Below are 54342 nucleotides of genomic sequence, written 5' to 3'. Positions count from 1 at the left end.
CCATGACCGACACCGACTTCGTGACCGCGACCCGCACCTTCTACGACAGCGTCGCCGAGGACTACGCCGAACAGTTCCGGGACGGACTCGCCGACGCGCCCCTGGACCGGGCGATGATTGCCGGGTTCGCCGAACTCGTGGGTGGTGGCGGAACAGTGGCGGACCTGGGATGCGGGCCCGGGCGGGTCACGGGATACCTGGCCTCCCTCGGCCTGTCCGTCTTCGGTCTCGACCTGTCGGAGTCGATGCTGGCGATCGCGCGCCGGGAGAATCCGGGGCTGCGGTTCGAGCAGGGCTCGATGCTGGAACTGGATCTTCCGGACGGGGCACTCGCCGGTGCCGTGTCCTATTACTCGTCCATCCACACCCCCGTGGACCAACTCCCTCGTCTGTTCGCAGAGTTCCACCGCGTACTGGCACCCGGCGGCCATCTCCTCGTCGCCTTCCAGGCCGGCGACAAGGACCGGCATCACGAGCGGCCCTGGGGGCGCCCCGTCGCACTGACCTTCCTGAGGCGGCGGCCGGAGCAGATGGTCGGGCTGCTCCTCGGGGCCGGGTTCGCGCTCGTCTCACAGATGGTGCGCGAACCCGGCCCCGAGGAGGTGTCGCAGCAGGCGTTCCTGATCGCCCACCGGCCCTGACGCTCAGCCCACCGTGTAGGAGTACGGGATCCCGATCAGTTCGGACCCCATGACCCCCGAGAGGGCCGTGTCGGTGTCGATGTAGACCGTTCCGTGGACGACCGTGCCGACGGGTGCGGTCGGGGTCAGGGTGAGCTGCATCGTCGCCGTCCTGCCCGCGGCGGCGACGACGGGGTTCCAATCGGCGTTGAGGTCCCAGTACGCACCGGTGGAGGCCTTCGCCGCCGGGTCGAACGACTGGGTGGTGGCGGTGAGCGTGATCTTCGCGGTGCCCTTGCCCGCGGGCTTGTCCCGGAAGGGGCCCGGGTCGGTCACCTCGGTGCTCCACTGCCCGGAGGCCAGCTGGTCGGCGGAGGCGGTGGCGACCGTGGTGTCACCGGTGCCGGCCTCCCCGAACGCCATGGGAGAGGCGGTCACGGGGTACATGTTCAGATCGACCGGCCGGTCGGCGGTGGCCGTGGCGACCAGCTTGGTGGTGTGCGAGGGCACGAACCAGTCCAGGCCCTGATCGTTGATCTTCGCCGTCCCCGACGTGTCGCTGCCCTTCTCGACGAGGGCGATCTCGCCCGTGGTGTCGAGCCGGGGGTCGAGGAAGTAGTGCCGCTCCGCCGGGCCGGAGTTGGGGATCCGGACCGGGACGGTGAGCGTGCTGCCGCGCTTGAGGACGCGGGACGGGCTGTCCGGCAGTCCTGGCGCCGTCGCCGTCACCGCGTCGAGGCGGACCTTCCCCGTGACCTTCTGGCTGAAGGCCTTGCCGCTGATGGCCGAGGGCAGGCCGACGAGCAGCTTCCACCGCCCGGCGGCCGGGCGGTCGGCGGTCAGGTTCGCGTACCTGGTCGGGACGCCGTGCTCGCCCGCGGTCTTGTCGGTGTCCTGGGCGAGGATCTGGCCGTCGGGGCTGACCAGGTAGTACTCCAGCATGGTGGCGGGGTCCTCGGCCGTCAGGTCGATGGTCAGGTCCCGCCGGCCGGGCGGTACGTCCAGGTAGTAGCCGTTCGTCTGGCCGATGTCCCGGCCGACACCGCCGGTGATGGTGGCGGTGAAGGAGGTGCTGTGTCCGCGGGCCGGGTCGACGGGCACCAGCGCCCGACGGGCCACCGGCAGGGACAGGCGGGCACCGGTGTCCGAGGCGAACTGGAGGGAGAAGGGCGCGTCACCGGCTGTACGCGGCATCGGGACCCGGACCGGGAACCGCGCGACACCGCCCGCCGGGACGGTCCGGGTCTGCTCCGGGACCCCGGCCGAGGTGTAGCGGTGGCCGGTGAGCCGGACGGTGAGCGGACCGCGGTAGCTGCCCGGCGTCAGGGGCTTCTCCTGAAGGTGCATACGGCCGTTGCTCCACACCACCTTGACGGTCCAGGTGCCGGGGCGCGGGTCGTGGACGTCCACGTGCTGGTAGTTGCTGTGCAGTCCGTAGCCGTCGTAGTCGTAGCTGACCTGTGTCAGCCGCCCGGCCGGATCCACCAGGACCAGCGCGAGCTTGCCGGAGTCGGCGGTGCCGGGCCACACCATCTCGGCGTCCAGGACCGGGGTGCCCCGCGGCACCTTGACGGTGAACGGCCGGACGGCGAGCCGGCCTTCACGGTCGTCCCCGGCGAGCGGGGAGCCGACGGTGACCTTGTGCAGGGTGCTGAAGGTCTGGGCGCCGACCGTGCGGGAGGTCATCGTGACCCGCTGCGGCCGGTCGGCCGTGTTGGTGAGGGTGACGGAGGTGCGCCGCTCACCGCCCGGCTGTCCGACGACGTTCAACTGCCCTGCCGAGGGAACCAGTTCGGTGCTGTCCGGCGCACCGCCGAGGGTGTTCACGGCCCGGGCCGCGCGGACGGCCGCATCGGTGTCCAGCAGCCCGGCGCCCTGCTCGTCGGCGCGGACGTGCAGGTCGGTGGCCGTGCCGGTCAGGATGCGCTTGACCAGGTCAGGCGAGGGTCGCACCCCGCCGTGGGTGTCCTTGTACGCCTGGATGACGTCGGCCGCCGCGCCGGCCACGAAGGGGGCCGACTGGCTGGTCCCGCCGAACACCTGGGTGGGCAGGGCGCAGTCGCTCCAGCGCGGGTCCACGGTGCAGGCGGCCATGCCGACCATGCCCGGCGCCACCAGGTCGACCAGCTTGTTGTCCTCGGTGGTACCGCCGGAGGACAGCCCGGTGATGTTGTCGTTGGTCCACTTGCTGTAGCCGAAGGCCTGCGCCGCCAGCCGGAACGACGTGGTGGCGCCGACACCGATCACGTTCGGGTCGCTCGCCGGTGAGCCCACGGTGCCGGACGTCCCGGAGTCACCGCTGGAGGCGACCACCGTCACCCCGGCGGCGACGGCGGCGTCGTCGGCCAGCCGGACGGGGTCGGTGGCCGCGTCGGGATAGAAGTTGGACCCGAAGGACTGGCTGAGGACGTCCGCGTGGTGCTCCACCGCGTACTGGATGGCCCGGATGAACCCGGAGGTGAAGGTGCTGGTGCCGTACACCCTCAGGTCCATCAGCTGTGCGCCGGGCGCGAAGCCGCGCACCTTGAAGGTGCAGCCCTTCGGCAGCTTGGCGTAGGGCAGTTGCGTGGACAGGTCGTAGGTACGGCTGCCCTGTGCCGCGATGGAACTGGCGTCGCCGAAGGCCTCACCGCCGCCGACGGTGGCGGCGTTCACGCCGTCCCCGCTGAAGTCCTCGGAGTCGGTGACCACATGGCTGCCGTCGGGGCGGATGAACTCGGGGTTGGCCGCGTCCATGCCTTCGGCGAAGAAGGCGACCTTGACCCCCTTGCCGGTGGCGGTGCGCTGCGCCGCGTCGGTGTGCGTCAGCCGGAGCGCCTCGGGTTCGAGGAGGGGCTTGGCGGGGTCCTTGGGGCAGGTGACCCCGGGTGCCGAACCGGCCGTGACGCCGGAGGTGGAGGCCGCGGTGGCGGAGTTCGCGGTGGCGGAGTCCGCGCCGGGTCGTGGCAGCGGCAGATCCGGCACCACCGCGGCCACCCGCCGGTCGGCGCGGATGCGCGCTGCCGCGGCAGGATCCAGGGTGGCGGAGACGGCGTTGATCAGGCTCATGCCGTGGATGCGGGTGGCGCCGCTCTTCTTCAACTGGGCCACGACGGGCGCCTGGTCGTCGGCCGCGGCCTGACCGCGCCGCGCGGCCTGCGTGCGTATGGGGAGGTCGGCGAGCTGGTCGCGCATGACGACGATGACACGCTGCGGGGAGCCGCTCGCGCTGTCGCCGGCCGCCTGTGCGGGGGCCGCGCCCAGAGAGAAGGCGCTCAGCAGGATCGTGCCCGCGAGCGCCGCTCTTCTTCCGTTGTTGTTCATGGAGTTCTCCGCTGGTGGGGGGTGCGGGACGGTTGAGGAAACCGTCACCGATGATCTTTCGCCCCAACTCGTGAACTCCGCCAGGCACTTGACGTCAAGAGATCTTCAAACTTTCAAGAAGCGGGGGTGTCTAGAGCACCCCCGCGATGTCCCGCGCGGCGATGTACCCGAACGTCATCGCCGGTCCGATCGTCGAGCCCGCGCCCGCGTAACTGTGGCCCATGACCGCCGCGCTCGCGTTCCCGGCCGCGTACAGACCCGGGATCACCGAGCCGTCCGGCCGCAGGACGCGGGCGCGGGCGTCGGTGCGCAGGCCGCCCTTCGTGCCGAGGTCGCCGGGGACGATCCGGAAGGCGTAGTACGGGGGCAGCCACAGCGGGGCGAGGCAGGAGTCGGGGAGGACCGCGGGGTCCGTGTAGTAGTGGTCGTAGGCGCTGTCCCCGCGTCCGAAGTCCGTGTCGTCGCCCTTGAGCGCGAGGGAGTTGAAGCGGTCGACGGTCGCGCGGAGGGCGGCGCCGGGCACGCCGATGGACGTCGCCAGGGCGTCCAGCGTCCAGGCCTTGTGCGCGGCGCCCGAGCTGTACCAGTCGTCCGGGAGGACGAAGGTCGGCGCGATGTCCTTGAAGAGGTACCGGTTGCGGTAGTTCTGGTCGACGACCAGCCAGGAGGGGATGTCCGGGTCGGTCGGGTTCCGGTCGTACATGGTGTGGACGACATCGCTGTAGGGGGCGGCCTCGTTGACGTACCGTCGGCCGGCCGCGTTGACGATGAGGCCGCCGGGGAGGGTGCGTTCGGCGAGGCAGAAGTACGGCTCGTCGGGCAGCGGGATGGCCGGTCCCCACCAGGCGTCGTCCATGAGGGCGACGTCGGCGCCGAGCCGCTGTCCGGCGCGGATGCCGTCCCCGGTGTTCTCCTTCGCGCCGACCGTCCAGGCCGTGCCGATGGGCTGGCGCTGGTACTGGCTCCGCATCGCCGCGTTGTGCTCGAAGCCGCCGGAGCCCACGATCACGCCGCGCCGGGCGCGGTAGAGGCCGGCGGGGGTGACCGCTCCGGCGACGGTGCCGTTCTCGACGTACAGCTCGGTGAGGGGGGTGTTCAGGCGGACGGGCACGCCCGCGTCCAGGAGGCCCTTTCTGAGGCCGGCCGCGAGGGACTGCCCCATGGTGAGGGGGGTCTGCCCGAGCAGGGCGGCCTTGGTGCCGCGCGCCAGGCACTCGGCGGCGACGGCGGCGCCCTTGAGGCTGACCGCGGACAGGGCGAGCCACTTGTAGTCGGCGCTGAACACCACCAGTCCCGCGGGGACCGCGAGGTACGGCGGGTTCAGATGGGCGAGTTCGGCGCCGAGGATCTTGCCGTCGAGCTGGTCGGGCTCGATGGAGCGGCCGTTCGGGAGGCCGCCCGGGAGCTCCGGGTAGTAGTCGCTGTACCCCTCCATCCACCGGAAGCGCAGCGGGCTGTTGGCCATGACGAAGGAGATCATGGCCGGCCCCTGGGCGAGGAAGGCCTGCTGCCGGGCCGCGGGGACGTCCGGGCCCACGACGGCGGCCAGGTAGGCAGCCGCCTTGGCCGGGGTGTCGGGGACACCGGCGGCCAGGATGACGGGGTTGTTGGGGATCCAGATCCCGGCGCCGGAACGGGCGGCGGACCCGCCGAAGGTGGGCGCCTTCTCCAGCACCACGACGCTGAGGCCCTGCTTGGCGGCGGTGAGCGCGGCCGTCATCCCGGCGGCCCCGGAGCCGATGACGACGACGTCACAGGTCCCGGCCGTCGGCAGGTCGGCGGCGCTCGCGCCCTGCTGCACTCCGGCGGCGACGGCCAGACCGGCACCGGAGGCCAGCAGGTGTCTTCGGGTCACGCTCATGGGCAGGTCCCCCCAGCGGCTGGTACGGACGAAGAGGTCCGGAACGTCGCGCGAAGGTCTTGAGAAGTCAAGGGGCGTGAAGGGAACGGGAAACCCGAGCCGCGGAACCATCTGTGCCGGTTCACCTATGCTTGCGCCGCAAGAGGCGACCGGCTGAGGTGGTTTTCGTGGCGGTGCAGCATTTCCCCGAGTTCCGCACGGGCAAGGTACTGGCGACCAGCTTCACGGGAACCCTCTCGGAGCGTTACGGCGAGACGCTGGAGCGCATTCCCGTCCCCTCCCGGCTCGCGGACTGGCTGGCGGACAACGGACTCGCCGTCGACTCCTGCGACCGGGCCCAGCTCGACCGGGCACGGGAGCTACGGGAAGCGATCCACGCGGCTGCCACCGCTGTCGCGAACGAGAACCCCCTGCCCTCCTCGGCCGTCCAGGTCATCAACGACCGCAGCACCCACGGCCTGGCCTCGGCGGTCCTGACCCCGGAGGGCGGCCGGGAGTGGCGACTGGCTTCCGCGTCGGTGGAGGACGCCCTCAGCGTGATCGCCGCCGACGCGATCGACCTTCTCTCGGGAGAGCGGGACGGGAAGATCTCGCTGTGCGCGTCTCCGACCTGCCGAGCCGCGTTCGTCGACACCAGCCGGGGCCACACCCGCAGATGGTGTGACATGAACACGTGCGGGAACCGCGAGAAGAAGGCCCGTTTCCTGGCCAACAAGCGCAAGAAGTCACCTTCGGCCGACTGACCTGTACGGTGGAACCACCTTAGACGGTTCCATCCGACGAAAGGTCGCCGCCGATGGTGGATCTGACAGTGCTGCCGGGCTACGTGGCAGTGATCATGCTCTTCCTCGGCCCGCCCGGGCCCGACATGGCCTACATGCTGGCCGTGGGCCTCGAAGGCGGGCGCCGGGCCGCGGTGAAGGCCATCCTCGGCATCGCGACCGGCATGAGCGTCTACGCCGCCGCCGTGGTCGCCGGGGTGGGGCAGATCGCCCGCTCGCACCCGTCGGTCCTGGACACGATCCGGATCCTGGGCGCGGTGTACCTGCTGTGGCTGGCGTACGTCACCGTGCGCCACGCCCGTCGCGCGATCAGCGGACACACCGACGTCCCCGCGGGCCGCTGGTACCTGCGGGGCATATTGGTCAGCATCGCGAATCCGAAGATCATTCTGTTCTTCCTCGCGATACTCCCGCAGTTCATCGGAAGCGCGGAGAACCCGGGACTACAGATGGCGATCCTCGGCGCGATCGACATTCTGATGGAGGTGATCCTCTACGGATCCATCGGAGTGCTGGCCGGATACTTCCAGGCACGTCTGGCCGGCTCGACCAAGGCCACGGCCGTGCTGAACTACATGGCGAGCACGGTCTACGTCGTGCTGGCCGCGACCATCACCGGCGAGATCCTGCTCGCCTGACAGCCCGATCTCGGCCCACACCGTCTTGCCGACGTCCCGTTCCGTGACGCCCCAGGTACGGGCGAGCAAGGTCACGAGGATCAGTCCCCGGCCGTGCTCGCCCTCCGCGTCGTTCACGAACCGGAGCCGGCGGTCCCCCCTCGCGTCGGTCACCTCGATACGGAGCGTGTTCCCCGGGAGCCGGAGCAGGCGCAGCTCGAAGTCCCTTCCCGGCACGCGTCCGTGGGTCACCGCGTTGGCGGCCAGCTCCGCGACGAGGTGCTGCGCGGTGTCGTTCACCTCGCTGTCGTAGGGGTGCCCCCAGGCCTCCAGCCTCGCGGCGGTGAGCCTGCGGGCCAGCCGGGCGCCTCTCGGGGTCGCGCTCAGACGCTGGGTCAGTTCGTCGATGGGGGTGGAGATTTCGGCGTTCACGAGACCGAGCGTGCTGCCTTGTCTCTACGCTGACCAGGAGTGACTCGGCGACGCTGAGTAACTGTACGGGTGCGAGGGGTTCGGTGTACGGGTTGTCGTGCGGGAGGGGTGGGGCACGTGGCTGAGCGGAGGCCGGACACGCCTGCGGAGGCGGACGGTACGGCGGGGCTGTTCGTCGCGCTGGGCAAGATGGTCAAGCTCCTGCGCGAGCGGAAGGGGCTCACCCAGAAGGAGTTCGGCGAGCTGGTGGGCTACGGCCCGGACGCGGTCTCGGCGATGGAGCGGGGCGTACGGACACTCCGGCCCGAGGTGCTCCTCAAGGCGGACGAACTCCTGGATGCCGGGGGTCTGTTGAAGGAGGTCCTCCCGGAGGTCGAGCAGGCGATGGCCAAGAGCCGGACCCGTCATCCGGAGTGGTATCGCGACTACGCGGGACTGGAGGCCGAGGCGGTCTCGCTCTACGACTACAGCACCATGGGCGTCCTGGGCCTGCTCCAGACCGAGGACTACGCCCGGGCCGTGTTCACGCAACGGCACCCGCCGCTCGACGAGGAGACCATCGAGAAGCGCGTCGCCGACCGGCTCTCCCGCCAGCAGCTCTTCGAGAAGTGGCCGCCGCCGGAGTGCAGCTTCGTCATCGAACAGGCCGTGCTGGAACGGCCGATCGGCGGCCGCTCGGTGCATGCGGGGCAACTCAAGCGGCTGTTGCAGGTCGGCCGCATGCGGAACGTGCAGCTTCAGGTGATGCCGTCGGGGCGGGACGAACACCCCAGCCTGGGCGGCTCGTTCACGCTGCTGATCCCCAAGGGGAGGGAGCAGGTGGCGTACATGGAGATCCAGGGATACCCCCGTCTGATCACCGACCGGGAAGAGGTACGCGTACTCGCCGCCCGCTATGGGATCATCCGAGCTCAGGCCCTCAACCCGCACGAGTCCCTGGACTTGATCGAGAAGATGCTGGAAGAGCGATGACCATAGAGAAGTTGACCTGGTTCAAGTCGAGCTACAGCGACGGCGAGGGCGGGCAGTGCCTGGAAGTCGCCGTCACCCCCCACACCATCCACCTCCGCGACTCCAAGCACCCCACCGGCCCTCACCTCACCCTCTCCCCCACGGCGTGGTCCGCCTTCGTCTCCCCCTACTGCGGGAACGCGGCCACCAGGTCCACGTCCTTGTAGCCGGTCGCCGTGATGCCGGAACCCGTGCCGGGGAGCAGCGCGCTCGGGCCGTAGTAGTTGCGCGACAGCAGCAGGTCCTGGTCGCCGTCGCGGTCGATGTCGCGCAGGCGGACGAGGAAGCCGAAGTTCTCGTACGCCGTCGGGTTCCCGGGGACGCCCGCGCTCGCCCGTGTGAACCACTGGGAGTTCTTGCCTGTCAGGCCGGACCTCCCACCGCGCAGGACGTGGACGCCGCCCGCGTCCTTCGCCGTGCCGACCTTCTCGTACGGCACTCCGACCGCGAGGTCCGGGTAGCCGTCGCCGTTGGTGTCCCCGGCGGAGAGGGCGGAGCCGAAGCACTCGTGTGCCGCGGCGGCCGTGGCGACGCCCGAAGTGGACTGGGTGAGCCGGTACTTCGTCGTCGGGCCGGTGCCGCCGCCGCGCCAGACGACCACCGAGCCCGCGTTGTTGCGGTACCGGGTGTCGCTGACCGCGAGGTCGCCGTAGCCGTCCTTGTCGAAGTCGGCGACGACACCGGCGGGGCCGTAGTCGGGGGCCGAGCCGTCGATGACCGTGGCCTTGCCGGGCTTGATCGTGGTGCCGCCCCGCAGGAACCACGCGTCCTGGGTCATCTTGTCGTCGTGGTAGCCCTGGCCCAGGAGGTAGAGGTCGGTCGCCCTGTCCTTGGTGACCTTGCCGGCGACGAGGCCGGCGGTCTCGAAGGTGGCGTCGCGGGTGTGCTTGGTGACCTTGCCCGTCGTACCGGACTTGGCGAAGCCGCCGCGGTAGACGTAGACGGACTTGAAGGCGTCCGCGACGGCCAGGTCGGCCTTGCCGTCGCCGTTGAAGTCACCGGTCTCGATGGCCTTTCCGAAGCCCTGGTCGGCGCGGGCGGTGACCTTGAGGCGGGTGGCGTCGGTCCCGGTGAGGCCGGTCTTCCTGCCCCACAGGATGGTGACCGCGCCGGAACTCACCTTGCCGCTCACCTTCTCCGTGAAGTCGGCGACGGCGAGGTCGGCGTATCCGTCGCGGTTGAGGTCGGCGGTGGCGACGTCCTCGCCGAACGCGTCCGCGTAGCCGCCCGCGTCACCGGCGGTGCCCGGAATGCCCGCGCTTGACTGGGTGAACGTCTTCGTGGTCGTACCGACGCCGGTGGCCGTCCCGTACGTCACGGTGACCTCACCGCCCAGGCTCGCGACGGCGTAGTCGCGGTAGCCGTCCCCGTTGAAGTCGTCGGCGTACTTCGCCGGGCCGGCCGCGCTCGCGGTGCTCACGGAGAGGGTGAGCAGGCCGCCGGTCAGGGACACGGCGGTGACCGTGGCGATCGCCAGGCCGAGGGGGGTGCGCGTGGACATGCGTCTCCTGCGGTGATCATGGGACTGACGGGAAGGAGACTCCTCGTGGCGGGTCATGGTTGTACCAAGCCGAAAAGTCAGCGAACGGGCTGGAATTGGTCAAGACCTCTTCTGGGCCTCTGGTCACGGCCGAGGCGGGCGGGTTCACTGCGCCGCATGAGACGACCTCTCCCCCACCTCCCCCGGCGCGCGGCCGCTCTCCTCACCGCCGCCCTCGCCTCACTGGCCCTCGCGGCGGGCACCGCGACCGCCGACACCCCCGTCCCCACGGAGTTCGGCACCGACTACCACGACCCCGTCACCGCCGCCCCGCCGATCAGCACCCCCCACACCACGTCCTGCCAAGTCACCGTCGCCGAGGCGAAGTTCAAGGACTTCACGCCGTACACGGGCACGTACACACCACCGACCGGATGCGGCACGCCCGGACGGTGGTCGAAGGTCGTGCTGCGGATGGACGGGAACGTGAAGGGCCGGCAGTTCGACCGGCTCGGGTACCTGGACATCGGCGGGGTGCAGGTGTTCCGGACGTCGACGCCCGAGCCCTCGCAGGACGGCATCGACTGGTCCGTCCAGAAGGACGTCACCGAGTACGAGAAGACGCTGAGCAGCGCGCAGCCCGTCGACATGCTCATCGGCAACGTCGTCGACGGCACGTACACGGGCGTCCTCGACGTCAAGGTGACGCTCACCTTCTACGCGCCCGAGCGTCATCGGCCCGCGCCCGACGCCCCGGACCGGGTCATCCCCCTCAGCGCCGGTGACAGTGTCACCACCGGCGCCTCCCTGACCACCCCGCGCAACTCCGAGCGCATCCTGGCCGAGGTGTACGCCACCGGGTCGGGCGGCGGCTGCGAGGAGTTCTGGTACACGGCGACGACGCCGTCCGCGTCGTACTCCTGCCAGGGCGGCGACGACGGGCCGTACCGCGAGGTGCAGGTCAGCGTGGACGGGAAGGTCGCCGGGATCGCGTCTCCCTACCCGAACGTGTGGACCGGTGGGTGGTCGCCCTACCTGTGGTCGGTGATTCCCTCCCCGACCGCCTTCGACGTACGGCCGCTGACCTTCGACCTCACCCCGTTCGCCGGCCTCCTGGACGACGGCAGGGCGCACACCGTGGACGTGTCGGTGCTCGGGGTGCCGGCCGGGCAGACCGGGTGGAGCGCGCCGACGAACGTCCTGGTGTGGCAGGACGTGCACCGGTCGGTGCTGACCGGGGCCGTGACCTCGTACCGGAAGACCGCCCCCGCGCTGTCGAACGACTTCACCGACGGCTCGCTGCGGCACCTCGCGACCTCCGGCGGGGACCACCTGAAGGTCTCCGGCTATCTGAACACCTCCCACGGGCGTGTGACCACGACCGTCGACCGGACCCTCAGCACGGCCGTCGACCACCGGTGGACGCCCGACGAGAACACCGACGACGTGACCGGCACCTGGACGGATCGCCAGGTCGTCGCCACGAACGGCAGGACGGCCCGCACCGACCGCGAGTACACCCTGGACGGGCAGTCGACCATCGACAGCGCGAACCGGCTGCGGGTCGTGATGTCCGTGGGCGACCACGCCCGGTCGGGGGCCACCCGGACCGACGACACCTACCGGGGCGACGCCACCTTCACCCTCGGCGTGGCCCGCGAGAACCGGCACGCGGTCGCCACCACCAGCGAGCGGTACCGCCTCCGCGCCCCCGGCACCTGCTACGACCACACGCTCGCGACGGAGCAGGGGGTGCTGACCAAGGACGTGCACGGCTGCCGGGTCGCGGAGCAGCAGTGATCAGGACGCGCTCAGCGCTCGTACAGCCCTTCGATCTCCGCCGCGAAATCCCGCATGACGACCTCCCGGCGCAGCTTCATCGACGGTGTCAGATGGCCCGCCGCCTCGGTGAGGTCCGTGGGCAGCACGGTGAAGCGGCGGATGGACTCCGGGCGCGAGACCAGCTTGTTCGCCTCGTCCACGGCCCGTTGCAGGATCTGGAGCAACTCCTCGTCGTTGACGAGGAGTTCGGCGGGGACGGGGTGCTTGCCGTTCATCTGGCGCCAGTGGTTCACGCCGTCCATGTCCAGGCTGATCAGCGCCGAGATGTAGGGGCGGCGGTCGCCGAGGACCATGCACTGGGAGATCAGCGGGTGGGAGCGCAGCCAGTTCTCCAGCGGGGCCGGGGCGACGTTCTTGCCGCCCGCGGTGATCAGGATCTCCTTCTTGCGGCCGGTGATGGTCAGATAGCCCTCGTCGTCGAGCTGTCCGATGTCACCGGTCGGGAACCAGCCGTCGGCCGAGGCGGGCGCCACCCCTTCGCCGTAGGGGTCCCAGTAGCCGCGGAACACCTGGCCGCCGTTGAGCAGGATCTCGCCGTCCGCCGCGATCCGGATCCGGGTGCCGGGGATGGGCCAGCCCACCGTGCCCAGGCGGGGTTTGAGGGGCGGGGTGCAGGTCGCGGCCCCGGTCGACTCCGTCAGGCCGTAGCCCTCGTAGATCTCCATGCCCGCGCCCGCGTAGAACGCGGCGAGGCGGCGGCCCAGCGGGGAGCCGCCGGAGATGATGTGCCGGATGCGGCCGCCCATGGCGTTGCGGATACGGCGGTACACCAGCGGGTCGTAGAAGGTGCGGGCCGCCTTCAGGGCCGCGCCGGGGCCGGAGCCGGTACCCGCGTGGCGGGACTCCATCGCCTCGCCGTAGCGCACGGCGACGTTGGTCGCCCGGTCGAAGACGGTGACCCGGCCGCCGCTCTCCGCCTTGGCGCGGGCGTTGTTGAAGACCTTCTCCAGCATGTACGGGATCACCAGGAGGAAGGTGGGTCTGAAGCTGGCCAGGTCGGCGAGCAGGTCCTCGGCCTGGAGGCTCGGCGCGTGACCGAGGCGGACCCGGGCACGGACGCAGGCGACGGCGACCATCCGGCCGAAGACGTGCGAGATGGGCAGGAAGAGCAGGGTCGCCAGGTCCGCCTCGTCCGACTTCGACTTGAAGACGGGGTAGAGCAGCTCGATCGCGTTGTCGACCTCGGCGAGGAAGTTGCCGTGGCTGAGCACACAGCCCTTGGGGCGGCCGGTGGTGCCGGAGGTGTAGACGACGGTGGCGACCGTGGCCGGCCCCAGCATGCCGCGCCGTACGGCGATCTCCTGGTCCGGGACGGCCTGGCCCAGCTCCGCCAGGCGCTCCACATGCCCCTTCTCGATGATCCACATGTGCCGCAGGTCCGGGAGCCGGCTGAGCTCCGGGCCGAGGGCGGCGGCCTGCGCGGCGGTCTCGGTCACCAGGGCGACCGCGCCGGAGTCCTGGAGGATGAACCGGGTCTGGAAGACCGAGGAGGTCGGGTAGACGGGGACCGTCACCAGGCCGGCGGCCCAGGCGGCGAAGTCGAGGAGCGTCCACTCGTACGTCGTCCGGGCCATGACGGCGACCCGGTCGCCCGGCATCAGGCCTTCGGAGATCAGCCCCTTGGCCAGCGCGAGGACCTGCGCGGCGAACTCCGCGGCTGTCAGGTCGATCCACCGGCCGTCCTCGGTACGGCGGCTCATCACCCGCTGCTCCGGCGCCGTCTCGGCGTTGTCGAAGGGCAGGTCGGCCAGCGAGCCGTGGGTCAGGGGCGCGACCAGCGGCGGCACCGCCACCTCGCGGACCTCACCGTCCAGCCGCACGATCTCTGGTTCCACGAGCACGGGCGCGCCGTCGTAGTCGTGTCCGGACACGTACGAGAGGGACATGTCAGCTCCTGGGACGTACAGCTCGATACCGCTCCTGCATGAGGTACGCAGGGGACGTACCGGGGCGTTCACCCGCGAGTGCGCCTGTGAAGGGTTACCGCGGGTTAGGACGGTGATCCTATGGGTCACAAGTGGCGAGTGCGTGCGGGTTTGTTGATGGTCCGGAGCCGGGACTGTGCAAACTGGACCGCAAAGTGAGCGTTTGTCAGCTATCCGCTCCTACGCCCGCTCCAGAATCGCCGTCACCCCCTGTCCGCCGGCCGCGCACACCGAGATCAGCCCTCGGCCCCGCCCCTCCCGCTCGGCCAGCAGCCTGGCGAGCGTGGCCACGATCCGGGCGCCGGTCGCGGCGAACGGATGCCCGGTGGCGAGGGAGGACCCGGCGATGTTGAGGCGGTCCCGGTCCACGGGGCCCAGCCCCTGCTTCTCCCAGGCCGCGAGGGTCGCGAGGACCTGGGAGGCGAAGGCCTCGTGGATCTCGACCAGGTCGAAGTCGTCGAGACCGAGACCGGCGCGCTCCAGCATCCGGGGGACGGCGTAGGCGGGGGCCATCAGCAGGCCGTCCTCACCGTTCACGTAGTCGACCGCCGCCGTCTCGTAGGCGGTGAGGTACGCGAGCACCTCCAGGCCGCGCGCCTTCGCCCACTCCTCCGAGGCCAGCAGGACGACCGCGGCGCCGTCGGTCAGCGGGGTCGAGTTCCCGGCGGTCATGGTCGGTTCGGGGCCCTTGAGTCCGAACACCGGCTTGAGGGCGGCGAGTTTCGCGGGCGTGGAGTCGGGGCGGAGGTTCTGGTCGCGGGCGAGACCGCGGAAGGGGACCACCAACTCCTCGAAGAAGCCGCGCTCGTACGCGGCCGCCAGCCGCTGGTGACTCGTCGCCGCCAGCTCGTCCTGGTCCTGCCGGGTCACGCCCCAAGCGGCGGCGGTCACGGCGGCGTGCTCGCCCATGGACAGGCCGGTGCGGGGCTCGGCGTTGCGCGGGATGTCGGGGACCAGGTGCCCCGGCCGGATGCGGGCGAGCGCCTTCAGCCGGGCGCCGGCCGACTTCGCCCGCCGCGCCTCCAGCAGGATGCGGCGCAGCTGGTCGTTGACGCCGAGGGGGGCGTCGCTCGCGGTGTCCGCGCCGCCCGCGACGGCGGACTCGGTCTGCCCCAGGGCGATCTTGTTGGCGGCGGCGATGACGGCCTGGAGCCCGGTCCCGCAGGCCTGCTGGATGTCGTACGCCGGGGTGCGCGGGTCCAGCTTCGAGCCGAGGACGGTCTCGCGGGCGAGGTTGAAGTCCCGGCTGTGCTTGAGGACGGCACCAGCGACGAACTCCCCGACCGCGCCCGGCCCTTCGAGCCCCTGCCGCTCCACGAGGGCGTCGAGGGCCGCGGTGAGCATCTCCTGGTTGGAGGCGGTGGCGTACGGCCCGTCGGAGCGGGCGAAGGGCACACGGGCACCGGCGACGACCGCCACGCGCCGGGCGACCGGTGGCTTCAAAGGGCTCATTTTCCGCCGGCTCCTCACCTTGGAGATTGACTTACCTGCGGTAACCTTACTCCAGAGTAAGGAATCTGCGACCGACCCGGGAGATGGACATGGCCGACCGCTATCTGAGCTTCACCGGCACCGCGCCGGGCAGGTTCCTCACCCGCAGGCTCGGCCTTCCGCAACCGGCGGAGCTGCGGCGGTGGTCGAGTGCCTCCGACGAGTTCGAGGGCGGGGTGCTGCTCCTCACGGCGGGGAAGTCACAGCTGTCGGGGCTGGAGTTCGCCTCGCCCGTGGGCGCGCCCGCCGGGGTCCTCCTGGACGCCACCGGAGTGCGGGACGTCGAGGACCTGGCGGAGGTCCACGCGGCCCTGCACCCGGTCGTGCGGACGGTCGCCGCGAGCGGACGGGTCGTCGTCCTCGGATCGCCGCTCTCCTCCGTCGACCATCACCAGGCCGCCGCCCAGCAGGCGTTGGAGGGCTTCACCCGCTCGCTCGGCAAGGAGATCGGCCGGGGCAGGACGGTCAACCTCGTCCGGCTGACCGACGCGTCCGCCGCCGAGTCGACGCTGCGGTTCCTGCTCTCCCCCAAGTCCGCGTACGTCAGCGGGCAGGTGATCGAGGTCGGCGCGCCGGTCCAGGACACCGAGGTCGACTGGTCGCTGCCGCTGGCCGGGCGGACGGCCCTGGTGACCGGCGGTGCGCGGGGCATCGGCGCGGCGGTCGCCGAGACGCTGGCGAGGGACGGGGCGCGGGTGGTCGTCCTCGACGTGCCGGGCGCCGCGGCGGACGCCGAGCGGCTGGCCGAGCGGCTCGGGGGCAGGGCGCTCACGCTGGACGTCACGGCCGCCGACGCGGGCGAACGGATCGCCGAGGCGGTGCCCGAGGGGCTGGACGTGCTGGTCCACAACGCGGGGATCACGCGGGACCGCAGACTGGTCAACATGCCCGCCGAACGCTGGAGTTCGGTGCTCGACGTCAACCTGGCGAGCGTGCTGCGCACGACGGACGCGCTGCTGGAGGCGGGTGCGCTGCGGCGGGGCGGGCGGATCGTCGCCACCGCCTCCATCGCGGGGCTCGCCGGCAACGCCGGGCAGACGAACTACGGCGCGAGCAAGGCGGGCGTGGTCGGCCTGGTGCGCTCCCTGGCACCCCGGGCGCTGTCCGGGCACGGGGTCACGGTGAACGCGGTGGCCCCCGGGTTCATCGAGACCAGGATGACGGCGGCGGTCCCGCTGTTCATCCGGGAGGCGGGCCGCCGGATGAACTCCCTGGCCCAGGGCGGCCTCCCGATCGACGTGGCCGAGACGACGTCCTGGCTGGCCCATCCCGCCTCCGGCGCGGTGAACGGCCAGGTCGTACGGGTGTGCGGCCAGAGTCTGCTGGGGGCGTGATGGAGACCCACGGTTCGACGCCGCGCGGTTCGCAGCCCCACGGTTCGACCACCGCCGGTTCGACCTCTCCCGGTTCGACGCCGCGCGGTTCGCAGCCCCACGGTTCGACCACCGCCGGTTCAGCCACCCCCGGTTCGACCTCTCCCGGTCCGACCGCCACCGAATCCGCCACCCCCGGTCCGGCCACCTCCGGATCGGCCTCCGCCGGATCGGCCTCCGCCGGATCGGCCTCCGCCGGTTCGGTCTCCGCCGGGGACGCGCGCCCCGCGTATGCGCCTCCGGCGCCGCAGGGTCCTGCCGGTGCGGTCGGTCCGGGCGGCCCGGCGCGCGTGCTCGCCCGGCCTCCCTCCCTCATGCCGTTGCTCCTGGCCGGTGCCCTGCGGTCCCCCTTCAAGCGGCCCTCCGCCACCGCCGAGTTCCCCAGGACCCGGCTCGTGCTGCGCGGGCTGCGGGTCGACCTGGCTCGGCTGGCCGCGTACGAGCGGGTGTGCGGGTTCCCGACCGGCGAGGACGCGCTGCCGGTGACGTATCCGCATGTGCTGGGCTTCCCGCTGGCGATGAGCCTGATGAGCGGCCCGGACTTCCCGCTGCCGCTGCTCGGGCTGGTGCACACGTCGATCGAGATCACCCGGTACCGGGAACTGACGGCGACCGGGGAGTACGAACTCTCCGTGCACGTCGACGGACTGGCGCCGCACCGACGCGGTACGGAGGCCTCGGTGGTCACCGAACTGCGGGTGGGCGAGGACGTCGTATGGGAGTCGGTGAGCACGTACCTGGCACGGCACCGCACGGAGGCGGGCGGCCAGGAGCCGGGCCAGGAGCGCGCGCGGGAGACGCGTGAGCCGCTGCCCGGACTCGACGAGTGGCGGCTGGCCGGGGACGTGGGACGGCGGTACGCCGCCGCGTCCGGGGACCGCAACCCGATCCACCTGTACCCGCTCACGGCCCGCCTCTTCGGCTTCAGGAGGGCGATCGCGCACGGCATGTGGACGGCGGCCCGCTGCCTGGCGGCCCACGGCACCCCCCAGGCGGCCCTGGTACGCGCGGAGTTCAGGGCGCCGGTACTGCTGCCGGGGACGGTGACGTACGCGGCGAACGGGGAGCGGTTCGAACTGTGCGGCGGGGACGGCCGCGTGCATGTGAGCGGCGGCGTCTACCCGCTGACCTGAACCGGCGCGCTCTCCGCACCGACGGCCTCGGGGATCCAGGGCCGGCCCTCCATGAGGTTGCCGAGACCGGCCCAGGCGAAGTTCATCAGCGTCGCCGCCGACTGCCGTGCCGTCACCCCCGGGGTCGCGTTGGCCCACGCGGCGAGCGACTCGGCGGCGCCGACCAGGGCCTCGGCGAGCCCTGCGACCTCACGCTCGGGCAGATCGGGATCCCGGTGCGCCTCACGGGCAGCGACCACGATCAGCTGGGTCACGAACGCGACGATCTCCTCCCGCATCGCGTTGACCTCGGCGACGAACGCCTCACCATGGATCCGGGCCTGGAGATGCAGCACGGACCAGGCGTGCGGGTGCAGCGAGGTGTGCGTGAAGAAGGCCAGCAGCCCGTCCCACAGCTGCCGGTCGACGGGCAGCTCGGTCCGCACCCCCGTCCGCACGGCCTCGGTGAGCGCGGCGGCCTCCCGGCGGATGCACGCGGTGAAGAGGTCTTCCTTGGAGTTCAGGTACAGATAGACCAACGGCTTGGACACCCCGGCGAGTTCGGCGATCTCGTCCATGGAGGCGGCCATGTACCCGCGCTGCCCGAAGATCTCCACAGCGGCGTCCAGCATCTGCTGCTCCCGCACCGCGCGCGGCATCCGCTTGCTCTTCACGACACCCATGACCAAAGCGTACGGTCATGTGCGCGCGGCGGCGGGGGCGTTGTGCTCAGGAGGTCTGCGGCGCCTGGCCCTGGGAGCGACCGGCCTCGTCGACCGTCTCGTCCTCCTGGCTGCGGTTGGCGTCCAGGTTGGCCTTCATGCGGTCGACGCGCTGGGCGACCTGCACGGAGGCGCGGTCGCGCTCCTTGCGCAGGACGACGAAGCTGATCGGGGCCGAGATCAGCAGGGAGAGCAGGACGATCCACATGCCGTTGGAGGAGCCGAGACCGCGCGGGAAGAGGCCGGCGTAGACGAGGCCCCAGACGACCACGAGGCAGCCCACGAAGATCCCGAGGCGCATCAGCGTGTAGCGGAGCATGTCAATCCACTCTTCCGTTTCGAACGGTTTTGAACACCACAAAGGGGCACCGTCCAGTGAAGCACGCCGGGCACCCGATCTTCGACGGGGGTCAGCCGAGCGGCAGCAGCATGATCACGTCGTCGCGGTCGTCGCCCGGCGCGACCCGGATCGCACCGGGGACCCGACCGACCTCCTTGTAGCCGCAGGAGCCGTAGAAACGCTCCAGGCCGAGGCCGCCGCGGCAGGTGAGCCGGATCGCCTCGATGCCGTCGATCCCGCGGGCCGCGTCCGCGGCGGCGCCGAGCAGGTCACGGCCGTAGCCCTTGCCCTGGTGCCGCGGATGCACCATGACGGTGTACAGCCACAGCCAGTGGGTCATCAGCCGGTGCGAGTTGAGAGAGAGGAACACGGCGGCGGCCACCCGGCCCTCGCCGTCGTGCCCCACGAGCAGCCGGGTACGGCCCTCCGCCATCGCCACGAAGTGCCTCACCAGCTCGGGTCGCACGGTCTCCCGCTCCACGGGCGCGACGAAGCCGACGGCACCGCCCGCGTTGCTGACGTCGGTCCACAGGTCGAGGATGCCGTCGCGGAGGGCGGGAGTGACGGGCGGGTCGAAAGTAAACGTAAGGGACACGGCAGCATCGTAAGCCTTACGACAACGCCCGCGCCGCCACCTCCAGATCCGCGACCAGCCCCCGGTACGCGGCCTCCCTGTCCTCGGCCCGCAGCACGGCCGACGGATGCACGGTCGGCACCAGCCGCTCCGGCCGGCCGTGGATCTCCGCCTCCAGCACGGTCCCCCGCACCTGGGTCACCCGGAACGACGACCCGAGCAGCGCCTTGCCCGCGGTGGCCCCGAGCACGACGATCAGCTCCGGCTCGACGAGCTCCAGCTCCTTGGCGAGCCACGGCCCGCAGGCCGTCATCTCCCGCAGACTGGGCGCCTTGTGGATCCGCCGCTTGCGGGGTTCGGCCTGCGTGAACTTGAAGTGCTTCACGGCGTTGGTGACGTACGCCTCCGCCGGATCGACCCCGGCCTCCGCGAGAGCCCGGTCCAGCAGCTTCCCCGCGGGCCCCACGAACGGCTTCCCCTGCCGATCCTCCTGATCCCCGGGCTGCTCTCCCACGAGCATCACACGCGCGTGGGGGTCACCGGCGCCGAAGACGGTCTGGGTGGCGTCGCGATGGAGGGGACAGCCACGGCAGTCGGCTGCGGCCTGGCGCAGGGCGGGCAACCCGCCGCGAGACGGAACGAACGGTTCCGCGCTGTAGGCATCCTCGGGGCCCTTGTCAGCCATGCGCCCCGAGTACCCACCTCAGGGGCGCGGGACTCTGAACATTTGCGGCTCCGCCGCGTGGGCGCGACCAGCCCCCCACGCGCCCGCAGCCGACGAACGACCTCACACCCTCATCGGCTGAGGAGATTCCCGACGCCCCGCGTCAGGCCCCTCGTACTCCCGAATGATCTCGTACCGCGTGTTCCGCTCCACCGGCCGGAAGCCCGCGTCCCGGATCAGGTCCAGCAGATCCTCACGCGTCAGCTTGTTCGGCGTGCCGTAGTTGTCCGCGTCGTGGGTGATCTTGTACTCGACGACCGACCCGTCCATGTCGTCCGCGCCGTGCTGGAGGGCCAGCTGCGCGGTCTGGACACCGTGCATGACCCAGAAGACCTTGACGTGCGGGACGTTGTCGAACAGCAGCCGCGACACCGCGAAGGTCTTCAGCGCCTCCGCGCCGGTCGCCATCTGGGTACGGGCCTGCAACCTGTTGCGGACCTTGCCGTCCTTCACGTCCACGAAGTCGTGCTGGTAGCGCAGCGGGATGAAGACCTGGAAGCCGCCGGTCTCGTCCTGGAGTTCCCGCAGACGCAGGACGTGGTCGACCCGGTGCCGCGGCTCCTCGATGTGGCCGTACAGCATGGTGCTCGGGGTCTTCAGACCCTTCTCGTGCGCCAGGCGGTGGATCCGGGACCAGTCCTCCCAGTGCGTGCGGTGGTCCACGATGTGCTGGCGGACCTCCCAGTCGAAGATCTCCGCCCCGCCGCCGGTCAGCGACTCCAGACCCGCGTCGATCAGCTCGTCGAGGATCTCCGACGCGGACATGCCCGAGATCGTCTCGAAGTGGTGGATCTCCGTCGCCGTGAAGGCCTTCAGGGAGACGTTCGGCAGCGCCGCCTTCAGCTCGCGCAGCGACCGCGGGTAGTACCGCCACGGCAGGTTCGGGTGCAGGCCGTTGACGATGTGCAGCTCGGTGAGGTTCTCGCCCTCCATCGCCTTGGCGAGCTTCACCGCCTCCTCGATGCGCATCGTGTAGGCGTCCTTCTCCCCCGGCTTGCGCTGGAAGGAGCAGTAGGCGCAGGACGCCGTGCACACGTTGGTCATGTTGAGGTGCCGGTTGACGTTGAAGTGGACGACGTCGCCGTTCTTCCGCGTCCGCACCTCGTGCGCGAGTCCGCCCAGCCACGCCAGGTCGTCCGACTCGTACAGCGCGATGCCGTCCTCACGGGTCAGGCGCTCACCGGCCCTGACCTTGTCCTCCAGCTCGCGCTTGAGCCCGACGTCCATGCCCACACCTTTCTCCGACGACCCCGAACGACTGCGACCACCGTACGTCTACGCCTCTTCGGGCAGCTCTCCGACCCGGTTCTCCCACTTCGTGGAGAGCACGATCGTGGTCCGGGTGCGGGAGACGCCCTTGGTCCCGGACAGCCGCCGGATGGTCTTCTCCAGGCCGTCGACGTCCGAGGCCCGCACCTTCAGCATGTACGAGTCGTCGCCCGCGATGAACCAGCAGTCCTCGATCTCGGTGAGGTCCCGCAGCCGCATGGCCACGTCCTCGTGGTCGGCCGCGTCGGACAGCGAGATGCCGATGAGCGCGATCACGCCGAGACCGAGCGAGGCGGCGTCGACGGTGGCGCGGTAACCGGTGATGACCCCGGCCGCCTCCAGCCGGTTGATGCGGTCGGTGACGCTGGGTCCCGACAGACCGACGAGGCGCCCCAGCTCCGCGTACGAGGCCCGGCCGTTCTCCCTCAGGGCCTGGATGAGCTGCCTGTCCACCGCGTCCATGCGATCGATGCCTTCCGCTGAAAAAGTTCCTGAAAGTGCTGAGTGGTACTGCGACTTGCCCTGCGGCCCTGCGGCCCTTTGGCCTTGTGACCCTGTGGCCTTGCGCCCCTGTGCTTCTGTAGCCCCGCTCCCCCGTGCTCCCGTGCCCTGCCCTGCCCGTCAGTCGGCGCTGCCGCCGCCCAGCGCGCCCCGCCAGCGCCGGTACAGCCCGTGCTCGACGCCCGCCGCGTCCAGCACCCGCCCGGCGACGAAGTCCACCAGGTCCTGGATGTGGGTGGCGCCCGCGTAGAAACCCGGCGAGGCCGGGACCACGCTCGCGCCGGCGTCGTCCAGCGTGACGAGGTGCCGGAGGGTCTGCCCGTTCAGCGGGGTCTCTCGTACCGCCACGACCAGCGGCCGGCGCTCCTTCAGTGTGACGCTCGCCGCGCGCTGGAGCAGATCCTTCGACAGACCGAGGGCGACGCCCGCGACACAGGCCGTGGAGGCCGGCACGACGAGCATCCCCTTCGTGGCGTACGACCCCGAGGACGGCCCCGCGGCCAGATCCCCGGCGCTCCAGTACCGCACCGCGTCGAGGTCGACGTCGAAGCTCGCGGGCTTGCCGTCGGCGCCGCGGGCCAGCCATTCCCCCAGGTCCTCACGCCAGTGCGCGTCCCTGAAGGAGATGCCGGTCTCGTCGAGGAGGGTGAGCCGCGAGGCCCGGGAGACCACCAGGTCGACGCTCTCCCCGGCGGCGAGGAGCGCGCGCAGCACCGACGCGGCATACGGGGTGCCGGAGGCGCCGGACACCCCTACGATCCAAGGTGTACGCCGTGTCTCTCCTGGCTTGACTGGGTTCACACCCCCGAGCCTATCCGGCGTCGCAGGGTGGGAACCGGTCAAGGGGGCCGGGCGTTCTTCTGAACGGGGAGGGGGTTGCCATGACGGGCACGGAACTCGAGTGGTCGCAGGGAGACCGGGCGAAGGCCGCGGCCAAGCTGATGCTGGGCTGGGTCGCGCTGCTGTGGCTGCTGGAAGTGGTCGACGTGGCGAGTGGCCACGCCCTGGACGGCTTCGGCATCACCCCGCGCACCTCGTCCGAACTGGTCGACATCGTGCCGGCCGCGTTCATCCACTTCGGCTTCGCCCACGTGGCAGCGAACAGCGTCCCGCTGCTGGTCATGGGGTTCCTGGCAGCCCTCGGCGGCATCCGGCGCTTCGCGATGGTCTGCGCGGCGATCATCGTGGCCGACGGCCTCGGCGTCTGGCTCATAGCCCCGGCCCACACCAACACGGCGGGCGCGTCGGGCCTGATCTTCGGCCTGTTCGGCTTCCTGGTGATCAGCGGGTTCGTGGAGCGCCGCCCGTTGGGCGTCCTGGTCGGCCTGCTGGTGGCCGCGGTCTGGGGCACGTCGATCGTGATCGGTCTGGCGCCGACCCAGTCGGGAGTGAGCTGGCAGGGCCACCTGCTGGGCCTGACAGCGGGCGTGGCAGCGGCGTTCGCGTTCCGCCGCCGGGCCGGCAAGGGCGTCGCTCAGGTCTGAGGCCGGGCTTTCGGGTCGACGGGGAGCCGAGAGGTGGGGATCGTCAGCTTGCCGAGCGGGGAGTCGACGGTCAGATCAGGGCCGTAGAGGATGGTGTCGCGGCCTCGATAGCCATCGGGACCGGGGTTCCACATCATGACGGTGTGCCCCTTGAGGGGATCGAGAACCAGATAGTTGGCGATGCCTCGCTGCGCGTACCAACGAGGTTTGACCGTGTAGTCACGTCGGATGCTGCCCTGGGACACGACCTCAACTACGAGTTCGATCAGATCAGGGGAGTAGGCGCCCTCGTTCTTGGCCACTTCCGCCGCGGGAATGATCGCCAGGTCGGGGCAGAACTCGTTCTCCCCGTCGAAAGGGAAGGCGACATCGCTGGTGAAGCCCCACTCCTCCGCCACCTGCTCCCGAAGCGCGTTCCACACCAGCCGGATGGTCTCCGCATGGTGGGGCTTGACCGGACTCATCACGATATTGCCCTCGACAATCTCCGCCAGATGGCCGGGGAACATGTCCTCCAGCCTGCTGAGCTGCGAGTGCAGGCGGTCAAGATCCGAGATGACGGTCACGGTGGCCTCCTGAGGTCCTGCCCTCGATGGTAGGCGCACCGTACTCACACGGTCAGGCCCCGAACGAGGAGATCCAGCAGCGCACACACGAACAGGGCGATCCCGATGAACCCGTTGACACTGAAGAACGCCCGGTTCAGCCGGGACAGATCATGCGGCCGCACGATCGAGTGCTCGTACACGAACGCGCCCGCGACGATCATCAGCCCCACCCAGAAGAACCCGCCCGCGTCCGTGGCGACCGCGTACCAGACGAGCAGGGCCGTCGTCAGGAAGTGGCAGACCCGCGCTCCCCGGATCGCCGCCGGGATGCCGAACCGCGCCGGCACCGACATGACGCCGATCTCCCGGTCCGTCTCGACGTCCTGGCAGGCGTAGATCAGGTCGAACCCGCCGATCCAGATGCCGACCGCGAGACCGAGGATCACCGCGTCCCAGGACCACTCCCCGGTGATCGCGAGCCAGCCGCCGACCGGACCCATCGCCTGGGCGAGCCCGAGGATGGCCTGCGGGAAGTTCGTGAACCGCTTGCCGTACGGGTAGACCACCATCGGGATCACCGCGACGGGGGCGAGCGCCAGGCACAGCGGGTTGAGCAGGGCGGCCGAGCCGAGGAACACCACGACCGCGACCAGCGCCCCGGTCCAGGCGTGCTTCACCGACATCGCCCCGGTGACCAGCTCCCGCTGGGCCGTGCGGGGATTGCGGGCGTCGATCTCCCGGTCGATGATCCGATTGACGGCCATCGCGAAGGTCCGCAGGCCGACCATGCAGATCGTCACCAGGAGCAGCCGCCCCCAGTGGATGTTCTTGTCCCACTCGTACATCGCGGTCAGCGCGGCGATGTACGCGAAGGGCAGCGCGAAGACCGAGTGCTCGATCATCACGAGCCTCAGGAAGCCCTTCACCTTGCCGGCCGGCTGCGGTACCGGACCCACGACCCCGTCGGCGGTGGTCATCATGCGAGGCTCCCGAGGAACGCGTCGAGGTCGGTCAGGAGTGCGGCGGCGGGCAGCGGTCCCGTCTCCACGGTCAGCGGAGTCAGGGACTCGTCGGGCGGGGTGATGTGCGCGGTGAAGGCGTACCCGTCCGCGTCGGCCGGGCGGCCCTCCAGCCGCAGCGCAGCTCCGCCGTCGACCGTGAAGGGGCCGGAGGCCGCGAGGAGCTCCGCGCGCAGCCGCTCCGCGAAGTCGGCGGGTTCCGCGTCGCGCACACCGGGCAGCTCGAAGCCGTCGCCGTCGCCGCCGCGCTCGAAGAGGACCGCCCAGGTGTCGCCGGGACCGGCCAGCTCCTCCGGGGAGACGCCCGCCTGCTCGGCGGCCTCCCGCACGCCCGGGTCGTCCGGGTCCAGTTGGGGCCGTACGAGCGCCACGTAGTCGGTGTCGGTGCCGATGAACAGGGCCGGGCCGCCCGCGGGGATGGGGCTCACAGGCCGTACTCCTTCCACCGGCGGTCGACCTTCGCCGCCGTCTCCGGGTCGGACAGCACCATCTCGGGCCAGCCGCCGTCCCGCGTGTACCCCTCCTCGGGCCACTTCCTCGTGGCGTCGATGCCCGCCTTGCCGCCCCAGAACTGCTGGTAGGAGGCGTGGTCGAGGTGGTCGACCGGTCCTTCGACGACCGACAGGTCACGGGAGTAGTCGGTGTTGCCCAGCGCGCGCCAGGCGACCTCGTGCAGGTCGTGGACGTCGCAGTCGGCGTCGACGACCACGATCAGCTTGGTCAGCGACATCATGTGCGCGCCCCAGACCGCGTGCATCACCTTCTGCGCGTGCTTGGGGTACTTCTTGTCGATCGAGACGATCGCGCAGTTGTGGAAGCCGCCCGCCTCGGGCAGGTGGTAGTCCACGATGTCCGGGACGATGATCTTCAGCAGCGGCAGGAAGAACCGCTCGGTCGCGCGGCCCAGCGGCCCGTCCTCGGTCGGCGGGCGGCCCACCACGATGGACTGGAGCAGCGGGCGCTTCCGCATGGTGACGCAGTCGATGGTCAGGGCGGGGAACGGCTCCTGCGGGGTGTAGAACCCGGTGTGGTCGCCGAAGGGCCCCTCGGGCAGCATCTCGCCCGGCTCCAGCCAGCCCTCGATGACGACCTCGGCCTGGGCCGGGACCTGGAGCGGGACCGTCTTGCAGTCCACCATCTCGATCCGCTTGCCCGCGATGAACCCGGCGAAGAGGTACTCGTCGATGTCGCCGGGGAGCGGGGCGGTGGAGGCGTAGGTCACGGCGGGCGGGCAGCCGAAGGCGATGGCCACCGGCAGGCGTTCACCGCGCCGGGCGGCCACCTGGTAGTGGTTGCGGCTGTCCTTGTGGATCTGCCAGTGCATGCCGATCGTGCGCTTGTCGTGGCGCTGGAGGCGGTAGAGCCCGAGGTTGCGGATGCCGGTCTCGGGGTCCTTGGTGTGGGTGAGCCCGAGGTTGAAGAAGGACCCGCCGTCCTGCGGCCAGGTGAACAGGGCGGGCAGCTGGTCGAGGTCGACGTCGTCGCCGGTGAGGACGACCTCCTGGACCGGGGCCTCCTTCACCTTCTTCGGCGGGACGTGCACCATCGAGCCGAGCTTCCCGAAGGCCTCGCGCACCCCCACGAAGCCCTGCGGCAGTTCGGGACGCAGCAGCCCGCCGATCTTGTCGGAGATGTCGCCGTACGACTTCAGGCCCAGGGCCTTCAGCAGCCGCCGGTCGGTCCCGAAGACGTTCATGGCGAGCGGCATCGCGGAGCCGCGGACGTTCTCGAAGAGCAGCGCGGGCCCGCCCGCCTTCTGCACCCGGTCGACGATCTCCCCGACCTCCAGATACGGGTCGACCTCGGCCTTGATCCGCTTGAGGTCTCCCTCGCGTTCCAGTGCCCTGAGCAGGGAGCGAAGATCGTCGTAAGCCATGCCCCCCAGTATCGCCGAGCCGCACACGAGCCCGACGCCCGCCCCACCGCCCGCGCTCGGGCGAACCGCTACCCTGACCCCGTCGGGGGGCCTGTCACAGGCTTCGCACAAACTTCCCTGGGGGGCCAAAGCACATGTTCCGGCTGCTGATGTACCTGATCCCGCTGGCGCTGACGATCTACGCGTTCATCGACTGCCTCAACACCCCCGAGGACGAGGCGAAGCACCTGCCCAAGATCGCCTGGGTCTTCATCATCCTGCTGTTCTGGATCGTCGGCCCGATCGCCTGGCTGGCGGCGGGCAAGCAGCGCACCCCGCCCGTCGGCGGCCGCACCCCCTCCGAGTGGCACCGCAACCACCGCATGGAGTACGTCGCCCCCGACGACAACCCCGAGTTCCTGAACTCCCTCAAGGCCGAGGCCGCATCTTCTCAAAGCGTGAAGGACGAGGCCCTGCTGAAGGACTGGGAGGCGGACCTGCGCCGCCGCGAGGAGGAGCTGAGGCGCCGGGAGGCCGGCGAGGAGCCGAAGGGCGACTGACAAGCTGTACGCCGCCGAGCCCCCCGAAGCGGACATCTCGCCCCTGGGCGGAGGCGGGCGGGGGCCGGACACTTACCTCGCATGACGACAGCTCCCGCCGACTCCGCCGGCACTCTCGCCCCCGCCTACGGCGACAAGGTCATCGCCGTCGAATCGGCCGGCTCGGAAGCCATTCCCGAGTCCGAACGCCACGGCGGCCCGCTCCAGCTGCTGTGGACCTGGGCCTCCCCGAACATCGAGTTCGCGACCGTCTTCATCGGCGTGATCGCCGTCCTGTTCTTCGGACTGAGCTTCTGGCAGGCCACGGCCGCCATCGTGCTCGGCACCGCGCTCGGCGCGCTCACCCAGGGCGTGCTGTCCCTGGACGGGCCCCGGTTCGGGGTGCCGCAGATGGTCGTCGGCCGCCTCTCCTTCGGCTACTTCGGCAACATCCTGCCCGCCGCGGCCAACGGCCTGGTGGCGGGCGTCGGCTGGTTCGCGGTCAACAGCGTCAGCGCGGCCTTCGCGCTGAACACCCTGACCGGCCTGCGACCGCTGCCGTCGCTGCTGCTCGTGGTGGCCGCCGAGATCCTGATCGGCTTCATCGGCCACAACTTCGTGCACGTCTTCGAGAAGTACGCCTTCCCCGCCCTCGCGGTGATCTTCCTGCTGGCCGGGGTGTGGACCTTCAAGGACGCCCACCTCGGCGGGGGCGGCTCGGGAGGCGGCGTCGGCGGTTTCCTGCTGGCGTTCAGCGCGGCCTGGGGCTACGCGGCGGGCTGGAACCCGTACGCCGCGGACTACTCCCGCTATCTCCCCCGTACCGCGAACAAGGCCCGCACGATCCTCTACCCGGCGCTCGGCCTGTTCCTGTCGGTCTCGGTGGTGGCCGTGATCGGTGCGGCCTCGGCGACGATCGTGGCCCCGAAGGACGCCACCCCGACGGCGGCCTTCACCGGTCACCTGCCGGGCTGGCTCGGCGACCTGGTGCTGATCGCGATCATCCTGGGCGGGGTCTCGGCGAACGCCCTCAACGTGTACTCCGGCGCGATCTCCATCGCCTCCTTCGGCCTGAACCTCCCGCCCTGGCTGAGCCGCAGCGTGCTCGTCGTGGTGTCCGGGGTCGCGGGTACGGCGGCGGCGTGGGCGTCCCTCTCCGACGCGGGGGCGGCCTACGAGGCGTTCCTGCTGGTGATCGCGTACTGGGTGGCGCCCTGGCTGGGCGTGGTCCTGGTCGAACGGCTGCTGCGCCCCCGGGACGCCGACGAGGTCCTGTCCGCCCGCCTGACCGACCGCACCTTCACCAACTGGCCCGGATTCACGGCCCTGTTGATCGGCGTGGCGGTCTCGGTCCCCCTCTTCTCCAACCAGGAGGACTACGTCGGCTACGTACCGAAGCACTGGCCGTCGTTCGGTGACATCACCCCCGTGGTGGGCTTCGTCCTGAGCGCGGTCCTGTACGCGGCGCTGCGGAGGCGGTCGCCGGCACGGTGAGGGCCGGTCGCCGGGGCGGTGATTGCCCCGTTCGCCCCGCTTCGACGGCCGCCCCGGAAAGCGGCCGTCGAGGCGTGTGCCGGTACAGGTGCCCTTCTCACTCCACCGTGATCGAGTCCAGCTTCGCCCTCAAGTACACGTGGGAGTCGACCGGTTCGTGCGCCACCCGTCCCACCGGGGCCGGTACGGACTCCACGAGCGTGCCCGGGGTGCACTCGCCGAAGTAGACCAGGGACATCAGTTCCTCGGCGGGCGCGTCCGCGGGCGGCGGCAGCACCCGGTGGCGGCCGGAGCGCCAGCGGTCGCCCGTCCAACGGGCCATCAGGTCACCGATGTTGATGGTGAAGGCCTCGGGGTCGAAGGGCGCGTCCTCCCAGCCGCCCTCGTCCGTGAAGACCTGGAGCCCGCCCTTGCCGGCCTGCCGGTCGAGGATGGTGACCGTGCCGAAGTCGGTGTGCGGTCCGATGCGGAACTGCCCCGGCTGCGGCTCCCCGATCACCTCGGTACCCGGGTACCAGTTGATGTTGAAGCCGTACGTCGGATGGTCCATGTGCCGGGAGAAGAAGTCGGGTTCGAGCCCGAGGGCCTCCCCGAGGAGCGTCAGCAGCTGCTTCTCCAGCTCGGCCATCCGCCCCAGGTACTCCTCGCACAGCTCACGCAGTCCGGGGACCTCGGTCGGCCAGACGTTCGGCGCGTACCACTCCGCGTTGACGACCGGGTCCTCGAAGGGCTCGTGGGTGGCGAAGGTCAGCGACTCCTTGAGGTCGGGCGGGGTCTCGGTGCCCTCGGAGTAGCCGTTGGCCTCGGCGCCGGGTCCCAGCCAGCCACGGCCGCCGACCTTCGCCTCGTAGGCCTGCTTGGTCTCCGCCGGCAGCCGGAAGAAGGAGCGCGCCGCCTCCCGGATGCCCGCACGCAGCGCGGGGTCGACGCCGTGCCCGGTGACCAGGAAGAACCCGGCGGTCTGGAGGGCCTCGTCGAGGGTGCGGGCGATGGCGGCGCGGGCCTCGGGGTCGCCGGAGAGCCAGGGCCCGAGGTCGATGGTCGGAATACGCGGCCGGGAGGTGTCAGTCACCGATGTCCTCGTTCCACAGTGCGGGGTTCTTCTCGATGAAGTCGGTCATCATCCGGACGCACTCGGGATCGTCGAGCAGCACGATCTCCACCCCGTGCTCGGCCAGCCAGTCGTGCCCGCCGTGGAAGGTGGCGGCCTCGCCGATCACCACGCGCGAGATCCCGAACTGGCGGACCATCCCCGAGCAGTACCAGCACGGGGAGAGCGTGGTCACCATGGTCGTGCCGCGGTACGACCGCTGCCGCCCCGCGGCCCGGAAGGCGTCCGTCTCGCCGTGCACGGAGGGGTCGTCGTCCTGGACGCGCCGGTTGTGACCGCGTCCGAGGAGGGTGCCGTCGGCGCCGTAGAGCGCGGCCCCGATCGGGATGCCGCCCTCGGCGAGCCCGGCGCGGGCCTCCGCCACGGCGGTGGCGAGCCAGCTGCGGGCCGTCGCCTGGTCCAAGGGGTCCGGAGTGTTCATGTCCTCACTCTCCTGTGGCCGAAACACGAGGGCAACGTGCGGAAAGTACTCTCCGGGCAGCCCACAGCCGGACGAACTGTCGGGAGGCACCATGCCCGCCCTCACCCTCCGCGAAATCCTGGCGCTCGATCCCGTTCGTGCCTCCGAGCCGGAGCTGCTCGCCGGCCACACCGGCCTGGACCGCCCCGTGCGCTGGGTCCACTCCAGCGAGGTCTACGAGGGCGCCAACTTCCTGGACGGCGGCGAACTGCTGCTCACCAACGGTTTCGGCCTCACCGACCCCGACGAGGAGTCCCGCCGCCGGTACGTGCGCGAGCTGGCCGCCCGGGGCGCCGCGGGCCTCGCGGTGGAGGTCGGCCGGTCCCTGCCCGCCATGCCTCCCGAGGTGGTGGACGAGGCCCAGCGCCGCGAACTGCCCCTCGTGGCTCTGCACCGGGTGGTGCCCTTCGTCCGGATCACGGAGGCCGCCAACCGGGCGATCGTGGCCCGGGGGCTGTCGGGCCGTGCGGTCGTCCGGCCGTGGGGCGACGACCATACGGCGGCCCTGCTGGCCGACCTCGCGGACGGGGCGGCGCTGAACCAACCGGAGGTGGAGGCTCGGGCGGCGCTGGCCGGCTTCCACCCGGGTCCGGGCGCCCGCCTGGTCGGAGTGTCGCTGCACGGCACCCGGGACGTGGGCACCGTCGACCGCGCGGTACGGCTGCTGGGCGGGGCCGGGGCGATGCGGGCCGCGTTCGCCGGGGACGTCCTGGCCCTGCTGTCCCTGCCCGGGACCCGCCCCGGTGACCCGGTGAAGGGGGTGCAGGAGGTCTTCCGCACGGTGGCCGACCCCGGGCTCACGGTGGCCGTGGGCCACGCGGTGGCCGGGGACGCCGGCTGGCTGCGCTGGAGCGACACCCTGCGGACGGCCCGTACGACCCTGGAACTGGCCCTGACGGTCCCCGCGGCGGAACCGGCGGCCCCCGACGGCCCGTTGGTGACGTCGTCGAGGGCCCTGGCCCTGGAGCGGGAGCTGACCCGGGGCGGGATCGACGCCAACCGGGACCGCCTGACAGCCCTGGTCCAGCACACCCTGGGCCCGTTGCTGACCTGGGAGGCGGCCCACCCGAGCGACCTGGTCCGCACCCTGGAGACCCACCTGAGAAACGGCTGCTCCCCCACCCGCACGGCCGCCCTCCTCCACATAGGCCGCCAGTCCCTCTACCAGCGCCTGGAACGCATCGAGTCACTCCTGAATCTGAACATCAACGACCCGGACCTACTGGGCGAGCTGCTGACAGCAACATGCGCACACCGAGTGTTGAGGCGCCCTGAAGGGGTGCGGGGCCGTGACATCAGCGGCTCCGCCGCGCGGGCGCGACCAGCCACAACGCACCCGCAGACGAACTACCTGCGAACCGCCTCACGCAAGGTCACCGAACTGGTCCCGTTGAAGGGCGCATAACGAAGGCTCCGTACGGCGAAGGCCGGTTCCCGTGCCCCGGGTCGATCGGGGGCACCGGAACCGGCCTTCGCCGTGCGGAGGTTCAGACGCCGGCGTAGGAGTGCTTGCCGGAGACGAAGATGTTGACGCCGTAGTAGTTGAACAGCCAGCAGCCGAAGGCGATCATCGCCAGGTAGGCGGCCTTGCGGCCCTTCCAGCCGGCGGTGGCGCGGGCGTGCAGGTAGCAGGCGTAGGCGACCCAGGTGATGAACGACCAGGTCTCCTTGGGGTCCCAGCCCCAGTAGCGGCCCCACGCGTCGCCCGCCCAGATCGCGCCCGCGATGATCGTGAACGTCCACAGCGGGAAGACGGCCGCGTTGACCCGGTACGCGAACTTGTCGAGGCTCGCGGAGGCGGGCAGCCGGTCGAGCACCGAGTTCGCGAAACGGCCGGGCGTGCCGCCGTTCGCGAGCTTGTTCTCGTAGCTGTCCTTGAAGAGGTACAGGATCGTGGCGACCGCGCCCACGTAGAAGACCGCGCCGCAGAAGATCGCGGTGGAGACGTGGATGTACAGCCAGTACGAGTGAAGGGCGGGAACCAACTGGTCGCTGGCGGTGTACAAGACAGTGACGGCGAGGCCGAGATCGAGGAGGACCGTGGTGACCAGGAACAGCCCGAGCCAGCGCACGTTCTTCTTCAGGGCCAGCAGCCCGAGGTACACGGCGACGGCCACCGTGGAGAAGGTGATGTTGAACTCGTACATGTTGCCCCAGGGCGCCCGCTCCACCGAGGCCGCGCGGGCCACCACCCCGGCGAGCTCGACCAGGAAGGCCAGCACCGTCAGGGAGATGGCGATACGCCCGTAGAGGTCGCCCTGCTCGTCCCCGCCGTGCGCCCCCGGCCCGTCCGGCACATCGCGCGAGCCCGACGCCGACCGCACCACGACCTGCGGCCGCTCCAGTACGGCGGTACTGCCCCCCTGGTTCACGGTGACCGCCGGCGACTTCTTGGCCCCGGTCTTCTTGGCGTCGGCGGTGAGCGCGGCGGCGGTGCGGCCGACCTTGCTGCGGCTGCCGAAGAGCCATTCGGCGATGTACGCGAAGAAGGCCAGCGTGTAGACGGCCATCGACGAGTAGATCAGCGTGTTGCTGATGTTGGCGAGGTGTTCGTTGGTGGCGGTGGCCAACTCGGTTGCGGCGGCGAGAGTCACTTCTCAGCCCCTTCGGAGGGTGTTGCTCGGGGTTCGGGGGTGGTGTCGTCTTGAGGGGGGTCGTTCGCGGGGTCGGGGGCCCCGGGAGTTCGGTCGTACAGGATCCCGGCCAGTTCGCCCAGCTCCTCCGGCACCTTGGCGGACTCGCTGCGGCCGAGGCCGGCCATCTCCACGACCGTCACGCCGTCGTCCCCGCGCACCGCCCGCACCCACACCCGGCGGCGCTGGATGAACAGGGACGCGGCGAGGCCGAAGATCGCGGTGAGCGCGCCGGTGAGGGCCCAGCCGCTGGCGGGCTGCTGGACGACCTGGAAGTTCGCCCACTGCCTGGTCCCCTCGTAGGTGACCGACCCGGCGCCGTTCGGGAGCTTCATGGTCTGGCCGGGGCGCAGGTTCTCCCTGAGCTCCTTGCCCTTGGCGTCCTTGAAGTCCTTCACATGCGACTTGTCGAGCTGGTACACGCTCTGCGGGATGCCCGAGTCGACCCCGAGGTCACCGTGGTAGGGCGTGAGGTTGAGCACCGGGTTGTTCAGCGCCGGGAAGGTGGAGGCCGTCTCGCTGCCCGGAGTGTAGGTCGGGATGAAGAACGCCGAGATGCCCAGCTGCTCGGCGACGCCCTTGGCGTTCCGGTAGCCGTCGAGGACCTTGATCACACCGGTGGAGGTGACGTTGGAGTCGAGCGGCAGCATCGCGACCGCGTCGTGGAAGACCACGTTGCCCTTGCCGTCCCGGACCGTGATGAGGGGGGCGTAGCCGTGGGCCGTGAGGTAGACCTTCGCGTCGTCGATCTCCAGCGGCTCGTTGACCTTGACGAGGGTCTTGCGCTCCTTGCCGTAGGCGCCCTTGCTGTAGGTGATGGCGGCCTGGTAGAGGCGCGGGGTGCCCTTGTTGGGCCCGTTGGTCTCGTAGGTGCCGGTGAACTTGTCCAGGGTGAAGCTGAACGGCACCAGGTCCTCGGTGTCGAAGAGGTTGCCGGACTTGAAGTCGTCGTAGGAGATGAGGGTGTTGGAGAACCCGTCCCCCTCCACGACCAGCTTGTTGCCCTCGGACTTGAAGAGCTGGCCCCAGGCGAAGGCGATCAGCAGCACGATGAGCGCGATGTGGAAGGCGAGGTTGCCGACCTCGCGCAGATAGCCCTTCTCACCGGCGACGTTGTCCCCGGCGAGGTGGGCGCGGAAGCGCTTCTGCTTCAGCAGGGCGAGCGCGGCCTCACGGACCTGCTCGGGCTCGGCCTCGGTGCGCCAGGTGGTGTAGGCGGGCAGCCGGGTCAGCCGCTTGGGCGCACCCGGCGGCCGGCTGCGCAGCTGCCCGACGAACTGCCAGGTGCGGGGGATGATGCAGCCGACGAGGGAGACGAACAGCAGGATGTAGATCGCGGAGAACCACACCGAGCTGTAGACGTGGAAGAGGCCGAGCTTGCCGTAGACGTCCCCGAGGGTGGGGTTGTTCTTGACGAAGTCGGCGACCTTGGTCGCGTCGGTGCCGGACTGCGGGATGAGGGAGCCCGGGATCGCGCCGAGCGCCACCAGCAGGAGCAGCAGCAGCGCCACCCGCATGGAGGTCAGCTGCCGCCAGAACCAGCGGGCCCAGCCGACGACGCCCAGGGAGGGCAGGTTGGGCGGGCCTTCGACCGGCGCGGTGGACAACTGGGAGCCGGCGGCTCCGAGGTCCTGCTCGCCGGCGGGCGCGTCCGGGGCGTCGGAGGGGCCGGAGGCGTCGGGCGCGGTGGGCGTGGTCTTGCTCATGGATCAGATCCCCACAGAGAAGCCGGCGGACCAGGACTGGACGTCCTGCACGAGGCGGTCCCACACGCCGGTCAGCAGCAGGAGCCCGGTCACGATCATCATGGTGCCGCCGATGCGCATGACCCAGACGTAGTGGCGCTTGACCCAGCCGAAGGCACCGAGCGCCTTGCGGAAGGCGACCGCGGCGAGCACGAACGGCACTCCGAGGCCGAGGCAGTAGGCGACGGTCAGTATGGCACCGCGGCCCGCGCTGCCCTGCTGGGAGGACAGGGCGATCACCGAGGCGAGGGTCGGGCCGATGCAGGGGGTCCAGCCGATGCCGAACAGCGCACCCAGCAGCGGGGCGCCGACCAGGCCCATGGCGGGCCGGTTGTGGAAGCGGAACTCCCGCTGGGTCATCCAGGGCATCAGGCCCATGAAGAAGACACCCATGAGGATCATGAGCACGCCCAGCACTTTGGACAGCACGCCCTGGTTCTCCTGGAGCGTCTGCCCGAAGTAGCCGAACAGCGCCCCGCTGGAGACGAACACCACGGTGAAGCCGAGCACGAACAGCGAGGCCCCGGCGACCATCCGGCCGCGCCGGGCCTCGGCCAGATCGGTGCCGGTGACGCCGGTGACGTACGACAGATAGCCGGGGACCAGCGGCAGGACGCACGGCGAGAAGAAGGAGACCAGACCGCCGAGGACCGCGATGGGCAGCGCGAGCAGCAGGGCGCCGTTGAGGACGGTGCCGTTGTAGCCGGTGTCGGCGGCGAGCGTGACGACTGCGCTCACGTCACTTCTCCGCGAGGACCGGGGTGATCATCTTGCGCAGCTTGCTCTCGCTGAGCGCGGCCAGCGAGCGGGAGGCGATCTTCCCTTCCCGGTCGATGACGAGCGTGGAGGGCACGGCCTGCGGGTTGAGGGTGCCCTTCTGGAAGCGGAGCATCAGCTTGCCGGTGGGGTCGTAGAGGCTGGGGAAGGTGATGCCCATGTCCTTCTCGAAGGCGCGGGCGTTCTGGATGCTGGTGTCGCGGGTGTTGATGCCGACGAACTGGACGTTCTGGGACTTGAGGTCCTTGTAGACCGTCTCCAGGTTGGGCGCCTCGGCCCGGCAGGGGGCGCACCAGGAGCCCCAGATGTTCAGGACGACGACCTTGCCCTTGTAGTCGGCGACGTCGAGCTGTTTCCCGTCGACGGTCTTGCCGGAGAGGTCTGGGGCGGTGCCCCGGTCGCCCTGCTTGGCCGTGGAGATGCCGTCCGCGCCCATGATGAAGTTGGTGTCGCCGCCTCCGCCCGAGGTGCCGCCCGAGCTGCACGCGGAAAGGATCAGCGCTGCGGCTGCGGCACCTGCGCTGAACAGGCTGGCACGGACTCGGGAGCGGCTACGGCTGGCGGCACTCATGTGAAAAGTTTCGCATGCCCGTTCTGGGGATCTTGCGCACCCCCCTTGCGGGCGGAAACCCGCATTTCAGGCAGCGTTCGAGGAGCTTGTGGAGCTGGTTGCCGAGGGGGGCGCCGAGGGGCTCTTGAGGAAGCTGTTCCAGCCACCGGCCGGCTGCTGCCCGACGTCGAGCGTGCGCAGCTTCTCCAGCACCTCCGGCTTCTGCACGTCCATCCAGTCGACGAACTGCCGGAAGGAGACCATGCGGATGTCCGCGCCCTTCTCCTTCTCCCGCGCGATGTGCGTGAAGGCCCGCTCCACGGCGTCCATGTAGATGCCGCCGTTCCAGTGCTCGAAGTGGTTGCCGACGAAGAAGGGGGCGCGGTTGGTCTCGTAGGCGCGCTGGAAGCCGGCTATGTAGGCGCCGGCGGACTGCTCGCGCCAGGCCGGGTAGTTGTGGGCGGGCGCCTTGGTCGAGTTGATCGACTGGTTGGCGAGCATGTTGTAGTCCATGGACAGGACCTCGAAGCTGCGGCCGGGGAAAGGTATCGCCTGGAGGGGCAGGTCCCATATGCCGTTCGTCTTGCCGGGCCAGACCTGGCGGCCGCCGGGCGAGGAGGCGTCGTAGCGCCAGCCGAGCTCGCGTGCGGTGGGCAGCAGGTTGTCCTGGCCGAGCAGACAGGGCGTGCGGCCGCCGACGAGTTCCTTGTCGTAGTCGAAGGGCAGGGAGGGCAGGTCGGTCCAGCCGGTGTTGGTGCGCCACTCCTTGACGAAAGCTTTCGCCTGCTGGATCTCCGAGCGCCACTGCGCCGGCGTCCAGTGCGCGACGGTGCCGTAGCCGCCGCAGAAGTGGCCGTTGAAGTGGGTGCCTATCTCGTGCCCCTCGAGCCAGGCCCGCCGGACGTTGGCCAGCGTCGCCTTGACGTGCTCGTCGGTGAGGTAGCCGATGTCGGAGGCGCCGCGGGGGTTGTTCGGCGGGTCGTAGAGCCGCTTCTTCGACTCGGGCAGCAGATACAGCCCGGAGAGGAAGAAGGTCATGTGCGCGTCGTGCTTCCTGGCGAGGTCGAGGAAGCGCGGGAAGAGCCCGTTGCCGACCTCGCCTGCCCCGTCCCAGGAGAAGATCACGAACTGCGGCGGGGCCTGCCCCGGCTCCAACGGCACGGGCTTGCCTGGCTGGTGGGGCTGCTTGCCGGTGAAGGAGGTGGAGCCGTCACCGATGGGACGGGCCGTGGGCTTCGGCGAGGGCTTGGGATCCGAGCCCTTGGAAGGGTGGGACACCCCGCCCGACCCGTCGGACCCGGTGAGGGTCCCGCACCCCGACAGTCCGACGGCGGCCGCGGCCCCCGCCCCGAGTCCGAGTGCTCCCCTTCGACTGAGAGTGGGCATGCTTCCCCGATTCATCACGTTCCTGGGTGGTCACCCAGTCAGAGGTGACGAGGAGGGGGGAGGGTTCCGCCACTATTTGCGGATTCGGTAACAGGAAGGCGCCCTTCAGGGGCGCGGGGAACTGCGCGCCCAGCCACGACGGGCCCGCAGCTCCCCACGAACCGACTACGCCCCGAATGCCTTGCTCTTGCCCTTGACGGGCTTGGCGCCCGCTCGCAGATGAACCGGCACAAGATCGATCGCAGGCTCGGAGTACCCCACGGACACGATCTTGTCGCCCTGATACGTGAAGGACGTCAAAGAAGCCAGCGTGCACTGCCGCTTCCGCGGATCGTGCCACAGCCGCCGCTTCTCGACCCACGACCGCACGATCCAGATCGGCAGCTGATGGCTGACGAGCACGGCCTCGTGCCCCCGCGCCTGGTCCCGCGCGGCGTCCAGCGCCCCCTTCATCCGCACGACCTGGTCGACGTACGGCTCCCCCCACGACGGCTTGAAGGGGTTGACGAGGTGCTTCCAGTTGTCCGGGTTCTTCAGGGCGCCGTCCCCGACCCCGAAGGTCTTGCCCTGGAAGACGTTCTCGGCCTCGATGAGCCGCTCGTCGGTCGCGAGGTCGAGCCCGTGCGCCTTGGCGATCGGCGTGGCGGTCTCCTGCGCCCGCTCCAGCGGGGACGCGCAGACGTAGGTGATGTCCCGGGGGGCGAGGTGCTCGGCGACCCGGTCGGCCATCTGCCGGCCGAGCTCGGAGAGGTGGTAGCCCGCGAGACGGCCGTAGAGGACCCCGTCGGGGTTGGCGACCTCGCCGTGCCGCATGAGGTGGACGACGGTGATGTCGCTGGTGTGGTCGCTGCTCATGCCGCCGTGGCCTCCGCCGCCGCTCGGGCCGCCGCCGGAAGGGCGTCGGCGATCCGCTGAACCGCCTGCTCGTCGTGGGCCGTGGACACGAACCACGACTCGAAGGAGGACGGCGGCAGGTAGACGCCGTTCTCCAGAAGGGAGTGGAAGAACGCGGTGAACCGGAAGGACTCCTGCGCCTTGGCGTCCTCGTAGTTCCGCACCGCGCGGTCCGTGAAGAACACGGAGAACATGTTGGAGGCGTTCTGCACGGTGTGCGCGACGCCCTCCTTGCCGAGCGCCTCGGAGACCAGGGACTGGATCTGCCGGGACACGGCGTCGACCTTGTCGTAGGCCGCGTCGTCGAGGAGCCGCAGCTGGGCGAGGCCGGCGGCGGTGGCGACGGGGTTACCGGAGAGGGTGCCGGCCTGGTAGACGGGCCCGGCCGGCGCGAGGTGCGCCATGACGTCGGCCCGGCCGCCGAAGGCGGCGGCGGGGAAGCCACCGCCCATGACCTTCCCGAAGGTCATGAGGTCGGGCCGGACGCCGTCGATGCCGTACCAGCCGCTGCGGCTGGTACGGAACCCGGTCATGACCTCGTCGGAGATGTAGAGGGCGCCGTTCTGCGCGCAGGCGTCCTTGAGCCCCTGGTTGAAGCCGGGCAGCGGCGGCACGACGCCCATGTTGCCGGGCGAGGCCTCGGTGATCACACAGGCGATCTCGCCGGGGTGCCGGTGGAAGGCCTCGTGGACGGCCTCCAGGTCGTTGTACGGCAGCACGATCGTGTCGCCGGCCTGGGCGCCGGTGACGCCGGGGGTGTCGGGCAGCGCGAAGGTGGCGACCCCGCTGCCCGCCGCGGCGAGGAGCGAGTCGACGTGACCGTGGTAGCAGCCGGCGAACTTGATGACCTTGGTGCGCCGGGTGAAGCCGCGGGCGAGCCGGATCGCGGACATGGTGGCCTCGGTCCCGCTGGAGACCAGCCGCACCTGGTCGACGGGCTCGACCCGGGCCACGATCTCCTCGGCGAGCGCGACCTCGCCCTCACCGGGGGTGCCGAAGGAGGTGCCCCTGGACACCGCCTCCTGGACGGCGGCGATCACCTCGGGGTGCGCGTGCCCGAGGATCATCGGCCCCCAGGAGCAGACGAGGTCGACGTACTCCCGCCCGTCGGCGTCCGTCAGGTACGGGCCGGCGCCGGACACCATGAAGCGGGGGGTGCCGCCCACGGCACGGAAGGCGCGGACCGGGGAGTTCACACCGCCGGGCGTGACGGCCGACGCGCGGTCGAACAGGGCCTGCGAGACAGGCGCATCGTACGAATAGGGCAGTTCACTCATAACTTGCGACTACTCCGACCTTCTCCGGTTCGTTCGGCTTTCTCGGACTCCGTTGCCGGTGACCACCTCAGAGTAGGCCAGGCCTCGAAGCCCTCCGGCGTCCGGCGATCTGCGAAACTGGATGCAGATACACACAGCTCACGGGGACGATGGCGGCGAGCCGTTCGTCCGGGGGCTGCGAAGATCCTGCGGACAGGTGTTTCAGCGCACGTTTCGGCGGGCGGCCGTGGGGGAGGTCACTGACACGATGATCGGGTTGCGCGGCGGGGCCTGCGCGTCCTAGAAAAGCAGTCGGGTGGAGATATGCATCGCGGTGGCGGACTGGGCGAGGGGACTGACGACCTGGGTCCTCGACGTGCCCGGCGGGGGAAGCACCGGCGCGAGGCGGAGGAAGCCGGCGAGGCACGCCAGGGTCATGGCGCCGTGGCGCCGGGTGAGTCGGATCGCGACGAACGACGTATCGAACGTCGTATCGATCCGTTGAGGGCGGGAAGCAGGAATGGTGGTCGGGTGGGGGTGACGTACAAGTACTTCGGCGCGCCCGATGGCGCGACCGCGGCCCGCGTGCCGATCTCGATGCGCCCCGAGGAACTCGGCGGCGACGAGCTCGGCATGAACGGCATGTTCACCAAGATCAAGCCGGAGACCATGGCGGCCATGGTCCTCACCGGCATAGAAGGCGTCCCCCTCCACAAGGTCCCCCCGCTCGAACTGGTCGTCCTGCACCCCGACTACGCGGTGGTCAAGCTGCCCATGACGGTCGTGGACCCGCTGCGCGGCATAGGCGAGGAAGCGGTCGGCGCGGCGGCCTTCATCTGGTCGACGGTCCCGGACCGGGGCGGCCCTCGGGACGCGTTCAACGTGTACCAACTGCTGCACGAGTGGCAGGACTTCAGCCACCGCCTGCATGAGGCGGGGCATCAGCCGTACTGCCTTGTGTGGCCGTGAGCCGGGGTTTCTTGTAGATCGGGCAGGGTCTTCGGGCCGACGCCTCGGTGCCGTTCATGTGCTGCGGGATCAGCTTGAGCGATGCCCGAACCGAGGGACACGACTGTCACTCGAACTTCCGTGCCAGCGGCGGGCATCCGTGCGGCCTGTCACGATCAGTGCTGCGGCCGGAGTCACGGGCTGCGGTGATACGCGTCAGTTGTTCGGATCGGCTCGTTCGGTGACGGACGGACAGGGAGTGCCTGCTAGCCGTCGGCCGCGGCCGGTACGGCGGCACGGCCGAAGTCCGGGGCGGACCGGGCGGCGTGCCCTCCTTCGGAGTCCCAGACCGCCTTCACGGCGCGGTCGGCCTCGGACACCGCCCGCAGGCGTGCCGCCTCCGCCATCAGCCGACTCGCGGTCGACGTGCCCAGCGGATCGCTCGCGGCGGTCATCAGCCATGCGGCCGTGACGGGGTCCGTGCGCGGCGGGATCACGAGGAGGTTCCAACGGCCCACATGGTAGGAGAGCAGCAGCAGTTCGTGCGGGTCCTGCTCGGCCAGGAACCAGCCCACCTTCACCACATGCCCGGCGACGGGCACCTTGCGTGGGACGACCGGCCAGTGGGTGGGGTTCACCGTGACCCGGGTGATCCGCCCCCACAGCGGGTCCAGCACGGCGGTCAGAGTGGGGAGTTCCGTCATCAGATCGCGGGAGCGGGGCCACCAGGCGCCGTCCAGCAGCGCCGGAGCGGGACCGGTGGGAGACAGCGACAGACGCAGAGGCGACGACGAGGACGGTTCTTCGGCTTCGATTGCGGTCGGGAGGGAGATGGTCGCAGTCATGACGCGAACCCTGCCCCGGGCCGGCCGCGAACCGGCCCGGCGTATTCGATCGCCGAGAACGGCACGGCGTGGAAGCCGGTGCACGAAATACCCTCGGTAACTCCAGGGTACTCCTCGAAGGGCCCGAGCGGCCGTACGGCCGAGCGACTTCACACGCATCCACGTTTCGACACAGCCCGTCGGGTCAGTCGTACATCCCGGGGGAGCAACCGAACGACGGCAGGGCGTTCGGTCATTCGACAACAGGGAGCGGCCATGATCCGTGCAGCGGACATACGTGAGTGGCGCAACCATGACGTGGTCGACCCGAAACAGCGCAGGATCGGCATGCTCGAAGCGGTCTACGTGGACACGGTCACCGACGAACCGGCCATGGCCACCGTCCGGACCGGGCTGCCCACCCGCCACCGCCTGGTCTTCGTGCCCCTCGACGACGCGGTCCTCGGGCCCGGATACGTCAAGGTCTCCTACGACCGGGGACAGGTGCGCAAGGCCCCGTCGATCGGGACGGACGACGTGCTGCCGGCCGAGCGGGAGGAGGAGATCTTCCGGCACTACGACCTGACGTACCGGCAGGGAGCAGGGGGCGAACGTCAGCTCGCACGCCGCTGACCGGTTACTCCTTACGGAGGAGGTGTTCGCGTTGATGGCGCTGTTTCTTCTGCTGGTCCTCGTGGCCGTCGTGGTGGGAATCATCGGTACGACGGTGAGTGGCCTGGGCTATCTCCTGGCCGTCGGTGTCGCGGTCCTCGTCGCCGACGTGATCTTCTTCGCGGTACGGCTGTCCCGGCGCGCCAGACGGCGTCCTGTCCGCTGACGGCCGCCACGACTGGAGGGCGGCATGGCCGAGGACGCGGGAGATGCACGGCGGTCGGGTTCGAGGGCCGGTGCGGACCTCTGGTCGCGCGTCGTCGAGCAGCTGGACGCGGCCCTGATGGTGATGGACCCCGCCGGGCGGATCCTCGCCGCCAACCCGGCCGCCGAACGGCTGCTGGGCCGGACCTCCCACGCGATGCGCGGGCTGGACGCCCACGACCTGCTGCACCGGGACGCGGACGGCAGCACGCTACCGCGGAGGCAGTGCCCGCTGCTCCAGGCGCTGGACGAGCGGGCCGCCACGCACGGCGAGGACGACGGCTTTCTGCGGGGTGACGGTCGCCTGGTCACGATCTCCTGGTCCGCCTCTCCTCTGGAGGCCGACGGCTCCCTCCAGGGCATGGCCGTGCTCTTCACCGACGTCACGGTCGACCACGGCGCCCGCCGTGAACGCGCGGCCTACACGAGTGCGCTGGAGGACCTCAACGAGCGGCTGACACTGGTCGCGGAGATCACCGACGTGCTGGGCCAGACCCTGGAGACCGACGAGGCACTGGCCCGGCTGGGCCGCCTGCTGGTTCCGCGGATCGCGGACTGGGCCGCGGTGGACCTCCGGACCGGTTCCGGTCAGGTCCACCGGGTGGCGGTGACGGGTCCGGCGGGCCGGGACGCCTTGCTGGAGGGCGGTCGCGAGCAGCTGCCCGAGGCCGCGGAGGCAGACCGGTCGCCTCTCGTCCAGGTACTGCACGGCGGTACTCCCTTGCTGCGGCAACAGGAGGAGGGAGCATGGGCGGCGGGCGCGGAGGACTCCCCCCTGGGCGCCCTCCACAGCGACTTCCTGCGCACGGCGCGAGCGACGTCGGTCATCACGGTGCCGCTCGGCTCCAAGCGGCAGATCACCGGTGCCCTGACGCTGGTGCGCACCGATCCCGCGCACCCGTTCGACACCTCGGACCTAGACGTGGTCAGCGACATCGGCCGCCGGGTCGGCCTGGTCGTCGACAACGCCCGCCGCTACGGCCGCCAGCGCGCCGTCGCCGAGGCCATGCAGCGCAACCTGCTCGCCCCGCTGCCCCAGCCGGGCCTCCTGCAATTGGCCGCCCGTTATCAACCCGCCCCGGTCGGCTCCCAGGTCGGCGGCGACTGGTACGACGCGTTCGAGCTGAAGGACGGCGCGCTCGCGCTGGTCATCGGGGACGTCGTGGGCCACGACCTGACCGCCGCGGCCGGGATGGCCCAACTCCACGGCATCCTGCGGTCCCTGGCCTGGGACCGATCCGAACCGCCCGGCGCCGTCGTCGACCGCCTCGACGACGCCATGCCCGCCATCACCACCGTGCCGATGGCCACCCTCGTCCTCGCCCGGATCGAGGGCGACCCGCACACAGGCCCCTGGACACTGCGGTGGACCAGCGCCGGACATCCGCCGCCGCTGCTGCTGACGCCCGATGGACAGGCGCGGTATCTCGAGGCCGGACAGGGACTCGTCCTCGGCGCCTCCTGGGCCACCGGAGCGAGCCGGCCCGACGCCACAGTGTCCCTGCCGCCGGGCTCCACCCTCCTGCTCTACACCGACGGCCTGATCGAGATCCCCGGCAGCGACCTCGACTCCGGCCTGATCCGGCTGCGCCGCCACGCCCTCGCACTCGCCCACGCGCCACTGGACACCCTCTGCGACGAGCTGCTCGCGCGTATGCCACCCGGCAGCACGGACGACGTGGCCCTGTTGGCCATGCGTCTGCCGGCTCCGTGACATCCCCCGGTCCGCATCGCCCCCCGCCCCGCATGTGCACGGCTGTACGCTGGGTACACGGCCGCCCGTGACCCCGGCCCTCTCCGTGCAGCACCGTTCAGCGCAACAGAGGCCCTGCGCACAGCTGAAGCCACTGCCCCGGCAAGGAGCTGAGCGCGGATGAGCCCGTATCCCGATCTGTTCGGCGAGTGCCGTGTGGTGCGGGCCGGCGGCGAGCTGGACGTGACGACCGCGTCGGCCTTCGCCCACGACCTTCAGGCCGCCCGGTGCGACGGCGGCCCGCCGTTCCTCATCGTCGACCTGCGCGACGTGACCTTCATGGACTGCAGCGTCCTGGATCCGCTGTGCGCGGCGTGGCACGCCAGCCGTCGGCGGGGTGGCTGGGTGCGCGTCGTCCACGCCCGGCCGGGCACGACCATGCTGTTCCGGTCCTGTGGCCTGCTGACCCGGTTCCCCCGGTACGCCAGCCCCCGGGACGCCTGGCAGGGCAGGCCCGCCGGGCGCCCGGCACCGGACCGCACGGCCTGCGGCGACGCCCGTTCCGTGCCGCGCGGCACGCAGCCCCGCCCGTGGCAGAATCGGGCACCGTGATCAGCGACGGCATGTCCGAGGTGCTGCGCCGGCTGCACCTCGACGGGCCCGGTGATCCGGCGCCGGCCTGGGCACGGGTCCTCGGCGCCGAGGGCGTCGCGCTGACCCTGCTCGTCGGCGCCGAGCAGACGCCGGAGCCCCTGTGGTGTCACCCCGGGCTGAGCGCTCGCTTCGAGGAGCTCCAGTTCACGCTGGGCGAGGGCCCGGGGCCGGAAGCGGTCCGCACCGGCTGGCCCGTCCTGGAGCCGGACCTGGACCGGGTACGCCCCGAGCGCTGGCCCGCGCTGATTCCCGCCGCCACGAAGCTGGGGGTGCAAGGTGTCTGCTGCTTCCCGCTCGGCATCGGCGCCATCCGGGTCGGGGTACTGACCGTGCTGTGTGCCAGGGAGCCGCGGATGGGCGCGCAGCAGTACGCGGACGCCGGCGCCCTGGCGGCGGCGCTGACCGGCGCGCTCCTGGGCGGGGACCTGCGTCGCGACGGGGACGGTTCGCTGCTCGGTGTCCCGGAGCCGCCGTCGGAGCTGCACCGCCCGGCCGTGCACCAGGCCACCGGGATGATCAGCGTCCAGCTCGGCGTGTCCATGCAGGAAGCGCTGCTGCGCCTGCGGGCGCACGCCTACGGCAGCGAGCGCCCCCTCGGTGAAGTGGCCCAGGACGTGGTCGCCCGCAGACTCCGTTTCCGCGACGACCGCACCGGCGACTTCACGGACGACTTCGACGACGATGGAAGCGGGCCGAACTCGCCCGACGGACGAAAGGGATGATCGGCATGGCCCGCGAACGACGTCTGGCCGAGATCTTCGTGGAGGTCGCGGATTCCCTCGTCGACGACTTCGACGTGATCGACCTGCTGCAACGGTTGTCCACGCGCTGCGTGGAGCTGCTCGACGTGTCCGCGGCCGGCATCCTGCTGGCGGACGCGCACGGCGAACTCCAGATCATCGCCGCCTCGGACGAGCACACCCGGCTGCTGGAGCTGTTCGCGCTCCAGCACGACCAGGGCCCGTGCGTGGAGTGCTACCGCACCGGCAGGCCCCGCACCAACATCGACCTGACACGGCCGGAGACGACCGTGGCCTGGCCGCGCTTCGCCGTCCGCGCCCGCGAGACCGGGTACGTGGCCACGCACGCCATCCCCCTGCGGCTGCGCAGCCGGGTCGTCGGCGCGCTCAACCTCTTCCAGACCGAGGCGCACCGCCTCGGCGACGACGACATCGCTCTCGCCCGCGCCCTCGCCGACGTGGCCACCATCGCGATCCTCCAGCAGCGCACGCTGGAGCAGTCGCACGTCGAGAACAGTCAGCTGGAGACCGCACTGAGCAACCGCATCCTGATCGAACAGGTCAAGGGCGTGCTGGCGGAGCGCTGGGAGACCTCCGTCGACGACGCCTTCGCCGCGTTCCGCTCGTACGCCCGCAGTCGTCACCTGCGTCTGTCGGAGTTCGCCACGCAGATCATCTCGGGCGGCTTCGACACCACGGAGATCCCGCCGCCGGCCGCGGCAGCGGACCGGTCCGGGGACCACCGCGGCTGACCGACGCTCATGGGCTGGTGCCGGTGTCGATGAGGATCTGCGCGGCCTGGACGGTGTTGTCGGCGCGCACCGCCTCCGCCATGGCCGCGCGGGCCGCCTCGGGAGTGGCGTGCGGCGGGACGGCGAGGAGGGAGAAGTGGTCCTGATCGCCCCGGGTGATCAGGACCGTGTCGTCGCCGACCGGGAAGGAGTCGATGCGGACGACTCGGTCGTCGACGACCAGCCGCGTCGGCAGCGCGTCCCACGCGCTCGCGTCCAGGCCGACCCGGGTGACCGGGCCCAGAAGTTCGGTCAGCGCGCTGATCAGGGCGGGCAGCTCGGCCGAGATGTCACGGGAGCGCGGCCACCACGCCCCGTCCAGAACACCCCGCCGGTCGGTGGTCGTCTCCAGCCGCACGACGGCGGTACCGGGTGCCACGGCGCGGTGGACGGCGTCCGGCGGGAGCGGGGTCATCTGCGGGGAGTCACGGCCGGTACTCATGGTCGGCCTCCCTCGAGGGTGCCCGCCGCTGTCGCCATGAGCGCTCGCGCGGCCTGCTCGGCGGTGTCCGGGGGGACGACCAGCAGGTCCCAGCGTCCCTGGCCGGGGGCGAGCAGGACGACGGTGGGCGGGGCGGACTCCGCCGGGTTCCTGCGCAGCCGTACGACCTGGTTGGACACGAGGATCCGGCCGGCCGTCGCGGGCCAGGCCGCCCCGTTGACGGTGACGCTGGTGACATGACCCCACTCCCGTGGCAACCCGGCCAGCAAACGCGGGAGTTCGACGAGGAGGTCGTAGGAGCGCGGCCACCACGCCCCGTCGATGGGCCGCGGCAGGTCGGCGCGGGGTGCCAGGCGCAGGCGCAGCACGGGGTGCGAGGGAGGCGGGGGTTGCAGTGCGGTGGTCATGGGCCGGACTCCTGTCGACTGCACGTGCGTGTGGGTGGTTGGCGTCAGACGCGACGGGCGGCGACCCGCTCCGGCGTCGGCCAGTGCACGTCGTACACCCAGCCGAGGCGTTCGAGTAGACGGATGAGGGCGGCCGACGGGTCGATCTGACCGCGGTCGACGCCGTGCCGTGCGCTGGTGGGGTCGGCGTGGTGGAGGTTGTGCCAGCTCTCGCCGAAGGAGAGCAGGGCGAGGGGCCACAGGTTGGTGGCGCGGTCGTGGCGCCTGGTGCGGAACGGGCGGTCACCGATCAGATGGCACAGGGAGTTGACGCTCCAGGTCACGTGGTGGAGCAGGGCGATACGGACGAGTCCCGCCCACAGCAGGGCGGTCACGCCGTACGGCCAGCTGCCGCCGATGGCCCAGCCCAGCCCGAAGGGCAGGGCGAGGGTGAGGACGCACAGCGCCGGGAAAGCGCGGGCGACGGCCCTGATGTCGCGGTCGGCGAGCAGGTCGGGGGCGTACCGGTCGGCGGGGGTGCGGTCGTTGCGGAACAGCCAGCCGACGTGCGCGTGCAGCACGCCTCGCAACTGCCCGCCCAGGTGGGTGCCGTAGCGGTACGGCGAGTGCGGGTCGCCGGGGCGGTCGGTGAAGGCGTGGTGGCGGCGGTGGGTGGCGACCCAGCCGATGACGTCGCCCTGGAAGCTCATCGAACCGGCCACCGCCAGCGCGATCCGTACGGGGCGGACGGCCCGGTAGCCGCCGTGGGTGAGTCCGCGGTGGAAACCGACCGTGACACCGAGACCCGTGACCGTGTACAGGACGGCGGCGAGTGCGATGTCGGTGGGGTGGATCAGCCGACCCCACAGCAGCCAGCCGACGAGGCCGAGCGCGACGAAGGGCAGTACGACGATCACTGCGGTCACGAATACGTACACGCGTTCGGCGCCAGTGCGGGCCGGGAGCGGCGCGTCCTTAGGGAAAGGTGAGGTGCCGTCGTAGCGCCGGGGCGGCGAGGCGGTGTCCGGCGGGGGCGCCGTGACGGGCGTGACGGGACTGGGTGACATGGACGGGGCTCCTGCCCTCGGTGAGGCCGCTCTGATGGAGGTGCGGCCGGGGTCACGGGCTGCCCCTGGGACGGGTGGTGTGCTGATGACGACCTGACTTGGTGGGCACGACACACCCTCGTTCTCCTACCGTACTCCTAGCGCCGGGGAACGCCCGGACGTCGCAGGTCGGCATCCTCCTGCGGGTGGGCCCCGGCCGCCGGCGCGTTGACACCCACCACCACCGCACGTTGACTGGCACCACGGCGCAGGGCCGGGAAAAACGGATCGGGTCTCCCAGAGCCCGCAGCAGACCGTCGAGAAGACGAACGGCGTCTTCGGCGGTACCCCCATCCCCAGAGAAGCGGTACACACGACGATGTACGACCAGACACGCGCCCAGCAGCCCGCGGACCGGTCCCCGGCTCCGGACGGACGCCGCTCCACGGGCCCGGAGCCGCTGCTCCCCTCGGACGGACGGGAGGAGATCGCGCACCGCCTCGGACACGCCGTCAACACCTTCGCGGACAGCCCGCGCGAGGCGCTGGAAGAGGCCGAGGGCGCGTTCGACGCGGCCACCGCCCAGTTGGTGAACGCCCTCGCGGAGCGGCGGCGGGTGCTGCGCGAGGGCTGGGCGGACCTCGACCCGGCGACGCAGTCCACCGAACTGCGGTTCGCGCTGCGGGAGTACCGCGAACTCACCGGCCGGCTGCTGCGCACGTAGCCGGACACGGGAGGGGCGATGCGCGCGGAGCCCGACAGGTGGCGGGCGGGGGTGCCGCGGCGGGTGGTGGGTGCGGTGCCGCGGCGGCCGCCGCAGGTCATCCGGACCTGGCGGCGACCGCCGGGGGCTCCCCGCGCGGCCCTTCCCCCTCCGGGGCGCGCGATTCGGGAGCCATGTGCCCCGCGTCGGACCGCGCGACGGCACCGCGGGAGGTGACCGCCGCGGTCTCGCGACGAAGGGAGGAGCCGGGGTGAGCACGAGGACGGCCGAACGAGCAGGAGCGCCGACGGCTCCGCGGAGCCGAGATCGGTGCTTGCCCGGGGTCACGGGGCACGGGCAGCGGCAAAAGCTGCCGAACGGTGTGCGGTCCCGCCACGGGATCCGCGGGCGGCCGGACACCGTGAACCCTACGTGTACCCGCCCCGGGTGAGAACCCTCCCGCACACCCCGTTCAACGGGCCGCGGGGCGGAGTAGCGTGGATCGCACCGGGATTCGCTTGTACGCCGGCCCTCCGCCGGCGTCGCTCCCGGCGCACCACGACACCGGGCCGCCGCACGGCGCCCCCGGAGACAGGGACCGCGACATGAACGCGCCCACCCCCCAACGCGCTTCACCGGACCTGCAGCCACCCCTCGTCCTCTGCCTCCGCCCGACTCGCCCTGCGCCCACCGACGTTCCCGCCAGGCCCGGTGAGCGGCGCATGGTGGCCCCGGTCCGACGACCTGGCGGCCGAACTTCCCGCACTCGTCGAGGCGTTCGACACGTCGTGGGGCCGAGTGACACGGCTGACCGCCCACCGCGACACCTGGCGCCACGCGTCGAGCGACCTGCCCGTCGACGGTCACACCGTGCGGGCCGCCTGGCTCACTTCCGGGTTCGACCCGCATGCCGTACGGCTCTTCGCCTACGGCGTCGGACGCCAGGACCTGCTGGTCGTACCGCCCGAGACCGCGCACGCCACCGCACACCGGCTGATGAGCGCCGCGGCCGATCCCGCACGCCGCCTCACCGCGAGCGCGCTGCTCGCCGTGTGAAGACCCGTCGGCCTGCTCGTCGCCTTGCCTGAGCCGCAACGAGGTGCGGCCGTGTGATCCCGGGTGCTCCTGATCGCACGAACCGCATCGGCCCGCAGCCGGCACGGCTCTGCCGCCCGCGTTTGCGAGCCGGACGGCAGAGCGGGCGGACGAATGGAATGCCGGCTCCTGTCCGAACCCACACACGACGCGACCTCCGCCCATCGAGTCCCACACCTCGTCCGGACGCAAACGTCCGTCGCGGGGATGACAAGAGGCGCCGTCACATACGTGATCGATGAGGCTCTCGATCGTCCGACCGTTTCGGCGGGCCGTGGCGGGTGCGGGGCGCCGGTGCCGGCGCTTCGAGCCGAGGGGTCCGCCGATACCGGGCCGGTCCGGTCCGGCACACGAGCCCGACGGCCCATGTGGGCGCGGAGGTTGGGGCCCACTGCGGTGTCGGGCCAGTGTGGGCGGCCAGACTCTGCGGGTCGTTCCCAGGGGCGCCGGAGGTCTTCGGCGAGTCGACGGGGACCCGGGGGTACGGGCCCCTCGAGCGGAGCCCGCCGAGCCGGCCGGCGGCGTGCGGCACGACCTCCGAGGAGAACTCCGTACTGCCCGTGACCGCGCAGGGCCCACCGTCCTCAGCCGAGCACCAGAAGGCAGCGGGAATCGAAAAGCGACGGTCGGCGGGCACCGGCCGGGAGGCGGCGCCAGCCCCAGGACAGCAGTGCCCGGTAGGTGTCCGCGTCACCGCGATCGACCAGGGTGACGCCGAGGGCGCCCGTGTGGTCGGCGAGCAGCCGCTTCTGAAGGCGCCGGGCGAGGTTCCAGTCGCGGCTCTGGTCCTGGGTGCGTACCCGGCGCTCGACGAGGATGTCCGCGATCACGAAGAGCCTTTCCGACGCAGTGGGGCGGGGCAGACTTCCCGGGAGGTACCCGTCGGGTCCCTGCCACCAGGGCCCGGCGCCCTGCACCGGGAAGCCATAGGCACAGGCCGAGATGACCGTCGCACCCGACGCGTCGACCGCCTCCGCCACGAGCAGTTCGAACCCTGGGCGCCGCACGAGACCCGCGAGCCGCTGCCGGAAGACGATGCCGCCGTCCCGATCCGACGGGTCCAGGATTGCCGGCTCGCACGACGTCGTGCGCGTGTACAACTCGCCGAGTTCGCCTATCCGGTCATCGACCTGGCGCCGGGTCAGCGGCCGGACGAACTCACCCTCGCGGGGACGCGTTCCCGGCCGTCGCGGCCGGGCTTCATCGACAGGGATCCGGTGCGGGCCGGAACGGGTGATCGCGGGGTGGCCCGGTATGCGTGCGCTCATGGCGACCCTTGCTCCGGAACCGGACGGAGTCCGGTCCGGCATCGTCGTTCGCCGAGAACGGCACAGGCTCCTGGGCCGGCACACGAGGAACCCTCGGTGCCTTCGAGCCTACGCCCGCCGTGGTGACGAGCGGGGCCGACGCCGACGCGTCGCTTCCCGAGCCAAGAGCGCGAGTTGGATTTCTGTCAAGACACTTGCGCGATACGGCAGTTGTCAGGCTGCTCTCCCCTCCCCCTGGATCTCCGGGATCCAACTGACCGATGCGGTCTTGCCCACGTCGGCCGGACTTCGCGGCCGGACTTCGCGCAGGGCGCCTGTCGATGCAGGTCAGGGGGCTCCGGGCGGAACGCACGGCAGGAAATCCGCGCCTTCGGAGAGCAATATCTATACCCGCGGAATGAGAAATAAGTGCGGGGTGCGGCGAGTATTCCTGGACCGCCGGGCGGGACGGAATTTTCCGACGCACAGGCCCGATCGCATCGTGCTACTGTCGAACTCAGTTGCAGGTGTGATTGCCAGACGGTTTTTCCTACGGCTGATCATCGCGGCACGGAATACGCACCGAGCGTATTCCGTACATCGCCTCCGAAGGAGAAACAGCATGACTACTGGCACCGTGAAGTGGTTCAACGCGGAAAAGGGCTTCGGCTTCATCGAGCAGGACGGCGGCGGCGCCGACGTCTTCGCCCACTACTCGAACATCGCCGCCCAGGGCTTCCGCGAGCTGCTGGAGGGCCAGAAGGTGTCGTTCGACATCGCGCAGGGCCAGAAGGGCCCGACAGCCGAGAACATCGTTCCCGCCTGACGCACCGGCACTGACGCACACTTCGCAGCTGGGGCCCGCACCTTGGGGTGCGGGCCCCAGCTCGCTTCATTTCCAGGGTGATTCTCCCCTGTCATTTTTCGGCCCGTTCTCGCGATTCTCTGCGCCGCTCTTTCTGCTGCGGAAATTCCTTGATACGTGCCCGCATCGAGGAAGGTTCCGCATGAACCGCACACGCACCACTCGCGCACGCACCACTCGCACATACGACCGCTTCGGAGGAGGCGCCGCCGCAGGACGCTCCGGCGTTCCGCGCCCCTCCAACGGTCGCGGAAAGCGACAACCGGCGCCGGGCGAGTTCGCCCTGCCGAAGACGGTCACACCGGCGCTGCCCGCTGTCGAGTCGTTCGCCGATCTCGCCATGCCGGCTCCGTTGCTGGCCACGCTCGGTCACGAGGGCGTGACCGTACCGTTCCCGATCCAGGCGGCGACCCTGCCCAACGCCCTGGCCGGCCGTGACGTACTCGGTCGTGGCCGGACCGGCTCGGGCAAGACCCTCGCCTTCGGTCTCGCCGTGCTGGCCCGGACGGCGGGCCGACGCGCCGAGCCGCGTCGGCCGCTGGCCCTGATTCTCGTCCCGACCCGTGAACTGGCCCAGCAGGTCACCGACGCGCTCACTCCCTATGCCCGCTCAGTGCGCCTGAGGCTCGCCACCGTCGTGGGCGGAATGTCCATCGGCAGGCAGGCGGGTGCGCTGCGGGCCGGTGCGGAGGTGGTCGTCGCGACGCCCGGTCGGCTCAAGGACCTCATCGAGCGGGGTGACTGCCGACTCGCCGACGTCGGCGTCACGGTGCTCGACGAGGCCGACCAGATGACCGACATGGGCTTCATGCCGCAGGTCACCGCCCTGCTCGACCAAGTGCGCCCCGAGGGCCAGCGGTTGTTGTTCTCGGCCACCCTGGACCGCAACGTCGACCTGCTGGTCCGCAGCTATCTGACCGATCCGGTGGTGCACTCCGTCGACCCGTCAGCCGGTGCCGTCACCTCGATGGAACACCACGTCCTCCACGTGCACGACGCGGACAAGCACCGCACGACCACCGAGATCGCGGCCCGGGACGGCCGGGTCATCATGTTCCTGGACACCAAGCACGCCGTGGACCGGCTGACGAAGCACCTGCTGAACAGCGGTGTCCGCGCCGCGGCCCTGCACGGTGGCCGTTCCCAGCCGCAGCGCACCCGAACTCTGGCGCAGTTCAAGGACGGTGACGTCACCGTCCTGGTCGCCACCAACGTCGCGGCCCGCGGCATCCACGTCGACGGCCTCGATCTGGTCGTCAACGTGGATCCGCCCAGCGACCACAAGGACTACCTGCACCGTGGCGGCCGTACGGCCCGCGCCGGGGAGTCCGGCAGCGTCGTCACCCTGGTGACCCCCGGCCAACGCCGCGGCATGACCCGGCTGATGGCCTCGGCCGGCATCAGCCCACGCGTCACCCCGGTCCGTTCGAGCGAGGCGGAGCTGAGCCGCATCACCGGCGCCCAGGCGCCCTCCGGGATTCCCGTGATCATCACCGCACCCGTCGTGGAACGCACCCGCCGCGCGCCCTCGACGCCCCGGGACCGCCAGGGCCGCACCGGCCAGGGCCGGCCCGTCGGCGCGAGGGCGCGCCGCGGGGGACAGCGGCGGCCCGGCAACAACTCGGCTGCCTAGACAGGCGTACCTGTCAGAGCCGACCGACCATCCCTTGTCGAAGGAGACACCTTGACGCCAGCGCGAACGCAGTACCGCATGCCGCACCCCGCCCCCGCGATCATGACAGCGACCGCGGACTTCGAAGGGCACGGGCCCCGGGTAGATGACGACATGACCGTCGAGGTGGCTCTGGCCGTCATGGCGAGTGCCCGGGTCGAGTATCTGACCGTGTGCGACGGGGACAACCGGAGCACGGCGCGGATCACCCAGGCCCGGCTCGCCGGTCTCCGCGACAGTTCCACGTACACGGACCGGATCCGCCTGCGCGATCTTCTCGACGGGTCGCCGCACTCGCCCGCCTTCTCGTGCTGATCCGTCTCGACCCCGGCCTTTCTCCCTCTCGCCGCGACTTCTCCTCTGTGAGGCATCATGCGCTGTGTCATCGCCCGGTACCCGTTCGAGCTGACCAAGACCGGGGTGCTGGACTCGATGAAGGGCGTCAGGCCCGAACTCGTCACGGGTGAGTCCGTGACCATCGGCCGCCGGCGCTACCCCGTCACTCAGGTGGGCCGGGTCATCACACGACAGGACCCGCGCGACTTCACCGCCCGCGAGGTCAGTCGGGCCATGGCGCGGCTCGGCTTCACCTGCCACGACCGCCCCGGGAAAGCGCCCGTTGACGAGAGT

General features: G+C 70.9%; 55 protein-coding genes and 1 pseudogene (1 of these 56 only partly in view). 25 read left to right on the top strand and 31 right to left on the bottom strand.

Annotation, left to right across the window (positions count from 1 at the left end; all coding sequences use genetic code 11):
* The first annotated feature begins 2 nt into the window (after positions 1–2).
* Complete coding sequence (locus AQJ54_RS00550; protein WP_062232772.1) at positions 3–641, top strand: class I SAM-dependent methyltransferase; 639 nt, start codon at positions 3–5, stop codon at positions 639–641.
* Between the two features lie 3 nt (positions 642–644).
* On the opposite strand, the gene AQJ54_RS00545 is transcribed toward AQJ54_RS00550, so the two are convergent.
* Together AQJ54_RS00545 and kstD are read right to left on the bottom strand one after the other, a co-directional pair.
* Positions 645–3923, bottom strand: coding sequence for a S8 family peptidase (locus AQJ54_RS00545; protein WP_062232771.1), 3279 nt, complete (start codon positions 3921–3923; stop codon positions 645–647).
* Positions 3924–4053: 130 nt separating this feature from the next.
* Positions 4054–5784 (bottom strand): 3-oxosteroid 1-dehydrogenase, encoded by a 1731-nt coding sequence (gene kstD / locus AQJ54_RS00540; RefSeq protein ID WP_062232769.1) that lies wholly within the window; start codon positions 5782–5784, stop codon positions 4054–4056.
* Between the two features lie 167 nt (positions 5785–5951).
* Between kstD and AQJ54_RS00535 the strand changes: the two genes are divergently transcribed.
* Positions 5952–6527, top strand: a complete 576-nt coding sequence (locus AQJ54_RS00535; protein WP_062232767.1) for a CGNR zinc finger domain-containing protein — start codon at positions 5952–5954, stop codon at positions 6525–6527.
* A 53-nt stretch (positions 6528–6580) separates the two neighbouring features.
* A complete protein-coding gene (locus AQJ54_RS00530; RefSeq protein WP_062023190.1) occupies positions 6581–7204 on the top strand; it encodes a LysE family translocator in 624 nt (207 codons plus the stop codon).
* Here AQJ54_RS00530 and AQJ54_RS46550 read toward each other — a convergent pair.
* Positions 7205–7615: pseudogene (locus tag AQJ54_RS46550) on the bottom strand (ATP-binding protein); the annotation flags it as partial.
* Positions 7616–7732: 117 nt separating this feature from the next.
* Between AQJ54_RS46550 and AQJ54_RS00525 the strand changes: the two are divergent.
* Positions 7733–8587 (top strand): helix-turn-helix domain-containing protein, encoded by an 855-nt coding sequence (locus tag AQJ54_RS00525; protein WP_211278479.1) that lies wholly within the window; start codon positions 7733–7735, stop codon positions 8585–8587.
* The gene (locus AQJ54_RS00520) at positions 8584–8793 is read left to right on the top strand and encodes a DUF397 domain-containing protein (protein WP_062232762.1); all 210 of its coding nucleotides are present in this window, start codon (positions 8584–8586) and stop codon (positions 8791–8793) included. Before AQJ54_RS00525 ends, AQJ54_RS00520 begins: the two co-directional genes overlap by 4 nt.
* On the opposite strand, the gene AQJ54_RS00515 is transcribed toward AQJ54_RS00520, so the two are convergent.
* A complete protein-coding gene (locus AQJ54_RS00515) occupies positions 8754–10127 on the bottom strand; it encodes an FG-GAP and VCBS repeat-containing protein (protein WP_062232760.1) in 1374 nt (457 codons plus the stop codon). The genes AQJ54_RS00520 and AQJ54_RS00515 overlap by 40 nt on opposite strands.
* 156 nt (positions 10128–10283) lie before the next feature.
* Between AQJ54_RS00515 and AQJ54_RS00510 the strand changes: the two genes are divergently transcribed.
* Entirely contained in the window at positions 10284–11906 is a 1623-nt protein-coding gene (locus AQJ54_RS00510) for a peptide-N4-asparagine amidase (RefSeq protein WP_062232758.1), read from the top strand.
* Between the two features lie 11 nt (positions 11907–11917).
* On the opposite strand, the gene AQJ54_RS00505 is transcribed toward AQJ54_RS00510, so the two are convergent.
* Positions 11918–13834: an AMP-dependent synthetase/ligase gene (locus AQJ54_RS00505; protein ID WP_062232755.1), complete on the bottom strand. Its 1917-nt coding sequence runs from the start codon at positions 13832–13834 to the stop codon at positions 11918–11920.
* A gap of 219 nt (positions 13835–14053) precedes the next feature.
* Positions 14054–15325 carry an acetyl-CoA C-acetyltransferase gene (locus AQJ54_RS00500; protein ID WP_062232754.1) on the bottom strand — a complete coding sequence of 424 codons (1272 nt, stop codon included), beginning with the start codon at positions 15323–15325 and terminating at the stop codon, positions 14054–14056.
* An 89-nt stretch (positions 15326–15414) separates the two neighbouring features.
* On the opposite strand from AQJ54_RS00500, the gene AQJ54_RS00495 reads away from it, so the two are divergent.
* On the top strand, positions 15415–16698 hold the full coding sequence (locus AQJ54_RS00495) for a 3-oxoacyl-ACP reductase (protein WP_062234773.1): 1284 nt from the start codon (positions 15415–15417) through the stop codon (positions 16696–16698).
* Between the two features lie 353 nt (positions 16699–17051).
* Positions 17052–17870, top strand: a complete 819-nt coding sequence (locus AQJ54_RS00490; RefSeq protein WP_062234771.1) for a MaoC family dehydratase — start codon at positions 17052–17054, stop codon at positions 17868–17870.
* On the opposite strand, the gene AQJ54_RS00485 is transcribed toward AQJ54_RS00490, so the two are convergent.
* From AQJ54_RS00485 to AQJ54_RS00455, 7 genes are all read right to left on the bottom strand, one after another.
* Positions 17855–18532 (bottom strand): TetR/AcrR family transcriptional regulator, encoded by a 678-nt coding sequence (locus tag AQJ54_RS00485; protein WP_062023168.1) that lies wholly within the window; start codon positions 18530–18532, stop codon positions 17855–17857. The two genes, AQJ54_RS00490 and AQJ54_RS00485, sit on opposite strands and share 16 nt — an antisense overlap.
* A gap of 46 nt (positions 18533–18578) precedes the next feature.
* Positions 18579–18890 carry a DUF4229 domain-containing protein gene (locus AQJ54_RS00480; RefSeq protein WP_062232752.1) on the bottom strand — a complete coding sequence of 104 codons (312 nt, stop codon included), beginning with the start codon at positions 18888–18890 and terminating at the stop codon, positions 18579–18581.
* Positions 18891–18981: 91 nt separating this feature from the next.
* Positions 18982–19506 carry a GNAT family N-acetyltransferase gene (locus AQJ54_RS00475; protein WP_062232749.1) on the bottom strand — a complete coding sequence of 175 codons (525 nt, stop codon included), beginning with the start codon at positions 19504–19506 and terminating at the stop codon, positions 18982–18984.
* 16 nt (positions 19507–19522) lie between these two features.
* Positions 19523–20170, bottom strand: coding sequence for a UdgX family uracil-DNA binding protein (locus AQJ54_RS00470; RefSeq protein ID WP_062232747.1), 648 nt, complete (start codon positions 20168–20170; stop codon positions 19523–19525).
* 102 nt (positions 20171–20272) lie between these two features.
* Entirely contained in the window at positions 20273–21436 is a 1164-nt protein-coding gene (gene mqnE / locus AQJ54_RS00465; protein ID WP_062232745.1) for an aminofutalosine synthase MqnE, read from the bottom strand.
* A gap of 48 nt (positions 21437–21484) precedes the next feature.
* Positions 21485–21940 carry an Lrp/AsnC family transcriptional regulator gene (locus AQJ54_RS00460; RefSeq protein ID WP_020135971.1) on the bottom strand — a complete coding sequence of 152 codons (456 nt, stop codon included), beginning with the start codon at positions 21938–21940 and terminating at the stop codon, positions 21485–21487.
* A 159-nt stretch (positions 21941–22099) separates the two neighbouring features.
* Positions 22100–22780, bottom strand: a complete 681-nt coding sequence (locus tag AQJ54_RS00455; protein WP_079069666.1) for a UbiX family flavin prenyltransferase — start codon at positions 22778–22780, stop codon at positions 22100–22102.
* 80 nt (positions 22781–22860) lie between these two features.
* Here AQJ54_RS00455 and AQJ54_RS00450 point away from each other — a divergent pair, with 80 nt between their 5' ends.
* Positions 22861–23463 carry a rhomboid family intramembrane serine protease gene (locus tag AQJ54_RS00450; RefSeq protein WP_062023154.1) on the top strand — a complete coding sequence of 201 codons (603 nt, stop codon included), beginning with the start codon at positions 22861–22863 and terminating at the stop codon, positions 23461–23463.
* Here AQJ54_RS00450 and AQJ54_RS00445 read toward each other — a convergent pair.
* From AQJ54_RS00445 to AQJ54_RS00430, 4 genes are read right to left on the bottom strand one after another with little or no spacing between them, the layout of a single operon-like run.
* On the bottom strand, positions 23454–24029 hold the full coding sequence (locus AQJ54_RS00445) for a Uma2 family endonuclease (RefSeq protein WP_279389262.1): 576 nt from the start codon (positions 24027–24029) through the stop codon (positions 23454–23456). The genes AQJ54_RS00450 and AQJ54_RS00445 overlap by 10 nt on opposite strands.
* Before the next feature lie 44 nt (positions 24030–24073).
* Entirely contained in the window at positions 24074–24991 is a 918-nt protein-coding gene (gene mqnP / locus AQJ54_RS00440; RefSeq protein WP_428843768.1) for a menaquinone biosynthesis prenyltransferase MqnP, read from the bottom strand.
* Complete coding sequence (locus tag AQJ54_RS00435; protein ID WP_062023147.1) at positions 24988–25458, bottom strand: hypothetical protein; 471 nt, start codon at positions 25456–25458, stop codon at positions 24988–24990. Before AQJ54_RS00435 ends, mqnP begins: the two co-directional genes overlap by 4 nt.
* A complete protein-coding gene (locus tag AQJ54_RS00430) occupies positions 25455–26906 on the bottom strand; it encodes a menaquinone biosynthesis decarboxylase (protein ID WP_062232741.1) in 1452 nt (483 codons plus the stop codon). The genes AQJ54_RS00435 and AQJ54_RS00430 overlap by 4 nt, the downstream gene beginning before the upstream one ends.
* 134 nt (positions 26907–27040) lie before the next feature.
* Between AQJ54_RS00430 and AQJ54_RS00425 the strand changes: the two genes are divergently transcribed.
* A complete protein-coding gene (locus AQJ54_RS00425; RefSeq protein ID WP_062232739.1) occupies positions 27041–27445 on the top strand; it encodes a PLD nuclease N-terminal domain-containing protein in 405 nt (134 codons plus the stop codon).
* An 81-nt stretch (positions 27446–27526) separates the two neighbouring features.
* Positions 27527–28918 (top strand): purine-cytosine permease family protein, encoded by a 1392-nt coding sequence (locus AQJ54_RS00420; protein ID WP_062232737.1) that lies wholly within the window; start codon positions 27527–27529, stop codon positions 28916–28918.
* A gap of 97 nt (positions 28919–29015) precedes the next feature.
* Here AQJ54_RS00420 and AQJ54_RS00415 read toward each other — a convergent pair whose 3' ends face one another.
* Together AQJ54_RS00415 and AQJ54_RS00410 are read right to left on the bottom strand one after the other, a co-directional pair.
* Positions 29016–29990, bottom strand: a complete 975-nt coding sequence (locus AQJ54_RS00415; protein ID WP_062232734.1) for an isopenicillin N synthase family dioxygenase — start codon at positions 29988–29990, stop codon at positions 29016–29018.
* Positions 29983–30450, bottom strand: a complete 468-nt coding sequence (locus AQJ54_RS00410) for a nucleoside deaminase (RefSeq protein WP_062232731.1) — start codon at positions 30448–30450, stop codon at positions 29983–29985. The genes AQJ54_RS00415 and AQJ54_RS00410 overlap by 8 nt, the downstream gene beginning before the upstream one ends.
* Positions 30451–30541: 91 nt before the next feature.
* On the opposite strand from AQJ54_RS00410, the gene AQJ54_RS00405 reads away from it, so the two are divergent.
* On the top strand, positions 30542–31894 hold the full coding sequence (locus tag AQJ54_RS00405; RefSeq protein WP_062232729.1) for a PucR family transcriptional regulator: 1353 nt from the start codon (positions 30542–30544) through the stop codon (positions 31892–31894).
* Between the two features lie 82 nt (positions 31895–31976).
* Here AQJ54_RS00405 and ccsB read toward each other — a convergent pair whose 3' ends face one another.
* The 7 genes from ccsB to hemL form a co-directional block, all read right to left on the bottom strand.
* On the bottom strand, positions 31977–33083 hold the full coding sequence (gene ccsB / locus AQJ54_RS00400; RefSeq protein ID WP_062023128.1) for a c-type cytochrome biogenesis protein CcsB: 1107 nt from the start codon (positions 33081–33083) through the stop codon (positions 31977–31979).
* Positions 33080–34828 carry a cytochrome c biogenesis protein ResB gene (gene resB, locus AQJ54_RS00395; protein ID WP_062232727.1) on the bottom strand — a complete coding sequence of 583 codons (1749 nt, stop codon included), beginning with the start codon at positions 34826–34828 and terminating at the stop codon, positions 33080–33082. Before resB ends, ccsB begins: the two co-directional genes overlap by 4 nt.
* 3 nt (positions 34829–34831) lie before the next feature.
* On the bottom strand, positions 34832–35605 hold the full coding sequence (locus AQJ54_RS00390; RefSeq protein WP_062232725.1) for a cytochrome c biogenesis CcdA family protein: 774 nt from the start codon (positions 35603–35605) through the stop codon (positions 34832–34834).
* A 1-nt stretch (position 35606) separates the two neighbouring features.
* Positions 35607–36215: a TlpA family protein disulfide reductase gene (locus AQJ54_RS00385; RefSeq protein ID WP_062023119.1), complete on the bottom strand. Its 609-nt coding sequence runs from the start codon at positions 36213–36215 to the stop codon at positions 35607–35609.
* A gap of 66 nt (positions 36216–36281) precedes the next feature.
* On the bottom strand, positions 36282–37580 hold the full coding sequence (locus AQJ54_RS00380; protein ID WP_062232723.1) for a polysaccharide deacetylase family protein: 1299 nt from the start codon (positions 37578–37580) through the stop codon (positions 36282–36284).
* A 165-nt stretch (positions 37581–37745) separates the two neighbouring features.
* Entirely contained in the window at positions 37746–38435 is a 690-nt protein-coding gene (locus tag AQJ54_RS00375) for a histidine phosphatase family protein (protein WP_062023113.1), read from the bottom strand.
* A complete protein-coding gene (hemL, locus tag AQJ54_RS00370; protein ID WP_062232720.1) occupies positions 38432–39751 on the bottom strand; it encodes a glutamate-1-semialdehyde 2,1-aminomutase in 1320 nt (439 codons plus the stop codon). The genes AQJ54_RS00375 and hemL overlap by 4 nt, the downstream gene beginning before the upstream one ends.
* 303 nt (positions 39752–40054) lie before the next feature.
* Here hemL and AQJ54_RS00365 point away from each other — a divergent pair, with 303 nt between their 5' ends.
* A complete protein-coding gene (locus AQJ54_RS00365; protein WP_078852087.1) occupies positions 40055–40699 on the top strand; it encodes a hypothetical protein in 645 nt (214 codons plus the stop codon).
* A gap of 245 nt (positions 40700–40944) precedes the next feature.
* Here the strand turns inward: AQJ54_RS00365 and AQJ54_RS00360 are convergent, their stop codons facing one another.
* Positions 40945–41523, bottom strand: a complete 579-nt coding sequence (locus tag AQJ54_RS00360; RefSeq protein ID WP_062023107.1) for a DUF5994 family protein — start codon at positions 41521–41523, stop codon at positions 40945–40947.
* 255 nt (positions 41524–41778) lie between these two features.
* On the opposite strand from AQJ54_RS00360, the gene AQJ54_RS00355 reads away from it, so the two are divergent.
* The 6 genes from AQJ54_RS00355 to AQJ54_RS00335 all read left to right on the top strand — a co-directional run bounded on the left by AQJ54_RS00355 (position 41779) and on the right by AQJ54_RS00335 (position 46217).
* Positions 41779–42135 (top strand): PRC-barrel domain-containing protein, encoded by a 357-nt coding sequence (locus tag AQJ54_RS00355; protein ID WP_062232717.1) that lies wholly within the window; start codon positions 41779–41781, stop codon positions 42133–42135.
* A 34-nt stretch (positions 42136–42169) separates the two neighbouring features.
* The gene (locus tag AQJ54_RS45985) at positions 42170–42340 is read left to right on the top strand and encodes a hypothetical protein (protein ID WP_169808220.1); all 171 of its coding nucleotides are present in this window, start codon (positions 42170–42172) and stop codon (positions 42338–42340) included.
* A 24-nt stretch (positions 42341–42364) separates the two neighbouring features.
* Positions 42365–44092, top strand: coding sequence for a SpoIIE family protein phosphatase (locus AQJ54_RS00350; protein WP_062232706.1), 1728 nt, complete (start codon positions 42365–42367; stop codon positions 44090–44092).
* Positions 44093–44251: 159 nt separating this feature from the next.
* A complete protein-coding gene (locus AQJ54_RS00345; protein WP_063806388.1) occupies positions 44252–44683 on the top strand; it encodes an STAS domain-containing protein in 432 nt (143 codons plus the stop codon).
* On the top strand, positions 44680–45447 hold the full coding sequence (locus tag AQJ54_RS00340) for an ANTAR domain-containing protein (protein WP_062232703.1): 768 nt from the start codon (positions 44680–44682) through the stop codon (positions 45445–45447). The genes AQJ54_RS00345 and AQJ54_RS00340 overlap by 4 nt, the downstream gene beginning before the upstream one ends.
* Entirely contained in the window at positions 45444–46217 is a 774-nt protein-coding gene (locus AQJ54_RS00335; protein WP_062232701.1) for a GAF and ANTAR domain-containing protein, read from the top strand. Before AQJ54_RS00340 ends, AQJ54_RS00335 begins: the two co-directional genes overlap by 4 nt.
* A gap of 7 nt (positions 46218–46224) precedes the next feature.
* Here the strand turns inward: AQJ54_RS00335 and AQJ54_RS00330 are convergent, their stop codons facing one another.
* Genes AQJ54_RS00330 through AQJ54_RS00320 form a run of 3 tightly spaced genes read right to left on the bottom strand, consistent with a single transcriptional unit; the run spans position 46225 to position 48151 of the window.
* Positions 46225–46698, bottom strand: coding sequence for a DUF5994 family protein (locus tag AQJ54_RS00330; protein ID WP_062232698.1), 474 nt, complete (start codon positions 46696–46698; stop codon positions 46225–46227).
* Positions 46695–47105, bottom strand: coding sequence for a DUF5994 family protein (locus AQJ54_RS00325; RefSeq protein WP_062232694.1), 411 nt, complete (start codon positions 47103–47105; stop codon positions 46695–46697). The genes AQJ54_RS00330 and AQJ54_RS00325 overlap by 4 nt, the downstream gene beginning before the upstream one ends.
* Before the next feature lie 44 nt (positions 47106–47149).
* Positions 47150–48151 carry an acyl-CoA desaturase gene (locus tag AQJ54_RS00320; protein ID WP_062232691.1) on the bottom strand — a complete coding sequence of 334 codons (1002 nt, stop codon included), beginning with the start codon at positions 48149–48151 and terminating at the stop codon, positions 47150–47152.
* A 358-nt stretch (positions 48152–48509) separates the two neighbouring features.
* On the opposite strand from AQJ54_RS00320, the gene AQJ54_RS00315 reads away from it, so the two are divergent.
* Both AQJ54_RS00315 and AQJ54_RS00310 read left to right on the top strand, forming a co-directional pair.
* Positions 48510–48854 (top strand): hypothetical protein, encoded by a 345-nt coding sequence (locus AQJ54_RS00315; protein WP_062232688.1) that lies wholly within the window; start codon positions 48510–48512, stop codon positions 48852–48854.
* A 660-nt stretch (positions 48855–49514) separates the two neighbouring features.
* Positions 49515–49889 (top strand): DUF5994 family protein, encoded by a 375-nt coding sequence (locus AQJ54_RS00310; protein ID WP_281279485.1) that lies wholly within the window; start codon positions 49515–49517, stop codon positions 49887–49889.
* Positions 49890–50512: 623 nt separating this feature from the next.
* Here the strand turns inward: AQJ54_RS00310 and AQJ54_RS00305 are convergent.
* On the bottom strand, positions 50513–51196 hold the full coding sequence (locus AQJ54_RS00305) for a hypothetical protein (RefSeq protein WP_062232682.1): 684 nt from the start codon (positions 51194–51196) through the stop codon (positions 50513–50515).
* 601 nt (positions 51197–51797) lie between these two features.
* Here AQJ54_RS00305 and AQJ54_RS00300 point away from each other — a divergent pair.
* The 4 genes from AQJ54_RS00300 to AQJ54_RS00285 all read left to right on the top strand — a co-directional run.
* A complete protein-coding gene (locus AQJ54_RS00300; protein ID WP_062023076.1) occupies positions 51798–52001 on the top strand; it encodes a cold-shock protein in 204 nt (67 codons plus the stop codon).
* Positions 52002–52182: 181 nt separating this feature from the next.
* The gene (locus AQJ54_RS00295; protein WP_211278478.1) at positions 52183–53673 is read left to right on the top strand and encodes a DEAD/DEAH box helicase; all 1491 of its coding nucleotides are present in this window, start codon (positions 52183–52185) and stop codon (positions 53671–53673) included.
* Positions 53674–53724: 51 nt separating this feature from the next.
* The gene (locus AQJ54_RS00290) at positions 53725–54027 is read left to right on the top strand and encodes a CBS domain-containing protein (protein ID WP_381005630.1); all 303 of its coding nucleotides are present in this window, start codon (positions 53725–53727) and stop codon (positions 54025–54027) included.
* Between the two features lie 57 nt (positions 54028–54084).
* Positions 54085–54342, top strand: partial view of an SCO5918 family protein gene (locus AQJ54_RS00285; protein WP_062232679.1) — the 5' portion only. Its footprint extends 63 nt past the window's final position; 258 of the gene's 321 nt are visible here — the first part of the coding sequence; it begins with the start codon at positions 54085–54087; its stop codon lies off the right edge, out of view.

This window comes from Streptomyces griseorubiginosus, assembly GCF_001514195.1.
Taxonomy (GTDB): Bacteria; Actinomycetota; Actinomycetes; order Streptomycetales; family Streptomycetaceae; genus Streptomyces; species Streptomyces griseorubiginosus.
This window is presented reverse-complemented; position numbering and strand designations above follow the sequence as displayed.

Excerpts from the sequence above, each read along its gene's own strand:
- AQJ54_RS00550 (WP_062232772.1), top strand. The coding sequence starts at position 3 with ATGACCGACACCGACTTCGTGACCGCGACCCGCACCTTCTACGACAGC.
- AQJ54_RS00545 (WP_062232771.1), bottom strand. The coding sequence starts at position 3,923 with ATGAACAACAACGGAAGAAGAGCGGCGCTCGCGGGCACGATCCTGCTG.
- kstD (WP_062232769.1), bottom strand. The coding sequence starts at position 5,784 with ATGAGCGTGACCCGAAGACACCTGCTGGCCTCCGGTGCCGGTCTGGCC.
- AQJ54_RS00530 (WP_062023190.1), top strand. The coding sequence starts at position 6,581 with ATGGTGGATCTGACAGTGCTGCCGGGCTACGTGGCAGTGATCATGCTC.
- AQJ54_RS00520 (WP_062232762.1), top strand. The coding sequence starts at position 8,584 with ATGACCATAGAGAAGTTGACCTGGTTCAAGTCGAGCTACAGCGACGGC.
- AQJ54_RS00515 (WP_062232760.1), bottom strand. The coding sequence starts at position 10,127 with ATGTCCACGCGCACCCCCCTCGGCCTGGCGATCGCCACGGTCACCGCC.
- AQJ54_RS00510 (WP_062232758.1), top strand. The coding sequence starts at position 10,284 with ATGAGACGACCTCTCCCCCACCTCCCCCGGCGCGCGGCCGCTCTCCTC.
- AQJ54_RS00505 (WP_062232755.1), bottom strand. The coding sequence starts at position 13,834 with ATGTCCCTCTCGTACGTGTCCGGACACGACTACGACGGCGCGCCCGTG.
- AQJ54_RS00500 (WP_062232754.1), bottom strand. The coding sequence starts at position 15,325 with ATGAGCCCTTTGAAGCCACCGGTCGCCCGGCGCGTGGCGGTCGTCGCC.
- AQJ54_RS00495 (WP_062234773.1), top strand. The coding sequence starts at position 15,415 with ATGGCCGACCGCTATCTGAGCTTCACCGGCACCGCGCCGGGCAGGTTC.
- AQJ54_RS00490 (WP_062234771.1), top strand. The coding sequence starts at position 17,052 with ATGCCGTTGCTCCTGGCCGGTGCCCTGCGGTCCCCCTTCAAGCGGCCC.
- AQJ54_RS00485 (WP_062023168.1), bottom strand. The coding sequence starts at position 18,532 with ATGGGTGTCGTGAAGAGCAAGCGGATGCCGCGCGCGGTGCGGGAGCAG.
- AQJ54_RS00480 (WP_062232752.1), bottom strand. The coding sequence starts at position 18,890 with ATGCTCCGCTACACGCTGATGCGCCTCGGGATCTTCGTGGGCTGCCTC.
- AQJ54_RS00470 (WP_062232747.1), bottom strand. The coding sequence starts at position 20,170 with ATGGCTGACAAGGGCCCCGAGGATGCCTACAGCGCGGAACCGTTCGTT.
- mqnE (WP_062232745.1), bottom strand. The coding sequence starts at position 21,436 with ATGGACGTCGGGCTCAAGCGCGAGCTGGAGGACAAGGTCAGGGCCGGT.
- AQJ54_RS00460 (WP_020135971.1), bottom strand. The coding sequence starts at position 21,940 with ATGGACGCGGTGGACAGGCAGCTCATCCAGGCCCTGAGGGAGAACGGC.
- AQJ54_RS00450 (WP_062023154.1), top strand. The coding sequence starts at position 22,861 with ATGACGGGCACGGAACTCGAGTGGTCGCAGGGAGACCGGGCGAAGGCC.
- mqnP (WP_428843768.1), bottom strand. The coding sequence starts at position 24,991 with ATGATGACCACCGCCGACGGGGTCGTGGGTCCGGTACCGCAGCCGGCC.
- AQJ54_RS00430 (WP_062232741.1), bottom strand. The coding sequence starts at position 26,906 with ATGGCTTACGACGATCTTCGCTCCCTGCTCAGGGCACTGGAACGCGAG.
- AQJ54_RS00425 (WP_062232739.1), top strand. The coding sequence starts at position 27,041 with ATGTTCCGGCTGCTGATGTACCTGATCCCGCTGGCGCTGACGATCTAC.
- AQJ54_RS00420 (WP_062232737.1), top strand. The coding sequence starts at position 27,527 with ATGACGACAGCTCCCGCCGACTCCGCCGGCACTCTCGCCCCCGCCTAC.
- AQJ54_RS00410 (WP_062232731.1), bottom strand. The coding sequence starts at position 30,450 with ATGAACACTCCGGACCCCTTGGACCAGGCGACGGCCCGCAGCTGGCTC.
- AQJ54_RS00405 (WP_062232729.1), top strand. The coding sequence starts at position 30,542 with ATGCCCGCCCTCACCCTCCGCGAAATCCTGGCGCTCGATCCCGTTCGT.
- resB (WP_062232727.1), bottom strand. The coding sequence starts at position 34,828 with ATGAGCAAGACCACGCCCACCGCGCCCGACGCCTCCGGCCCCTCCGAC.
- AQJ54_RS00385 (WP_062023119.1), bottom strand. The coding sequence starts at position 36,215 with ATGAGTGCCGCCAGCCGTAGCCGCTCCCGAGTCCGTGCCAGCCTGTTC.
- AQJ54_RS00380 (WP_062232723.1), bottom strand. The coding sequence starts at position 37,580 with ATGCCCACTCTCAGTCGAAGGGGAGCACTCGGACTCGGGGCGGGGGCC.
- AQJ54_RS00375 (WP_062023113.1), bottom strand. The coding sequence starts at position 38,435 with ATGAGCAGCGACCACACCAGCGACATCACCGTCGTCCACCTCATGCGG.
- hemL (WP_062232720.1), bottom strand. The coding sequence starts at position 39,751 with ATGAGTGAACTGCCCTATTCGTACGATGCGCCTGTCTCGCAGGCCCTG.
- AQJ54_RS00365 (WP_078852087.1), top strand. The coding sequence starts at position 40,055 with ATGCATCGCGGTGGCGGACTGGGCGAGGGGACTGACGACCTGGGTCCT.
- AQJ54_RS00360 (WP_062023107.1), bottom strand. The coding sequence starts at position 41,523 with ATGACTGCGACCATCTCCCTCCCGACCGCAATCGAAGCCGAAGAACCG.
- AQJ54_RS00355 (WP_062232717.1), top strand. The coding sequence starts at position 41,779 with ATGATCCGTGCAGCGGACATACGTGAGTGGCGCAACCATGACGTGGTC.
- AQJ54_RS45985 (WP_169808220.1), top strand. The coding sequence starts at position 42,170 with ATGGCGCTGTTTCTTCTGCTGGTCCTCGTGGCCGTCGTGGTGGGAATC.
- AQJ54_RS00350 (WP_062232706.1), top strand. The coding sequence starts at position 42,365 with ATGGCCGAGGACGCGGGAGATGCACGGCGGTCGGGTTCGAGGGCCGGT.
- AQJ54_RS00345 (WP_063806388.1), top strand. The coding sequence starts at position 44,252 with ATGAGCCCGTATCCCGATCTGTTCGGCGAGTGCCGTGTGGTGCGGGCC.
- AQJ54_RS00335 (WP_062232701.1), top strand. The coding sequence starts at position 45,444 with ATGATCGGCATGGCCCGCGAACGACGTCTGGCCGAGATCTTCGTGGAG.
- AQJ54_RS00330 (WP_062232698.1), bottom strand. The coding sequence starts at position 46,698 with ATGAGTACCGGCCGTGACTCCCCGCAGATGACCCCGCTCCCGCCGGAC.
- AQJ54_RS00325 (WP_062232694.1), bottom strand. The coding sequence starts at position 47,105 with ATGACCACCGCACTGCAACCCCCGCCTCCCTCGCACCCCGTGCTGCGC.
- AQJ54_RS00320 (WP_062232691.1), bottom strand. The coding sequence starts at position 48,151 with ATGTCACCCAGTCCCGTCACGCCCGTCACGGCGCCCCCGCCGGACACC.
- AQJ54_RS00315 (WP_062232688.1), top strand. The coding sequence starts at position 48,510 with ATGTACGACCAGACACGCGCCCAGCAGCCCGCGGACCGGTCCCCGGCT.
- AQJ54_RS00305 (WP_062232682.1), bottom strand. The coding sequence starts at position 51,196 with ATGAGCGCACGCATACCGGGCCACCCCGCGATCACCCGTTCCGGCCCG.
- AQJ54_RS00300 (WP_062023076.1), top strand. The coding sequence starts at position 51,798 with ATGACTACTGGCACCGTGAAGTGGTTCAACGCGGAAAAGGGCTTCGGC.
- AQJ54_RS00295 (WP_211278478.1), top strand. The coding sequence starts at position 52,183 with ATGAACCGCACACGCACCACTCGCGCACGCACCACTCGCACATACGAC.